Origin of the sequence: Streptomyces sp. NPDC014894, from assembly GCF_043080985.1 — a bacterium.
GTDB lineage: Bacteria > Actinomycetota > Actinomycetes > Streptomycetales > Streptomycetaceae > Streptomyces.
The window spans coordinates 424,168-481,007 of sequence record NZ_JBIBWD010000005.1 but is presented as its reverse complement, the minus strand read 5'-3'; the positions used below and the strand labels follow the sequence as shown (position 1 = coordinate 481,007).

General features: G+C 72.8%; 48 protein-coding genes and 1 pseudogene (2 of these 49 only partly in view). 15 read left to right on the top strand and 34 right to left on the bottom strand.

The features are described 5' to 3' along the window. The 15 genes from ACF089_RS15725 to ACF089_RS15655 all read right to left on the bottom strand — a co-directional run. Positions 1–381 carry the 5' portion of a PH domain-containing protein gene (locus tag ACF089_RS15725; protein WP_392026476.1) on the bottom strand. Its footprint begins 1,182 nt before the window's first position, so 381 of the gene's 1,563 nt are visible here — the first part of the coding sequence; its start codon is at positions 379–381; its stop codon lies beyond the left edge, outside the window. 182 nt (positions 382–563) lie between these two features. Continuing rightward, complete coding sequence (locus ACF089_RS15720) at positions 564–1,067, bottom strand: PH domain-containing protein (RefSeq protein WP_392026368.1); 504 nt, start codon at positions 1,065–1,067, stop codon at positions 564–566. A 4-nt stretch (positions 1,068–1,071) separates the two neighbouring features. Further along, positions 1,072–2,724 (bottom strand): glucose-6-phosphate isomerase, encoded by a 1,653-nt coding sequence (pgi, locus tag ACF089_RS15715; RefSeq protein ID WP_392026366.1) that lies wholly within the window; start codon positions 2,722–2,724, stop codon positions 1,072–1,074. Positions 2,725–2,961: 237 nt separating this feature from the next. Next, a complete protein-coding gene (locus tag ACF089_RS15710; RefSeq protein WP_003957010.1) occupies positions 2,962–3,297 on the bottom strand; it encodes an RNA polymerase-binding protein RbpA in 336 nt (111 codons plus the stop codon). 134 nt (positions 3,298–3,431) lie between these two features. Then, positions 3,432–3,662, bottom strand: a complete 231-nt coding sequence (gene secG / locus ACF089_RS15705; protein ID WP_018848634.1) for a preprotein translocase subunit SecG — start codon at positions 3,660–3,662, stop codon at positions 3,432–3,434. 234 nt (positions 3,663–3,896) lie between these two features. Beyond that, positions 3,897–4,673 carry a triose-phosphate isomerase gene (gene tpiA, locus ACF089_RS15700; protein ID WP_392026365.1) on the bottom strand — a complete coding sequence of 259 codons (777 nt, stop codon included), beginning with the start codon at positions 4,671–4,673 and terminating at the stop codon, positions 3,897–3,899. Between the two features lie 7 nt (positions 4,674–4,680). After that, positions 4,681–5,892: a phosphoglycerate kinase gene (locus ACF089_RS15695; RefSeq protein ID WP_392026363.1), complete on the bottom strand. Its 1,212-nt coding sequence runs from the start codon at positions 5,890–5,892 to the stop codon at positions 4,681–4,683. 108 nt (positions 5,893–6,000) lie between these two features. After that, positions 6,001–7,008 (bottom strand): type I glyceraldehyde-3-phosphate dehydrogenase, encoded by a 1,008-nt coding sequence (gene gap / locus ACF089_RS15690; protein WP_392026362.1) that lies wholly within the window; start codon positions 7,006–7,008, stop codon positions 6,001–6,003. 247 nt (positions 7,009–7,255) lie between these two features. Further along, a complete protein-coding gene (locus tag ACF089_RS15685) occupies positions 7,256–10,219 on the bottom strand; it encodes a M14 family zinc carboxypeptidase (RefSeq protein WP_392026360.1) in 2,964 nt (987 codons plus the stop codon). Between the two features lie 390 nt (positions 10,220–10,609). Beyond that, a complete protein-coding gene (whiA, locus tag ACF089_RS15680; protein ID WP_153487707.1) occupies positions 10,610–11,599 on the bottom strand; it encodes a DNA-binding protein WhiA in 990 nt (329 codons plus the stop codon). Continuing rightward, the gene (gene yvcK / locus ACF089_RS15675) at positions 11,590–12,621 is read right to left on the bottom strand and encodes a uridine diphosphate-N-acetylglucosamine-binding protein YvcK (protein ID WP_392026358.1); all 1,032 of its coding nucleotides are present in this window, start codon (positions 12,619–12,621) and stop codon (positions 11,590–11,592) included. Before yvcK ends, whiA begins: the two co-directional genes overlap by 10 nt. Then, entirely contained in the window at positions 12,618–13,556 is a 939-nt protein-coding gene (gene rapZ / locus ACF089_RS15670) for an RNase adapter RapZ (protein ID WP_392026356.1), read from the bottom strand. The genes yvcK and rapZ overlap by 4 nt, the downstream gene beginning before the upstream one ends. After that, on the bottom strand, positions 13,553–15,700 hold the full coding sequence (uvrC, locus tag ACF089_RS15665; RefSeq protein ID WP_392026354.1) for an excinuclease ABC subunit UvrC: 2,148 nt from the start codon (positions 15,698–15,700) through the stop codon (positions 13,553–13,555). The genes rapZ and uvrC overlap by 4 nt, the downstream gene beginning before the upstream one ends. Before the next feature lie 189 nt (positions 15,701–15,889). Continuing rightward, positions 15,890–16,750, bottom strand: a complete 861-nt coding sequence (locus ACF089_RS15660) for a hypothetical protein (protein ID WP_392026353.1) — start codon at positions 16,748–16,750, stop codon at positions 15,890–15,892. 5 nt (positions 16,751–16,755) lie between these two features. Next, complete coding sequence (locus tag ACF089_RS15655; protein ID WP_392026351.1) at positions 16,756–17,391, bottom strand: papain-like cysteine protease family protein; 636 nt, start codon at positions 17,389–17,391, stop codon at positions 16,756–16,758. Positions 17,392–17,640: 249 nt separating this feature from the next. Here ACF089_RS15655 and ACF089_RS15650 point away from each other — a divergent pair, with 249 nt between their 5' ends. Further along, entirely contained in the window at positions 17,641–18,573 is a 933-nt protein-coding gene (locus tag ACF089_RS15650; protein ID WP_392026350.1) for a hypothetical protein, read from the top strand. 191 nt (positions 18,574–18,764) lie between these two features. Here the strand turns inward: ACF089_RS15650 and ACF089_RS15645 are convergent, their stop codons facing one another. Next, positions 18,765–19,196, bottom strand: a complete 432-nt coding sequence (locus ACF089_RS15645) for a Rieske (2Fe-2S) protein (protein WP_392026348.1) — start codon at positions 19,194–19,196, stop codon at positions 18,765–18,767. Between the two features lie 171 nt (positions 19,197–19,367). On the opposite strand from ACF089_RS15645, the gene ACF089_RS15640 reads away from it, so the two are divergent. Then, complete coding sequence (locus ACF089_RS15640) at positions 19,368–20,273, top strand: carbohydrate kinase (protein ID WP_392026346.1); 906 nt, start codon at positions 19,368–19,370, stop codon at positions 20,271–20,273. 89 nt (positions 20,274–20,362) lie between these two features. On the opposite strand, the gene uvrA is transcribed toward ACF089_RS15640, so the two are convergent. Then, complete coding sequence (gene uvrA / locus ACF089_RS15635; RefSeq protein WP_392026344.1) at positions 20,363–23,512, bottom strand: excinuclease ABC subunit UvrA; 3,150 nt, start codon at positions 23,510–23,512, stop codon at positions 20,363–20,365. A 380-nt stretch (positions 23,513–23,892) separates the two neighbouring features. Here uvrA and ACF089_RS15630 point away from each other — a divergent pair, with 380 nt between their 5' ends. Together ACF089_RS15630 and ACF089_RS15625 are read left to right on the top strand one after the other, a co-directional pair. Then, on the top strand, positions 23,893–24,669 hold the full coding sequence (locus ACF089_RS15630) for a maleylpyruvate isomerase family mycothiol-dependent enzyme (protein ID WP_392026342.1): 777 nt from the start codon (positions 23,893–23,895) through the stop codon (positions 24,667–24,669). Between the two features lie 9 nt (positions 24,670–24,678). Continuing rightward, the gene (locus tag ACF089_RS15625; RefSeq protein ID WP_392026341.1) at positions 24,679–25,335 is read left to right on the top strand and encodes an MBL fold metallo-hydrolase; all 657 of its coding nucleotides are present in this window, start codon (positions 24,679–24,681) and stop codon (positions 25,333–25,335) included. A 30-nt stretch (positions 25,336–25,365) separates the two neighbouring features. Here the strand turns inward: ACF089_RS15625 and ACF089_RS15620 are convergent, their stop codons facing one another. Together ACF089_RS15620 and ACF089_RS15615 are read right to left on the bottom strand one after the other, a co-directional pair. Further along, positions 25,366–26,877 carry a sensor histidine kinase gene (locus ACF089_RS15620; RefSeq protein WP_392026340.1) on the bottom strand — a complete coding sequence of 504 codons (1,512 nt, stop codon included), beginning with the start codon at positions 26,875–26,877 and terminating at the stop codon, positions 25,366–25,368. Further along, positions 26,874–27,530: a response regulator transcription factor gene (locus ACF089_RS15615; RefSeq protein ID WP_392026338.1), complete on the bottom strand. Its 657-nt coding sequence runs from the start codon at positions 27,528–27,530 to the stop codon at positions 26,874–26,876. The genes ACF089_RS15620 and ACF089_RS15615 overlap by 4 nt, the downstream gene beginning before the upstream one ends. Positions 27,531–27,921: 391 nt before the next feature. On the opposite strand from ACF089_RS15615, the gene ACF089_RS15610 reads away from it, so the two are divergent. The 4 genes and pseudogenes from ACF089_RS15610 to ACF089_RS15595 all read left to right on the top strand — a co-directional run bounded on the left by ACF089_RS15610 (position 27,922) and on the right by ACF089_RS15595 (position 31,989). Next, positions 27,922–28,479, top strand: a complete 558-nt coding sequence (locus ACF089_RS15610; protein ID WP_392026337.1) for a hypothetical protein — start codon at positions 27,922–27,924, stop codon at positions 28,477–28,479. Beyond that, complete coding sequence (locus tag ACF089_RS15605; RefSeq protein WP_392026474.1) at positions 28,476–29,684, top strand: peptidoglycan-binding protein; 1,209 nt, start codon at positions 28,476–28,478, stop codon at positions 29,682–29,684. The genes ACF089_RS15610 and ACF089_RS15605 overlap by 4 nt, the downstream gene beginning before the upstream one ends. Further along, positions 29,681–30,329: pseudogene (locus tag ACF089_RS15600) on the top strand (ABC transporter ATP-binding protein); the annotation flags it as partial. The gene ACF089_RS15605 and the pseudogene ACF089_RS15600, both read left to right, overlap by 4 nt. 484 nt (positions 30,330–30,813) lie before the next feature. Continuing rightward, positions 30,814–31,989: an ABC transporter permease gene (locus ACF089_RS15595; RefSeq protein WP_392026472.1), complete on the top strand. Its 1,176-nt coding sequence runs from the start codon at positions 30,814–30,816 to the stop codon at positions 31,987–31,989. Between the two features lie 97 nt (positions 31,990–32,086). Here ACF089_RS15595 and ACF089_RS15590 read toward each other — a convergent pair whose 3' ends face one another. The 5 genes from ACF089_RS15590 to ACF089_RS15570 form a co-directional block, all read right to left on the bottom strand. Next, on the bottom strand, positions 32,087–33,115 hold the full coding sequence (locus ACF089_RS15590; RefSeq protein WP_392026335.1) for a TerC family protein: 1,029 nt from the start codon (positions 33,113–33,115) through the stop codon (positions 32,087–32,089). Between the two features lie 307 nt (positions 33,116–33,422). Beyond that, positions 33,423–35,417: a TerD family protein gene (locus ACF089_RS15585; RefSeq protein WP_392026333.1), complete on the bottom strand. Its 1,995-nt coding sequence runs from the start codon at positions 35,415–35,417 to the stop codon at positions 33,423–33,425. Between the two features lie 320 nt (positions 35,418–35,737). Next, complete coding sequence (locus ACF089_RS15580; protein ID WP_392026332.1) at positions 35,738–36,352, bottom strand: TerD family protein; 615 nt, start codon at positions 36,350–36,352, stop codon at positions 35,738–35,740. Positions 36,353–36,562: 210 nt separating this feature from the next. Continuing rightward, complete coding sequence (gene uvrB / locus ACF089_RS15575) at positions 36,563–38,695, bottom strand: excinuclease ABC subunit UvrB (RefSeq protein WP_392026330.1); 2,133 nt, start codon at positions 38,693–38,695, stop codon at positions 36,563–36,565. A gap of 123 nt (positions 38,696–38,818) precedes the next feature. Beyond that, positions 38,819–39,712, bottom strand: a complete 894-nt coding sequence (locus ACF089_RS15570; RefSeq protein ID WP_392026328.1) for an MHYT domain-containing protein — start codon at positions 39,710–39,712, stop codon at positions 38,819–38,821. A 280-nt stretch (positions 39,713–39,992) separates the two neighbouring features. On the opposite strand from ACF089_RS15570, the gene ACF089_RS15565 reads away from it, so the two are divergent. The 4 genes from ACF089_RS15565 (at position 39,993) to ACF089_RS15550 (ending at position 44,063) form a co-directional block, all read left to right on the top strand. Next, positions 39,993–40,940, top strand: coding sequence for a glycerophosphodiester phosphodiesterase (locus ACF089_RS15565; RefSeq protein WP_392026326.1), 948 nt, complete (start codon positions 39,993–39,995; stop codon positions 40,938–40,940). Between the two features lie 90 nt (positions 40,941–41,030). Beyond that, positions 41,031–41,561, top strand: coding sequence for a methylated-DNA--[protein]-cysteine S-methyltransferase (locus ACF089_RS15560; protein ID WP_392026325.1), 531 nt, complete (start codon positions 41,031–41,033; stop codon positions 41,559–41,561). 238 nt (positions 41,562–41,799) lie between these two features. Continuing rightward, positions 41,800–43,041 (top strand): MFS transporter, encoded by a 1,242-nt coding sequence (locus ACF089_RS15555; RefSeq protein ID WP_392026470.1) that lies wholly within the window; start codon positions 41,800–41,802, stop codon positions 43,039–43,041. Between the two features lie 119 nt (positions 43,042–43,160). Next, positions 43,161–44,063, top strand: a complete 903-nt coding sequence (locus ACF089_RS15550) for a pseudouridine-5'-phosphate glycosidase (RefSeq protein ID WP_392026323.1) — start codon at positions 43,161–43,163, stop codon at positions 44,061–44,063. A gap of 277 nt (positions 44,064–44,340) precedes the next feature. On the opposite strand, the gene ACF089_RS15545 is transcribed toward ACF089_RS15550, so the two are convergent. Then, positions 44,341–44,775, bottom strand: a complete 435-nt coding sequence (locus ACF089_RS15545) for a cupin domain-containing protein (protein WP_392026321.1) — start codon at positions 44,773–44,775, stop codon at positions 44,341–44,343. Between the two features lie 301 nt (positions 44,776–45,076). Here ACF089_RS15545 and ACF089_RS15540 point away from each other — a divergent pair, with 301 nt between their 5' ends. Both ACF089_RS15540 and ACF089_RS15535 read left to right on the top strand, forming a co-directional pair. Next, positions 45,077–45,247: a hypothetical protein gene (locus tag ACF089_RS15540; RefSeq protein ID WP_392026319.1), complete on the top strand. Its 171-nt coding sequence runs from the start codon at positions 45,077–45,079 to the stop codon at positions 45,245–45,247. A gap of 83 nt (positions 45,248–45,330) precedes the next feature. Next, positions 45,331–45,789 (top strand): hypothetical protein, encoded by a 459-nt coding sequence (locus tag ACF089_RS15535; protein WP_392026317.1) that lies wholly within the window; start codon positions 45,331–45,333, stop codon positions 45,787–45,789. Between the two features lie 44 nt (positions 45,790–45,833). Here ACF089_RS15535 and ACF089_RS15530 read toward each other — a convergent pair whose 3' ends face one another. The 6 genes from ACF089_RS15530 to ACF089_RS15505 form a co-directional block, all read right to left on the bottom strand. Continuing rightward, complete coding sequence (locus ACF089_RS15530) at positions 45,834–46,574, bottom strand: chaplin (protein ID WP_392026316.1); 741 nt, start codon at positions 46,572–46,574, stop codon at positions 45,834–45,836. Positions 46,575–46,722: 148 nt separating this feature from the next. Beyond that, positions 46,723–48,060 (bottom strand): amidohydrolase, encoded by a 1,338-nt coding sequence (locus ACF089_RS15525; protein WP_392026314.1) that lies wholly within the window; start codon positions 48,058–48,060, stop codon positions 46,723–46,725. Positions 48,061–48,352: 292 nt separating this feature from the next. Beyond that, entirely contained in the window at positions 48,353–49,678 is a 1,326-nt protein-coding gene (locus tag ACF089_RS15520) for an SWIM zinc finger family protein (protein WP_392026312.1), read from the bottom strand. Next, positions 49,675–52,569, bottom strand: coding sequence for a DEAD/DEAH box helicase (locus tag ACF089_RS15515; protein ID WP_392026310.1), 2,895 nt, complete (start codon positions 52,567–52,569; stop codon positions 49,675–49,677). Before ACF089_RS15515 ends, ACF089_RS15520 begins: the two co-directional genes overlap by 4 nt. Positions 52,570–52,831: 262 nt before the next feature. Beyond that, positions 52,832–53,965, bottom strand: a complete 1,134-nt coding sequence (locus ACF089_RS15510; protein ID WP_392026308.1) for a slipin family protein — start codon at positions 53,963–53,965, stop codon at positions 52,832–52,834. A 130-nt stretch (positions 53,966–54,095) separates the two neighbouring features. After that, positions 54,096–55,040 (bottom strand): acyltransferase domain-containing protein, encoded by a 945-nt coding sequence (locus ACF089_RS15505; RefSeq protein WP_392026306.1) that lies wholly within the window; start codon positions 55,038–55,040, stop codon positions 54,096–54,098. Between the two features lie 95 nt (positions 55,041–55,135). Between ACF089_RS15505 and ACF089_RS15500 the strand changes: the two genes are divergently transcribed. Beyond that, positions 55,136–55,429, top strand: a complete 294-nt coding sequence (locus ACF089_RS15500) for a DUF6343 family protein (protein WP_392026304.1) — start codon at positions 55,136–55,138, stop codon at positions 55,427–55,429. 13 nt (positions 55,430–55,442) lie between these two features. Here ACF089_RS15500 and ACF089_RS15495 read toward each other — a convergent pair whose 3' ends face one another. From ACF089_RS15495 to coaE, 3 genes are all read right to left on the bottom strand, one after another. Then, complete coding sequence (locus ACF089_RS15495) at positions 55,443–55,811, bottom strand: tetratricopeptide repeat protein (RefSeq protein ID WP_392026302.1); 369 nt, start codon at positions 55,809–55,811, stop codon at positions 55,443–55,445. Between the two features lie 116 nt (positions 55,812–55,927). Then, a complete protein-coding gene (locus ACF089_RS15490; RefSeq protein ID WP_392026301.1) occupies positions 55,928–56,299 on the bottom strand; it encodes a DUF3592 domain-containing protein in 372 nt (123 codons plus the stop codon). Positions 56,300–56,611: 312 nt separating this feature from the next. Then, positions 56,612–56,840: the end of a dephospho-CoA kinase gene (gene coaE / locus ACF089_RS15485; RefSeq protein ID WP_392026299.1), read on the bottom strand. It continues 371 nt past the right edge of the window; the window shows 229 of its 600 coding nt (coding positions 372–600); its start codon lies off the right edge, out of view; its stop codon occupies positions 56,612–56,614.

Genomic DNA, 56,840 nt, shown 5'->3' with positions numbered 1-56,840 from the left:
GACCTTCACCAGGCCGAGGACGCGCAGCAGCGGGTTGGCGGTGAGGTCGACGGTGCGGACGCGTTCGCGGGCGAGGGAGCGGCGTTTGGCGAAGAGCAGCCCGGTGTGGAGTTCGACGCGGTCGGGTCCGACGCGGTAGCGGGTCTTCAGCCAGCTGACGTACTCGGCGGCGACCGGGACCAGGACGAGCAGGGCGGCGCCGCCGAGCAGCAACAGCAGTCCGGCGCCCTGCCGGGCCCGGGGGCCCGGCCATTCGCCGCCGGAGAGCCCGAGCAGGATGGGGAGGCAGAGGCCGGCGGCGACGGAGCCCATCACGAGGCCGGTGACCAGGAGGGCCTTGCGGTCTATCCGCCGCCAGCCGTCGCCGGGAGAGCCGGGCACGGACCCGGACCCGGCCTCGGCCTCGGGCCCGGCCTCGGGCCCGGCGGGCCCTGGCTCGACGGATCCGGCCCCGGCGGGCGCGGGCTCGACAGGCGCAGGCACGGGCACGGGCACAGGCACAGGCACGGATTCGGATTCGGCCGGCACGGCCACGGCCCCCGGCTCCGCGTCCCCGGCGGCGCTCATGTCGCGTCCCCCGGGGTCGCCTGCGTGATCCGGGTCAGACGCCGGGCCAGCTCCGCGGCCTCTTCGTGGTCCAGGCCCTCGATCGTGATCGCGCCCTTGGAGGAGGCGGTGGTGACGGTGACGGTGGCCAGTCCGTACGAGCGCTCCAGCGGGCCGCGCAGGGTGTCCACGGTCTGGATCCGGGACATCGGGGCGATCCGCCACTCCTGCCAGAACGCCCCGGTGCGGACGTAGACCGCCTCGTCGGTGGTCTCCCACCGGTGCACCCGATAGCGCCAGGCCGGGACGACGGCGGCCTCCAGCAGCCCCAGCACGGCCGCCGAGGCCGCAGCGGCCAGCAGCCAGAACCGGGCGGGCCCGATCAGCGCGCCGAGCACGCCGAGCACGCCCGCGACCGTGCCGGTGGCGATCAGCGCCCGCGTCCGCCACCAGCTCACCACCCGCCGGTCCAGCGGATTGCCCGGCGGCCGCAGCCGTACCGTCCCCTCCCCCGCGCTCATCTGCTCAGCGCCCTCTCAGCGTGCGGTAGGCGGCGGTGAGCGCCGCGGTCGAGCTGTCGAGCCCCTCGGGCCCGGCGGATCCGGTCAGGACCGGCTCGATCTTCTTGGCGAGCACCTTGCCCAGCTCGACGCCCCACTGGTCGAAGGAGTCGATGTTCCAGATCGCGCCCTGGACGAACACCTTGTGCTCGTAGAGCGCGATCAGCTGGCCGAGCACCGAGGGCGTCAGCTCGTCGGCGAGGATCGTGGTGGTGGGGTGGTTGCCCTCGAAGGTCTTGTGCGGCACCAGCTCCTCGGCCACGCCCTCCGCCCGGACCTCGTCGGGCGTCTTGCCGAAGGCGAGCGCCTGCGTCTGGGCGAAGAAGTTGGCCATCAGCAGATCGTGCTGGGCGACCAGCCGTTCCGGCAGATCGGCGACCGGGCGGGCGAAGCCGATGAAGTCGGCGGGGATGACCTTGGTGCCCTGGTGGATCAATTGGTAGTACGCGTGCTGTCCGTTGGTGCCGGGGGTGCCCCACACCACCGGTCCGGTCTGCCAGTCGACCCGGTTGCCGTCGCGGTCCACGGACTTGCCGTTGGACTCCATGTCGAGCTGCTGGAGATAGGCGGTGAACTTGCTCAGATAGTGGGAGTACGGCAGCACCGCGTGCGACTGGGCGTCGAAGAACGCGCCGTACCAGACGCCCAGCAGACCGAGCAGCAGCGGAGCGTTGGCCTCCGCCGGGGCGGTGCGGAAGTGCTCGTCCACCAGGTGGAAGCCGTCGAGCATCTCCCGGAAGCGCTCCGGACCGATCGCGATCATGAGCGAGAGGCCGATGGCGGAGTCGTACGAGTAGCGCCCGCCGACCCAGTCCCAGAACTCGAACATGTTGGCCGTGTCGATGCCGAAGTCCTCGACCTTGCCGGCGTTGGTCGACAGCGCCACGAAGTGCCGGGCCACGGCCTCCTGGCCGGCGCCGAGGCCGGTGAGGAGCCAGTCGCGGGCGGAGGTGGCGTTGGTGATGGTCTCGATGGTGGTGAAGGTCTTGGAGGCGACGATGAAGAGCGTCTCGGCCGGGTCCAGATCCCGTACCGCCTCGTGGAGATCGGCGCCGTCGACGTTGGAGACGAAACGGAGGACGAGGTCCCGCGCGGTGTAGGGGCGGAGCACCTCGTACGCCATCGCCGGTCCGAGGTCGGAGCCGCCGATGCCGATGTTGACGATGTTCCGGATCCGCCGGCCGGTGTGGCCGGTCCACTCGCCGGCGCGGACCTTCTCGGCGAAGACGGCCATCCGGTCGAGCACGGCGTGCACGCCGGGCACCACGTTCTCGCCGTCGGTCTCGATCACGGCGTCCCGGGGGGCGCGCAGCGCGGTGTGCAGTACGGCGCGGTCCTCGGTGGTGTTGATCTTCTCGCCGCGGAACATCGCGTCCCGCAGCCCGGCGACGTCGGTCGCGGCGGCGAGGTCGCGCAGCAGGGTCAGCGTCTCGTCGGTGACCAGGTGCTTGGAGTAGTCGAGGCGCAGATCGCCGACGCGCAGGGTGTAGGCGTTTCCGCGGTCCGCGTCGGCGGCGAACAGCTCGCGCAGCCGGGTCTGCCCCAGTCGCTCGCGGTGCTCGCCGAGCGCGGTCCACTCGGGCGTCTGGTCAAGGCGCTTACGGCCACTTGCGTTCACTGGGACATCAGCTCGCTTCTTCTCGTACCAGGCTGCGTTCTCGCCTTCTCCAACCTAATTGATCAGACCGGTCGGCGCGGTGAACACGAAGGGGCGTCGGCTATGAGCGAAGCGGGAATATCAGACGTGTGCGCGAGTGCCGTGCCCGGTGCGCGGAACACGGCGCGAAAAGAGCGCGCGCGGACGTGAAAAAGTCCGGCCGGGACACTCGAAAGTGCCCCGGCCGGACCTCAAGTCCTAGATCTCGCCCCGCAGTTTGGCAAGCGCCTCGGCGAGAATCGCCTCGCCGTCCGCGTCGCTGCGCCGCTCTCGTACATAGGCGAGATGCGTCTTGTACGGTTCCGTGCGGGGCGGGTCCGGGGGATTGTCCCGGTCCTGTCCGGCCGGGAACCCACAGCGGGGGCAGTCCCAGGTGTCAGGGACCTGCGCGTCGCTGGCGAAGCTCGGCTGTGTCTCGTGCCCGTTGGAGCACCAGAAGGAGATGCGCAGCCGGGGCGCGGACTCGCCGCGCTCGGCCTCGCCCATCGGCCCCGCCCCGACCCGGCTTCCCCGGATCGCGTTGCCACTTGCCACGGTCGTAACTCCCTGCGTGATGGTGCTGTACAGCGTCTCACAGCGGCTGCGCCGCGGTGCCTCAGTCTACGTAAGGCCCAACGCTCGTCCAGGGATTGGAGTTACATACCAGCCCGGACGGGAAAGCCTGTGGGTCAGCTGTCCAGCTTCATCAGCAGACCAAGTACGACAATGCATGCGAACCACAGCAGACCGACCACCACGGTGATCCGGTCGAGATTGCGCTCGGCGACCGAGGAGCCGCCGACGGACGACTGCATACCGCCGCCGAACATGTCGGAGAGGCCGCCGCCCTTTCCCTTGTGCATCAGCACCAGCAGCATCAGCAGCAGGCTGAAGACGATCAGGGCGATCGAGAACCCCATAACCACGGCTGGACCCTACTTCCTGGCAAATCTCTTGGAACATCTACGGACGACGGGGGCCCGGGCTCGGTGAAAAGCCTCAGGCCCCCGCAAGGGTACGACGGATCCGCGCTACGGCATACTCACCGGCCGCGAAAGCCCCTCACTGAGCGTGCTCAGCCGTCGTGCGGGGGCGTGGTCCGAGCCCGCTCGGGCGGGGCGGGCACGCACTGAGCGTGTTCGCCCCGCCGTCGCTCACTGGTCGCGGAAGCGGACGATCTTGACGAACTCGTCGGAGTCCAGCGCCGCGCCGCCCACCAGGGCGCCGTCCACATCGGGCTGCGCCATGATCGCGGCGACGTTCCCGGACTTGACCGAGCCGCCGTACTGGATGCGGACCTTGTCGGCCAGCTCCTGCGAGTACAGCTCGGCGAGCCGGCCGCGGATCGCGCCGCAGACCTCCTGGGCGTCCTCGGGCGTGGCGACCTCGCCGGTGCCGATGGCCCAGACCGGCTCGTACGCGATCACGACGGTCTCGGCCTGCTCGGCCGGGACGTCCTGGAGACCGCCGTCGAGCTGGGCGAGGGTGTGCTGCACCTGCTGTCCGGCCTTGCGGACGTCCAGGCCCTCGCCGACGCAGAGGATGGGGGTGATGCCGTGCCGGAACGCGGCCTTCACCTTGGCGTTGCAGATCTCGTCCGTCTCGGCGTGGTACTGCCGGCGCTCGGAGTGGCCGACCGCGACGTACGCGCACTTGAGCTTGGCGAGCATCGAGCCGGAGATCTCCCCGGTGTACGCGCCGGAGTCCTGCGCCGAGATGTCCTGGGCGCCGTACTTGATCTTCAGCTTGTCGCCGTCGACCAGGGTCTGCACGGAGCGCAGATCGGTGAAGGGCGGCAGGACGGCGACCTCGACGGCCTCGTAGTCCTTGTCCGCCAGGGCGAAGGCGAGCTTCTGGACATGGGCGATGGCCTCAAGGTGATTGAGGTTCATCTTCCAGTTGCCCGCCATGAGCGGGGTGCGAGTGGTCATGAAAGTGTCAGTCCTCCAGTGCGGCGAGCCCGGGAAGCGTCTTGCCCTCGAGGTATTCGAGGCTTGCGCCGCCGCCGGTCGAAATATGGCCGAATGCCTTCTCGTCGAAGCCCAGGATCCGCACCGCGGCGGCGGAGTCTCCGCCGCCGACGACGGTGAAGGCCGGGGATTCGACGAGCGCCTGGGCGACGGCCTTGGTGCCCTCGGCGTAGTCGGGGTGCTCGAAGACGCCCATCGGGCCGTTCCAGAAGACGGTGGCCGTGTCGGCGAGCTTCGAGGCGTAGAGCTTGCAGGTCTCGGGGCCGATGTCCAGCCCCTGCCGGTCGGCCGGGATGGCGTCCACGGCGACCGCGGCCGGGTGGGCCGGGGCCTTGGTCCTCAGATCCGGGAAGTCGGCGGCGACCAGGACGTCGACGGGCAGGACGAACTCCACACCCTTCTTCTCGGCACGCGCCAGGTACTCCTTGACGACCGGGATCTGGTCCTCCTGGAGCAGCGAGCGGCCGATCTCGTGGCCCTGCGCCTTGAGGAAGGTGTACGCCATGCCGCCGCCGATCAGGATGCGGTCGGCGCGGTCCAGCAGATGGTCGATGACGCCGAGCTTGTCGGAGACCTTGGCGCCGCCGAGGACGACGGCGTAGGGCCGCCGGACGTCGTCGGTGAGCTTCTTCAGCACGCCGACCTCGGTCGCGATCAGATACCCGGCCGCGTGCGGCAGCCGGGCGGGGAGGTCGTACACGGAGGCGTGCTTGCGGTGCACCGCGCCGAAGCCGTCGCCCACGTAGACGTCGGCGAGGGCGGCCAGCCGGTCGGCGAAGTCGGCGCGCTCGGCGTCGTCCTTGCTGGTCTCGCCCGGGTTGAAGCGGAGGTTCTCGATCACCGCGACCCGGCCGTCGGCGAGGCCGTCGACCACGGAGCGGGCCGACTCGCCGACGGTGTCGGTGGCGAAGGCGACCTCGGCGCCGAGCAGCTCGCCGAGCCGCGCGGCGGCGGGGGCGAGCGAGAAGGCCGGGTCCGGGGCGCCCTTGGGGCGGCCCAGATGGGAGGCGACGATGACGCGGGCGCCCGCCTCGGCGAGCTTCGCGACGGTCGGCACGACGGCGCGGATACGGCCGTCGTCGGTGATGACGGTGCCGTCGAGCGGCACATTGAGGTCGGCGCGGACGAATACCCGCCGGCCCGCTACTCCCTCGGCAAGAAGCTGGTCGATCGTCTTCATGGACGGGACTCCTCGGATGGCTGGACGTGCCACAGGGCCCGAACCGCGCTGCCGTGCGCCGCTCGAGCCCCGTCGCTCACATCACTGAGCTGTGCGAAACCGTGCTGTTCAGAGCTGCTCGCCGACGAAGACCGTGAGGTCCACGAGACGGTTGGAGTAGCCCCACTCGTTGTCGTACCAGCCGAGGATCTTGATCGAGTTGCCTTCCTGGACCATGGTCAGGGAGGAGTCGAAGGTGCAGGACGCCGGGTCGCTGACGATGTCCGAGGAGACGATCTGGTCCTCGGTGTACGCCAGGATGCCCTGGAGCTCGCCCTCGGCGGCCTTCCGGAACGCGGCGTTGACCTCGTCCTTGGTGACCTCACGGGAGACCTCGACGACCAGGTCGGTGGCCGAGCCGGTGGGGACCGGGACGCGCATGGCGATGCCGTCCAGCTTGCCCTTGAGCTGCGGGAGGACCAGGGCGGTCGCCTTGGCGGCGCCCGTCGTGGTCGGGATGATGTTCTCCGCGGCGGCGCGGGCGCGGCGCAGGTCCTTGTGCGGGAAGTCCAGGATGCGCTGGTCGTTGGTGTAGGCGTGGACCGTGGTCATCAGACCGCGGACGATGCCGAAGTTCTCGTCCAGGACCTTCGCCATCGGCGCCACACAGTTGGTGGTGCAGGAGGCGTTGGAGATGACGTGGTGGTTCGCCGGGTCGTACTTGTCCTGATTGACGCCCATCACGACAGTGATGTCCTCGTCACTGGCCGGAGCCGAGATGAGGACCTTCTTGGCGCCGCCGGCGATGTGCTTCTCGGCGTCGGCCTTCTTGGTGAAGATGCCGGTCGACTCGATGACGATGTCGACGCCCAGCTCGCCCCACGGGATGTCCGCCGGGTTGCGCTCGGAGAGCACCTTGATGGTGTGGCCGTCCACGGTGATCGTGTCGGCGGTGTGGGTCACCTCGGCCTTGAGGCGGCCCAGGATGGTGTCGTACTTCAGCAGGTGCGCAGTGGTCGCAGTGTCACCCAGGTCGTTGACAGCCACGATCTCGATGTCAGCACCCTGCTCCAGCAGCGCGCGGAAGTAGTTACGACCGATGCGGCCAAAGCCGTTGATGCCTACGCGGATCGTCACGAACCGATCTCCTCGTTGGTACGCCGGTTTTTGACTGCCGGCGAGTTGTATGGGATGTCCCCGACCGCTTACGACCCTACCTCTCTGGGCGGCCCGAGGTGACATCGGAGGGCCCGGAAGAGGGGCCGGTGGCCCGTACCCCTCGGTAAGGGGTACGGGCCGTCGTCACCTGCGCGGAGGGCCTCCCGAATGAGCGCTCAACCTGCGCGGAGGGCGTCCCGGATGAGCGGCTTTCGGCCACTGTGCGTCAGCGTCCGAGTGCGCTCAGCGCCCGGTCGGCGATCCTCCCCCGCTCGGTCCGCGAGGCCACGTGCTCCAGTCCGAAACCGATGAGCACGGTGTCACGGGTGGTGACCGCGGCGGCGGAGGGATACAGGTCCTGGCTGCGGACCCAGTTCCCGCGCGGCGGCGGGCTGCCGGCCGGGGGCCCGGCCTCGGTCCAGGGTCCGAGCGAGGTCTCGAAGCCCTCGGCCGCCTCCGGGCCGCCCCGGACGGAGAGCGCGGTGTCGTCCAGGAAGACGCCGCGTCCGCCGTCGCTGGGATCGGTGATGTAGGAGACGGAGACCTCGATCCGCTTGCCCGCGTACGCGCTCAGATCGAAGGACGCGGCGCGCCAGCCGTCGGACGCGCCGGTGAAGGCGTGCCAGGCCCCGGTGGTGCCGGTGGCGGTGCAGCCCTGGCCGCCGACGGTGAGATAGCGCTTCAGGAAGGGGTGCTGCTGGGCGTAGAACCCGGCCTCGCACTCGGCGGGGACGGCGCTGGTGGTGCCGCCGCGGGCGTCCGGGAGGGTCGTCCAGTCGTCCTGGCCCTCGGTGTGGACCTCGACCACGGCGTTGTCGTAGCCGGGCTCGGTGTTGAAACTGAGCCTGAGGTTCAGCGCCGGGGCGTCCGCGGCAGAGGTCCCGGTCAGATCGACCGTCCGGGTCAGCCGCTGCCAGGAGCCGTTGCGGTGGGCGGCCGCCGCGTACCACTGGCCCTCGTACGGCGAGAACGGCATCCGTACGCCGGGGTAGTCGCCCGCCGCCGCGCCCCGGAAGCGGGGGAACTGGCCGGGCGGCAGGGTGTCGGAGGTGACGGTGTACGCGCCCGAGGCGTTCAGCGGGTTGCCCTCGGCGTCCCCGAGCGCGGCCGAGGCGCCCTTCAGACCGCCCGCGCCGAGGAAGGCGGAGGCGCCGGCGAGCGAGGCGCGGCCGGAGGCGCCCAGATAGTACTGGGCGAAGTCGTCGCTCACCGCCCGTCCCAGACTGGCGTTCCCGCCGGCCCGTTCACCAGTGGTGAGGAGCTTCCCGCCCTCGTTGAGATAGGCGCGCACGGCGTGCGTGGTGGACCAGGAGGGCGCGGCCGCGCCGGTGTACCAGACGGCGGAGCGGAAGTGGCCGAGCACCCCCAGCGGATGCGGCCGGCCCTGGGTCGCGACGTCCCAGACGGCGGCGCGTCTGCCGCTGTCGGCGAGCGCCCCGGTGTACGCGGCGGTGTGCCGCGCGGCCGTCGTGCCGCCCTCCTCGGCGATCACCAGGGTGTCGGCGCGCGGTCGCTCCGCGACGGTGTAGCGGAACGGTTCGGCGGCGGTCCGCCGGCCCTCGCGGGTGCGTCCGGTGAACCAGACCTCGACGGTGTCCCCGGGGTCCGCGTCCTCGACCTCGGCCCGGTACTCGTCGAAGTGGAGGTTGTCCTCGCCGCCGAAGGTCTCGCCGCCCTTCCAGGGCTTCAGATCCTCGTCCTGGACCCGGCCCCCGTTGACGCGGTACTTCAGCTCCTTGTCGCGCAGCGACTTCCGGGCGACGACCGAGACCTCCTGGTCCCCGCCGCGGGCGTAGGAGACGGTGAAGGGGTCGGGGGTGAAGTCGGCGGTCTCCAGTCCGACCGGGGAGGCGGGCCGGTCGGGGGTGATCGAGGACTCGGCGACGGCGAGCGCGAAGGGGACGTTCTTGGCGAACTCGCCCTGGATCAGCTTCTCGTCGTCGGGGAAGGTGAAGATGGAGGCGCAGTCGGCCGCGTGCCACTCGTCGTCCGGGTCCACCCGGGAGGCGGTGGCGCAGGTCGACATCTCCGGGGTGTACATCATCAGACCGTTGGCGTTGGCGGCGTGTCCGTCGGCCTCGCCGTTGGTGGTGTACAGCTCGGAGGAGACCTGGGGGCGGTAGCCGGGGATCGCCGGGTTCGCGGGGGTGCCGGCCAGGGCCCGGTAGGCGATGTCGTCGGGGGTGTCGGTGGCGACCTGCCAGCCGACGCCGTAGAGGAGCAGCTCTCCGGCGGAGTGGTAGTTGACGCCGTACTGGAAGCCGATGCGCTTCTGGAAGGCGTCGACGGCCTTGGTCTCGGGCTCGGAGCCCGGCCCCGTGCCGCGGTAGGTCTCGTCGAAGGGGTCGGGGGACGAGCCCTCGTTGTCGTATCCCCATTTGTAGGAGAAGTTCCGGTTGAGGTCGACGCCGTCGCCCGCGGTGATCCTGCCGTCGGCGTTGTTGTCGCGGAGGTTCTTGCGCCACTGGCGCTCGGCGGCGCCCCGGAAGGTGTGGTCGTAGCCGTCCGGATTGGCGGAGATCACGAACCACAGCTCGGTGGTGTCGACGATCTTGGTGATCCGGGGGTCCTTGCCGTAGTTGGTCAGGTAGTGGTGCATCAGCCGCCGGTTCATCTCCGGGGTGATCCACTCGCGCGCGTGCTGGTTGGACATGTACAGCGTGGCGGGTCTGGTGCCGTCCCGGTGGTGCTTCGCGCCCTTGCTGATCTTGAGTGCCAGGATGTCCTGGCCCTTGACCGTCCTGCCGATGCTGACGGCCTTGGTGAGCGAGGGGTGGGCGCGGGCGGCGGCGAGCACCTCTTCCTTGAGGCCGTTCGCTCCGCCGTACGGCCGGTAGACCCCGTCGCCGGCGGCCTCGACCCGCTCCCGGGCGGCCGCCGAGAGCTGGTGCTCGGTGACGCTGACGCCCTGGTCGCGCAGTTCTCCGGCCTGCTCGCCGGTCAGATACAGCTCGATGGTCGCGGTGCCCTTGTCGGGCACCCGCTCCCCCAGCTCATGCCCGTCCGCCCCGGCCGCGAGCACCAGGGGCACCTGCGCCTTGGTGACCTTCGCATGCCATACGGACAGTCCCTCGCCGCCGCCGCCGTCCCCGTCCCCCGGGCCGCTGCCCGCCCGGGCCGACGGAGTGACCGCCAATGCCGCCGCCAGAAGTGAAGCCGCGGCGAGGATCGATCTCGCTCTGCGTCTCATGAACCCCCCTGTCTCTGCGTGCTCTGCCGAGCCGTGCCAGGAAAGTGAACAGACGCAACACTGATCAGACCCCCCACCCCTGTCAAGAACCGAGCCGCCCCCAAAACTCCCGCCCCGCCGAGCGACACCTCAGGCAACTCAAGCCCCGCCGGCGATTGAGGCGCACAACGGGCCCGCACCCATCAACCCCACCGGAAGCACCCCGGCCCCGCCGAGCGACACCTCAGGCAACTCAAGCCCCGCCGGCGATTGAGGCGCACAACGGGCCCGCACCCACCAACCCCACCGGGAGCACCCCGGCCCCGCCGGGCGGCACCCCCGCCCCGCCAGAGGCAAACCCAGCCCCGCCGGCGATTGAGGCGCGGGCCCCGGGGCCCGAACCCCCCACCCTCAGCCGACCAACCCGTCAGCCATCTCCTCCGTCAGATTCGACTCCGTCCCCGGAATCCCCAAATCCTGCGCCCTCTTGTCCGCCATCGCCAACAACCTCCGAATCCGCCCCGCCACCGCGTCCTTCGTCAGCGGCGGATCCGCCAGCGCCCCCAGCTCCTCCAGCGACGCCTGCTTGTGCTCCATCCGCAGCCGTCCCGCCGCCGCGAGGTGCTCGGGCACCTCCTCGCCGAGGATCTCCAGCGCGCGCTGCACCCGCGCCCCCGCCGCCACCGCGGCGCGCGCCGAGCGCCGGAGGTTGGCGTCGTCGAAGTTGGCGAGCCGGTTCGCGGTGGCGCGCACCTCGCGCCGCATCCGCCGCTCCTCCCAGGCGAGCACCGACTCGTGCGCCCCGAGCCTGGTCAGCAGCGCGCCGATCGCGTCGCCGTCGCGCACGACGACCCGGTCCACCCCGCGCACCTCGCGCGCCTTCGCCGCGATGGAGAGCCGCCGGGCCGCGCCGACCAGCGCGAGCGCCGCCTCCGGCCCGGGGCAGGTGACCTCCAGCGAGGAGGAGCGCCCGGGCTCGGTCAGCGAGCCGTGGGCGAGGAACGCTCCGCGCCACGCGGCCTCCGCGTCGCAGGTGGCCCCGGAGACGACCTGCGGCGGCAGCCCCCGGATGGGCCTGCCGCGCCCGTCGACCAGCCCGGTCTGCCGGGCCAGCTGGTCACCGCCCGCCACCACCCGTACGACATAGCGTGACCCTCGTCGCAGCCCGCCCGGCGCCATCACCATCAGCTCGGACGTATGACCGAAGATCTCCAGGATGTCGCGCTTGAGCCGGCGGGCCGCGATCCCGGTGTCCAGCTCCGCCTCGATCACGATGCGCCCGCTCACCAGGTGCAGCCCGCCCGCGAACCGCAGGATCGCCGAGACCTCCGCCTTTCTGCAGCAGGTCCGGGTGACGGGAAGCCGGGAGATCTCGTCCTTCACCGCTGCCGTCATCGCCATGGGCCGATCCTTCCATGCATCCGAAAAATACGGTCGTACGCGGCGGCCAACAGCTCCGGATCGTGCTTGGAAACGCTGTCGGGCGAGGCCACGGGGGCCAGCTCGACCGCGGCGCCGAGGCGCTTGGCGGCGTCGGCGAGGGAATCGCGGTCGGGCACGGCGGCCTCGTCGGCCAACACCACGTCCAGGGTGAGTTTAGGCGCGTGTCGTCCCAAAACCTCCAAATGACGCTGCGGGGAGAAACCTTCTGTCTCACCGGGCTGGGGGGCGAGATTGAGCGAGAGAACCCGCCGCGCCCTGGTCTCCACCAGCGCGTCGAGCAGCTCGGGCACCAGCAGATGCGGAATCACCGAGGAGAACCAGGATCCGGGCCCGAGAACCACCCAGTCGGCGTCAAGGACGGCGGCGACGGCCTCCGGAACGGCGGGGGGATCGTTCGGGACGAGGTGGACGGACTGGACGTCCCCGGGGGTGAGCGCCACCGTCGCCTGGCCGCGGACGGTGGTGACCTCGCCGGGGCGGTCCGGGTCGTGCCCCCGGACCAGCGCCTGGAGCTCCAGCGGCACCGCCGACATCGGCAGCACCCTGCCGTGCGCGCCGAGCAGCCGGCCGACCAGGTCCAGCGCCTGGACATGGTCGCCGAGCTGTTCCCACAGGGCGACGATCAGCAGATTGCCGACCGCGTGCTCGTGCAGATCGCCCTGGGACTGGAAGCGGTGCTGGATCACCCGTGACCAGGTCTGACCCCAGTCGTCGTCGCCGCAGAGCGCGGCGAGCGCCTTGCGGAGATCGCCCGGGGGCAGCACGCCCAGCTCCTCCCGGAGCCGGCCGCTGGATCCGCCGTCGTCGGCGACGGTGACGACCGCGGTGAGGTCGCCGGTGATCCGCCGCAGGGACGCCAGCGAGGCGGAGAGCCCCCGGCCGCCGCCGAGGGCGACGACCTTGGGCTGGGCGCCGCGCCGGCGGCCGGTGGGCGTGACGGACTTGCGCAGCCGCCGCAGGCGCAGGGAGCGTGCGGTCACTCGCGCCCCATGTCCCGGTGGACGACTACGGTCTCGATGCCGGCCGCGGCGAGCCGGGCGGCGAGCTTCTCGGAGGTGGCCACCGAGCGGTGCTTGCCGCCCGTGCAGCCGACGGCGACGGTCACATACCGCTTGCCCTCGCGCCGGTATCCGGCGGCGATCATCTGGAGCAGCTCGGTGTAGCGGTCGAGGAACTCCTTGGCCCCGGGCTGGTTGAAGACGTAATTGGACACCTCCTCGTTCAGTCCGGAGAAGGGGCGCAGCTCCGGGACCCAGTGCGGGTTGGGCAGGAAGCGCATGTCGACGACGAGGTCGGCGTCGACGGGCAGGCCGTACTTGAAGCCGAAGGACATCACGGTGGCCCGCAGCTCCGGCTTCTCGTCGCCCGCGAACTGGGCGTCCATCTTGGCGCGCAGCTCGTGGACGTTGAGGCTGGAGGTGTCGATGACCAGGTCGGCGTCGCCGCGCAGCTCGCGCAGGAGGTCGCGCTCGGCGGCGATGCCGTCGACGATCCGGCCGTCGCCCTGGAGCGGGTGGGGCCTGCGGACCGATTCGAAGCGCCGGACCAGGGCGTCGTCGGAGGATTCGAGGAAGACGATCCGCCGGGTGACCTGCTTGGCGTCGAGGTCGGCGAGCGATTCGCGGAGGTTGTCGAAGAAGCGCCGGCCGCGGACGTCCACGACCACGGCGATCCGGGCGACATTGCCCTGCGAGCGCGCGCCCAGCTCCACCATGGTGGGGATCAGCGCGGGCGGCAGATTGTCGACCACGAACCAGCCGAGGTCCTCAAGACATTTGGCTGCCGTGCTGCGTCCGGCGCCGGACATGCCGGAGATGATGACCAGCTCGGGGATGGCCGCCTCCGCGGTCCCGGCGGGCTCGGTGGTGGTGCCCGTACTCACGTCTGCTGCTCCGTCTGTGGTGTGCTCGTTCATGTGCTGCCCCCGTCGTTCTCTTCAATGATCTCTCCTGTTGCCGTATTCACGGCAGGGGCGGCCGGAGCCGCCTGGGCGAGGGCCGCGACCACGGCTTCCGCGGTCTTGCGGCCCATGCCGGGTACGTCGCAGATCTGCTCGATTGTGGCTTGTCTGAGCCGTTTGACCGAGCCGAAATGCTTGATCAGCGCCTGTTTCCGGGTTTCGCCGAGGCCGTGGACCGCGTCCAGGGGGCTGGTGCGGATGCGTTTGGTCCGTTTGGAGCGCTGATAGCGGATGGCGAAGTCGTGGGCGGTGTCGCGGACGCGCTGGAGGAGGTAGAGGCCCTCGCTGGAGCGCGGCAGGATCACCGGGTCGCTCTCGCCGGGCAGCCAGACCTCCTCCAGCCGCTTGGCGAGTCCGCAGACGGCGACGTCGTCGATGCCCAGCTCGTCGAGGGCGCGCCGGGCGGCGGCGACCTGGGGCTGTCCGCCGTCGACCACGACGAGCTGGGGCGGGTAGGCGAAGCGCTTGGGCCGCCCGTCGTCCTGGGCGGCGGGCCCTTCGCCGTCGGACCCGAGGTCCCCGCCGGGCGCCCGGTCCACGGCGGAGGCGGAGGATCCGGCGGCCCCGGCGGTCCCGGCGTGCCCGACGGCTCCGGGCGCGCCCGAGGCCCCGACGACCCCGACGGCCGCGGGCGTGCCCGGGGCCGGGGCCCCGACCGCGGCCTCGGGGGCGTCGGCCCCGATCCACTCCCCCGTACGGTCCTTCTCGGCCAGATAGCGGCGGAAGCGGCGGCTGACCACCTCGTGCATGGAGCGGACGTCGTCCTGTCCGGCGAAGGTCTTGATCTGGAAGCGGCGGTACTCGCTCTTGCGCGGGAGGCCGTCCTCGAAGACCACCATCGACGCCACCACGTCCTCGCCCTGGAGGTGGGAGATGTCGAAGCACTCGATGCGCAGCGGCGCGGAGTCCAGCCCCAGGGCCTCGGCGATCTCCTCCAGCGCCCGGGAGCGGGTGGTGAGGTCGCTGGCGCGTTTGGTCTTGTGCAGGACCAGGGCCTGCTGGGCATTGCGCTGGACCGTCTCCATCAGGTCCTTCTTGTCGCCGCGCCGGGGGATGCGCAGGGAGACCAGGGATCCGCGCCGCTCGCCGAGCCACTGGCTGACCGCGGCGGCCTCCTCGGGCAGGGCCGGGACCAGGACCTCCTTGGGGACGGCCTCGCCGCGCTCCTCCCCGTACAGCTGCTGGAGCGCGTGCTCGACCAGGCCGGCGGTGTCGACGGCCTCGACCTTGTCGGTGACCCAGCCGCGCTGTCCGCGCACGCGGCCGCCGCGGACGTGGAAGATCTGCACGGCGGCTTCCAGCTCGTCCTCGGCGACGGCGATCAGATCGGCGTCGGTGGCGTCGGCGAGCACCACGGCGCTCTTCTCCAGGGCCCGGCGGAGCGCCTCTATGTCGTCGCGGAGCCGGGCGGCCCGCTCGTACTCCATCTCCTCGGCGGCCTCCGTCATCCGCTTCTCCAGCCGGCGGATGTACGGGCCGGCGCGGCCGGCCATGAAGTCGCAGAACTCCTCGGCCAGTTCGCGGTGCTCCTCGGGGGTGACCCGGCCGACGCAGGGCGCGGAGCACTTGCCGATGTAGCCGAGGAGGCAGGGGCGGCCCTTCTGCTGGTGGTTCCGGAGGACTCCGGCGGAGCAGGTGCGCACGGGGAAGACCCGGAGCATCAGATCGACGGTCTCGCGGATGGCCCAGGCGTGTCCGTAGGGGCCGAAGTAGCGCACGCCCTTCTTCTTGGCGCCGCGCATCACCTGGACGCGGGGGAACTCCTCGTTGAGCGTGACGGCGAGGTAGGGGTAGCTCTTGTCGTCGCGGTACTTGACGTTGAACCTGGGGTCGAACTCCTTGATCCAGGAGTACTCCAGCTGGAGGGCCTCGACCTCGGTGGAGACCACCGTCCACTCCACCGAGGCGGCGGTGGTGACCATCGTGGCGGTGCGCGGGTGGAGATTCGCCACGTCCTGGAAATAGCTGGCCAGGCGCTGGCGCAGACTCTTCGCCTTCCCGACGTAGATCACCCGGCGGTGGTCGTCGCGGAATTTGTAGACCCCCGGGGAGTCGGGGATCTCTCCCGGCCGGGGACGGTAGCTGGAAGGGTCTGCCATACCGTCCACCCTACTTGCGGGCACTGACAGCGCGGCCCTCTCCGGCCGGGCGCGGTGGGGGCCGCGGCGGCCCCCCGGGGACGGGCCCGGCGGCGGACGGCGAGCGCCCGCCGCCGGTGAGGGCGACGGGCGCTCGTTCCCTGGAGGGGAACTCTCCCCGGAGGGTCCGGGGGGCTCAGGCGCGGCGGCTCAGGCGCGGCGGCGCAGCCGCAGCGCGGTGACCGCGCAGAGGGCGAGGGCGAGGACTCCGCCGGCCCCGGCGGCGATCGAGGTGACGGTCAGCGCGCCGTTGTCCCGCGCGGTGGACGCGACCTGGGCGACCTCGCCCGCCGGGGCGGGGGCGGCCGCCTTCGCCGGGGCCTCGGGGGCCGCGCCGGAGTGGTCGTAGCCGCCGGCCACGCCCTTCTTGGCGTAGCCCGATCCGGGGAGTTTGTCGGCGTACGCGGAGCGCACCCGGTCCCGGTAGGCGGCGAGGGTGACGCCCTTCGCGCCGACCGCCCGGGCGGCGTCCTCGTCCAGCGGGAGCACCTTCGTACCCTTCGCGACGTACCAGGCGTCGATCTGCGGCTCGCGGAAGACCGTGCCGCCCGGGAGCCTGCGCTCGCCGTCGCGGGCGTACCGGAACTCGTCGTCGCCAGTGGCGATGTTCACCACCTGCCAGGTCGTGCCCTGGCGGGCGGCCCACACCGACGCGCGCTGTCCGTCGGAGGAAACGGCCTGGGTCGCGAGGAACTCGGTGCGGGCGACGGGCGCGCCCGCCGCGCCGGCCACGAACTCGGGGGCGAGGGTGCGGACCGGGACGGTCGTGCCCTCGGCGCGCGGGGCCGCGGCCGACCGGGCCACGGCTCCGTCGCGGGCGAAGAAGCGGGAGAGGGTGTCCAGGGTCGCGGGGGCGGTGGCCGCGCCGCGGGCCGCCGCCAGGTCCTTGGCGGAGGGGGCGGGCGCGCCCCCGTCCGCTCCCGCCGCCGACGCGGTCCCGGTGCCGGAGCCGAGGGCTCCGAGGGCGAGGCAGGCGACGAGCGAGGCGCCGGCGATTCGTGAGGTCCTCATCGCGCTCACGCCCCGATCCGGTAGAGCGAGTGGGTCCAGGAGAAGGAGCTGTTGTTCACGTACCAGGCGTGGGAGGCCCAGTTGTAGCGGTCGCTGGTCTGCCAGGGATCGCCCCAGTAGACCCAGCTGTTGGCCGTGTCGTAGCCGTAGATCACATGCATGTGACCGCCGCCGCTGGACCACTGGATACGGGTCTCGATCGGGCGGTTGGCGTCTATCTCGGTCTGCACGGCCGGATAGCGCAGCCAGTTGTTGATGTACGAGCCGGAGCCGACGCCGGCCCAGCGGAGCCCGGTCTGCACATTGCCGAGCGTGGCCTGGTTGTTGGGGCACTCGGTGCCCTGCTGCCGGTTGAAGGCGGCGTTGCAGAACTGGTTCTGCGAGTAGTTCTTGCCGTAGTACGCGGCGATGGTGTTGCCGCCCGCGGCCCAGCACCAATTGGTCTTGAGCTGTGCTTGCATGGTCAGGTCGAGCCGCTTCCAGGCGAGGGCGCCCCGGGCGTCGCCCGCCTCGGCGGCCCGTGGCACGGCGGGCCGGTCGGCCCGGTCGCCCGTCGCGGCGGTGGCCGACGACAGGGGCAGGGTGATGATCGCGGCGAGCACGGCCGCCGTGGCGGCGAGCCGTCTCCTGATACTGCGCATCGCGTTCCTCCCTGAGGGAAGGGTGGGGGTGGAGGAGCGCGTCCGGACGCTGCGGTTGAGCATCAATCCTTGTCGAGAGCAGGTCAACACGCTTCAATGCGGGTGACACGGAGCTGTGAACGCCTCGGGCGGAATGTGAACGCGCCCGTCCCGTCCGGCCTGGGCCGCCCCCGCCGCCCGCCCGCCGGGACGGCCCCCGCCGTGAACGTTCACGGAGCGCCGTGCGATCGACGCCACTGGAGGATTGCCATGGGCCACACCGAGGCCGATCTGGCACAGGTGTTGCACACCGGTCCGTTCCATCTCGCGCTGCGGGCGGCGCTCGCGGTGCGCGGGCTGCCGCTCCAGCGGGTACAGCACCATCTCGCCCATCGGGGCATCAAGGTCGGCGTCACCAGCCTCAGCTACTGGCAGCAGGGCGCGCGCCGCCCGCAGCGCCCCGAGTCGCTGCGGGCGGTGCGCGCCCTGGAGGAGGTGCTCGAACTCCCCGGGAACTCCCTGACCCGGCTGCTCGGGGCGGGCGAGGGCGGCGCGCGCGCCGAGGTCGAGCGCCCCGCCGCGCGCTCGTACCGCACGCTGATGGAGGCCTCGGCCACGGTGGAGCGGCTGCTGGCCGATCTGGAGGCCCCCACGGACGGCGGGCTGCACACGGTGGGCCACCACGAGCGGGTGCGGATCGGTGCGGAGCGGGAGCTGGTGGGGCGCGAGTCCCAGCACGCGGTACGGGCCCACCGCGACGGCGTGGACCGCTATCTCGCCATCCACCACGGCGATCCGGGCTGCGATCCGGACCGGATCCGGGTGACCGCGCTGGAGAACTGCCGGACGGGACGGGTCCGCCGCCACCATGAGTCGGGGGTGGTCGTCGCCGAGCTGCTCTTCGACGCCCGGCTGCGCGCCGGCGAGACGTACTTCTTCGGGTACGGCTTCGAGGACGGGACGGGCGGGCCGAGCGCCGAGTACGTCCGGGGCTTCACCTACGCGGGCGGTCAGTACGTGCTCCAGATCCGGTTCGACGAACGGGCGCTGCCGGTGCGGTGCCGGCGCTTCGCCCAGGCCACGACGGGCACACCGCGCGGCGCGCGGACGGATCTGACGCTCAGCGGCCGGCACCGCACGGTCCATCTGGTGGAGCAGGGGGTGCGGCCCGGGATCCTGGGGATCGACTGGGACTGGGACTGAGCCCGGCGCGCCCGCCGCCGCCCCGGTGTGGGGACGGGAGCGCTCGGGTGTCAGGTCGTACGGGTTCGAGGGCCTCGGATCGTACGGGCCCGGGCGTCGGGGCACACGGGCTCGGGCTCGGGTCGCACGGGTCCGGATGCCGGATGCCGGATGCCGGATCGTACGGGCCCGGGCGTGGGGTCGCCGGGGGCTCAGGCTTCGGGGCCCGCGACGAGGTTCTTGCCCTCGGTCCTGATCGGCACCTCGGGGAGCGGCACGGTCGCCAGCCCCTCGACCACCTGGCCGGTGTTCGTGTCGAAGCGGCTGCCGTGGCAGGGGCAGCGGCCCTCATTGCCCACGATCTTGGTGAGGACGCAGCCCCCGTGGGTGCACTGGGCGCTGAACGCCTTGTACTGGCCCTCGGCCGGCCGGCTCACCAGCAGCCGCTGCTCGCGGTAGAGCTTGGCCCCGCCGACGGGGACGGCGTCGGCCTCGCCCAGCTGGACCGGCTCGGTCGGGACGGGCGACCTGTCCCGGGCCCGCCCGGCCTCCCCGGAGCACGCTACGGCCCCGAGACCGGCGGTCCCGGCGAGCGCGGCGCCTTTCAGCACGGTGCGGCGGGCGGCTGACGAGGGGCCGGGCATGGGAACTCCACTGTTCAGAGTGCTGGTGGGGCCGGTGACGGCGAAGGCCACGGCGGGTCGGCCGCGATCGGCGCGGCGAAGGCGGCACACCCGACGATACCGACGGGCGACATCCGGCCGTCGGGCGGGCTCTCTCCCGCGCCGGGCGGCGCATGGACTACGTTCGGAGCCGTGATCGTCGTCGCCGGAGAGTCCTTGATCGACCTGGTCCCGCAGGGGGAGGGCGAGCCCCTGCCGGCGCTGCTGCCCCGGCTCGGCGGCGGCCCGTACAACACGGCGGTGGCGCTGGGGAGACTCGGCGACCGGACGGCCTTCTGCTCCCGGGTGTCCACGGACGGCTTCGGCGAGGCGCTGCTCGCCGGGCTGCGCTCGGCGGGCGTCGACACCTCGCTGGTGGCGCGCGGACCCGAGCCGACGACGCTGGCGGTCGCCGCTGTCGGCGCGGACGGTTCGGCGGGGTACGGCTTCTACGCCGAGGGCACCGCGGACCGGCTCTTCGAGCTGCCGCCGCCGCTGCCGGAGGAGGTGCGGGCGGTGGCGTTCGGCACCTGTTCGCTGGTGCTGGAGCCGGGCGCGAGCGCGTACGAGCGGCTGCTGCGGCGGGAGGCCCGCCGGGGGCTGCTCACCCTGCTCGATCCCAATGTCCGGCCGGGTCTGATCCCGGATCCGGACGCCTATCGCGAGCGGTTCGCGGGCTGGCTGCCCGATGTGTCGCTGCTGAAGCTCTCGGAGGACGACGCCCACTGGCTGGGCGGGGTGCCCGACGGGCCCCGGGGCCCGGCCGCCGTGGTGCTGACCAGGGGTGCGAAGGGGATGACGGTACGTACCCGGGGCGGGGTGGAGGTCTCGGTCCCGGGGACGCCGTCGGCCGTCGCGGACACCATCGGCGCGGGAGACACCGTGAACGCGGCGCTGCTGCACGGTCTGGCCGCCCGAGGCGCGCTCTCGGCCGAGGGGGCGGCCGAGCTGGACGGGGCCGCCTGGCGGGAGATTCTGGACCTCGCCGCGCGCGCCGCCGCGATCACCTGCTCCCGCCCGGGCGCGGATCCCCCGTACGCGGCGGAACTGACCGGCTGAGCGGCTGAGCGGCTGAGCGGGCCCCGGCGGCCGGCGGACGTCGTCCGTCCGCTGCCGCCGGGGCCCTCCTGCCCTGACGTGCCCTGCCCTCAGGCCTTGCGGGCGCGCGCGGTCGCCGTCGTCTTGGCGGCGGCCCCCTTGGCGGTCGCGGTCTTCTTCACCGCGGCCTTCTTGACGGCCGTGTTGTTCACGGCCGTCTTCTTGGCCGCCGTCTTCCCGGCCGCGGCGGTCCTGGCCGTCGCGGTCTTGGACGCGGCGGCCTTGGACGCGGCGGTCTTGGACGCGGCGGTCTTGGACGCGGTCCCGCCGGCCGCCGTCTTCCGCGCGGCCGTCTTCCGCGCCGCGGTCTTCTTGGCGGCCGGGCGGGTCGCGGGCGCGCCGGCGTCGCTGATCCGCTCCGGGTCCAGCACGTCCCGGAGGAACTTCCCGGTGTGGCTCGCCGGGATCCCGGCGACCTCCTCGGGGGTGCCCTCGGCGATGACCAGGCCACCGCCGCTGCCGCCCTCGGGGCCCATGTCCACGACCCAGTCGGCGGTCTTGATCACATCGAGGTTGTGCTCGATGACGATCACCGTGTTGCCCTTGTCGACCAGTCCGGAGAGCACCGTGATCAGCTTGCTGATGTCCTCGAAGTGCAGACCGGTCGTGGGCTCGTCCAGCACATAGACCGTGCGGCCCGTGGAGCGCTTCTGCAGTTCGCTCGCCAGCTTCACACGCTGCGCCTCGCCGCCGGAGAGCGTCGGGGCGGACTGGCCGAGACGGACATAGCCGAGCCCGACCTCGTGGAGCGTCTTCAGATGGCGGGCGATCGTGGGCACGGCCTCGAAGAAGGCCAGGGCCTCCTCGATCGGCATGTCCAGCACCTCGGCGATGGACTTGCCCTTGTAGTGGACCTCCAGGGTCTCCCGGTTGTAGCGCGCTCCGTGGCAGACCTCGCACGGGACGTACACGTCCGGCAGGAAGTTCATCTCGATCTTGATGGTGCCGTCGCCGGAGCAGTTCTCGCAGCGGCCGCCCTTGACGTTGAAGGAGAACCGGCCGGGGAGATAGCCCCGGACCTTGGCCTCCATCGTCTCCGCGAAGAGCCTGCGGACATGGTCGAAGACGCCGGTGTAGGTGGCCGGGTTGGACCGGGGCGTACGGCCGATGGGCGACTGGTCGACATGGACGACCTTGTCGACCAGATCGTCCCCGTCGACCCGGGTGTGCCGTCCGGGCACCGACTTCGCGCCGTTCAGCTCGCGGGCGAGGTGGGTGTAGAGGATGTCGTTGACCAGCGTGGACTTTCCGGAGCCGGAGACTCCGGTGACGGCGGTGAGCACACCGAGCGGGAAGGAGACGTCGATGTCCCGCAGATTGTTCTCGCGGGCGCCGTGGACGGTGAGCAGCCGGCCGGGGTCGGCGGGCCGCCGGATGTCGGGCGTCGGGATGGCCCTCTTGCCCGCGAGGTACTGCCCGGTGATCGACTCCTTGTTGGCCAGCAGCTCCTTCAAGGGTCCGGAGTGGACGACCTTGCCGCCGTGCTCGCCGGCGCCGGGGCCGATGTCCACGACCCAGTCGGCGATCTTGATGGTGTCCTCGTCGTGCTCCACGACGATGAGCGTGTTGCCCATGTCCCGGAGGCGGACGAGGGTCTCGATCAGCCGGTGGTTGTCCCGCTGGTGGAGGCCGATGGAGGGCTCGTCCAGGACATAGAGCACGCCGACGAGACCGGAGCCGATCTGGGTGGCGAGCCGGATGCGCTGGGCCTCGCCGCCGGAGAGGGTGCCGGCGGCGCGGTTGAGCGAGAGATAGTCCAGGCCGACGTCGACCAGGAATCTCAGCCGCTCGTTGACCTCCTTGAGCACCCGCTCGGCGATCTTCTTGTCGCGGGCGTTGAGCTTCATCCGGCCGAGGAACTCGGCGCACTCGCTGATCGACATGGCGGAGACGTCGGCGATCGACTTCTCCATCACGGTCACCGCGAGGACGATGGGCTTCAGCCGGGTGCCCTCACAGGTCGGACAGGGCACCTCGCGCATATAGCCCTCGAAGCGCTCCCTGCTGGCGTCGCTCTCGGCCTCCTGGTGCCGCCTGCGGACGAACTGGACGGCGCCTTCGAAGGCGGGCGTGGTGTAGGCCCGCTCCCTTCCGTACCGATTGCGGTAGCGCACCTCGACCTGGGTCTTGTGGCCGTACAGCAGGGCCTTGCGGGCGCGCTGGGGCAGACCGGCCCAGGCCATGTCGGTGGAGAAGCCGAGCGCCTGGGAGAGCCCGCCGATCAGCCGCCCGAAGTACTCCTTGGTGTGGCCGTGGGACCAGGGGTGGATCGCGCCCTCGTCGAGGGACTTGTCCTCGTCGGGAACGATCAGCTCCGGGTCGACCTCCATCCGGGTGCCGATGCCGGTGCAGTCGGGGCAGGCGCCGAAGGGGGAGTTGAAGGAGAAGGAGCGGGGCTCCAGCTCCTCGAAGGAGAGGTCGTCGTACGGACAGTACAGATGCTCCGAGTACATCCGCTCGCGGTCGGGGTCGTCCTCGGCGAGGTCGACGAAGTCGAGCACGACCATGCCGCCGGAGAGGCCGAGGGCGGTCTCGACGGAGTCGGTGAGCCGGCGCTTGGCGCCGTCCTTGACGGTGAGGCGGTCGACGACCACCTCGATGGTGTGCTTCTCCTGCTTCTTCAACGTGGGCGGCTCGGCGAGCTGGATGGTCCGCCCGTCGACCCTGGCCCGGCTGTATCCCTTGGTCTGGAGATCGGCGAAGAGATCGACGAACTCTCCCTTGCGCTCGCGCACCAGCGGCGAGAGCACCTGGAAGCGGCTGCCCTCGGGCAGCTCCAGCACCTTGTCCACGATCGCCTGGGGCGACTGGCGGGAGATGGGCCGGCCGCACTCGGGGCAGTGCGGCTTGCCGATCCGGGCGAACAGCAGCCGGAGGTAGTCGTACACCTCGGTGATGGTGCCGACCGTGGAGCGCGGATTGCGCGAGGTCGACTTCTGGTCGATGGAGACGGCCGGGGAGAGGCCCTCGATGAAGTCGACGTCCGGCTTGTCCATCTGCCCCAGGAACTGGCGGGCGTAGGACGACAGGGATTCGACATAGCGGCGCTGGCCCTCGGCGAAGATCGTGTCGAAGGCGAGCGAGGACTTGCCCGACCCGGAGAGCCCCGTGAACACGATGAGGGAGTCACGGGGAAGGTCGAGCGAGACGTTCTTGAGATTGTGCTCACGAGCGCCACGAACGATGAGACGGTCGGCCACGCCGGGTCCGCACCTTTCTTCAGTCTGGAGAGGTCCTGAGGGCCCTGGATGAGTCTTGAGGGTCGGGTCCTGAAGGTTCCTGGTGGTCCTGGGGGTTTCCTGGGGTCCTGGGAGGTCCTGGGAGATCCTGCGGTCTTGAGGTTTTCGGATGTGCCGCGAGCGGCTGTCGGCGCCGCCGCCCCGCCCCGTACCGGACTCTTTCCAGCGTAGGGGCCCACGGGGCGGACGGGCGCCGGACCGCTGGAGCGCCCGGCGGCGGCGCCCGGCGAACGGGCCCGACAACCAAGGATGCCTCGCTCCAGGCTATAGCACGCACATTCGAATTACGGCGGCCGCCGACCACCTTCACCCGAACGTGTGGCCCGGCTATCGTCGGGCGCATGATCGACCACCAGCGTGACCTGGCCTCACTGCACAAGGCCACCGAGCGACTGCTCAGCGCGGTCGCCGCCCTGGACAACGCGCGGCTCGGCGGGCCGTCACGGCTCCCGGGCTGGTCCCGGGGCCATGTGCTGGCCCACCTCTCCCGTAACGCCGACGCGATCGCGAATGTTCTCCAGGGCCGCCCGATGTACGCGAGCGCCTCCGCGCGCGAGGCGGACATCGAGCGGGACGCGGGCCGTCCGCTCGACGTCCAGCTCGCCGATCTGCGCGACAGCGACGCCCGGCTCCGCGCCGTGGCCGCGCTCCCCGCGGACTGGAGCCGTACGGTCGCGCTGCGCAACGGCGTCACGGACTCGGCGGCCCGGCTCCCCTTCCGCCGGCTGGTCGAGGTCGAACTGCACCACGTCGACCTGGACATCGGGTACGAGCTGGAGGATCTCCCCCGGGACTTCCTGCTGCGCGAGATCGACTTCCTCACCCGGCGTTTCGCCGGACACCCCGATGTGCCGCCGACCAGGGTGGTCGCCCCGGGCGCCCTCGAAGGCACCGACGGCGCCGACGGCGCCGACGGCACGGACGGCACGGACGGCAGCGGAGCCGGGAAGGACGGCGACGGCGCATGGTCCACCGGCCGTGCCGAGGGCGAGCCGGTGACCGTCGGCGGCGCGCCGCCCGCGCTGGTCGGCTGGCTCGCCGGACGCCGTCCCGGGACCGGTCTGACCATGCGCTCCGACGCCCCGGAAGCCCGGCTGCCCGCCCTCCCGCCGCTATAGGCTGCCCCTATGACGTACAGCGGAGTGGTAAACCCCGGCGGCCCCGCGGATGTGCACGAGCTGACGGATCTGATGATCTCGAAAGTCTCGGTCGGTCCGATGGACAACAACGCCTATCTGCTGCGCTGCCGGGCCACCGGCGAGCAACTGCTGATCGACGCGGCCGCCGACGCCGGGACGCTGCTCACCCTGATCGGCGCGGACTCCATCGCCTCCGTGGTCACCACCCACCGCCACGGCGACCACTGGCAGGCGCTCGCCGAGGTGGTCGGCGCGACCGGCGCGCGCACCTACGCGGGGGCGTACGACGCCGAGGGCATCCCCGTCCCCACCGACGTCCCCGTCCACGACGGCGACACGATCCGGGTCGGCCGGGTCGAGCTGACCGCGCGGCATCTCGTGGGCCACACCCCGGGGTCGATCGTGCTGGTCTACGACGATCCGCACGGCCACCCCCATGTGTTCACCGGCGACTGTCTGTTCCCCGGCGGGGTCGGCAACACCCGCAAGGACCCGGCGGCCTTCGCCGAGCTGATCGGCGGGGTCGAGGCCAAGCTCTTCGACGTGCTCCCGGACGAGACCTGGGTCTATCCCGGGCACGGCAGGGACACCACCCTGGGGGCCGAGCGCCCGAACCTGCCCGAGTGGCGCGCCCGCGGCTGGTGATCCGCCCGAAGCCGCCCCGGCGGTACGGGATCACTCCTCGCAGCGCGGCAGCGTCGCCGTCACCACCAGACCGCCGCCCGGCCCCGGCCGGGCGGCGACCGATCCGCCGTGGGCGAGCGCCACGGCCCGTACGATCGACAGCCCCAGGCCCGCGCCCCCGGCGGTGACCAGCCGGTCCGCCCCCAGTCTGCGGAACGGCTCGAACAGCACCGGAATGTCGTACGGGGGCACCGCCGGGCCGGTGTTGCTCACCTCGATCTCGGGCCGGCCCTCGGCGTCCGTACGGCTCACGATCCGCAGCGAGCCGCCCCGGCCCGTGTTGTGCCGGATGCCGTTCTCCACCAGGTTGTGCACCAGCCGTTCGAGCAACAGGGCGTCACCGCTGGTCATGGCCTCGTCCAGGCTCTCGTGGACGGTGATCCCGGCCCGCCGCGCCGCCGGTTCGGTCTGGGCGGCGACATGGGCGGCGACATCGGCCAGATCGACCGGCAGCCGGTCGGTGATCTCGTTCTCCGAGTCGGCGAGCAGCAGCAGACCGCTGATCAGCCGCTCGTGCCGGGTGTTGATCTCCAGCAGGTCCTCGCCGAGCCGTAGGAGATCCTCGGAGGCCGTTCCGCGGTGCATGGCCACCTCGACCAGGGCGCGTCCGAGCGTGAGGGGGGTGCGCAGTTCGTGGGAGGCGTTGGCGACGAAGCGGCGCTGTCCGTCGAAGGACCGGTCCAGCCGTTCGACCATGGTGTCGAAGGCGTCGGCGAGATCCTTCACCTCGTCGTCGGGGCCGCGCAGGGCGATGCGCTCGTGCAGCCCCCGGCCCGCGGCCGGGGCGGCGGCGATCCGCAGGGCGGTCTCGGTCACCCGGTGCAGCGGGGCCAGTACGCGCCCCGCGACCAGCCAGCCGAATCCGGCCGCGACCCCGCCGAGGACCAGCAGCACGATGCCGCCCTGGGTGAGCATGGAGGTGGTCGCGGCGTCGTGCAGCGCCTCCCGCTGCTCCCGCATCCACCGCTCCGGCTCGCCGACCGTGAACCGGCGGCCGTCGGGGCTGAGCACCGCCTCCGTACGCCCGGACTCCCGGGCGGCGGTGGGCGGGGCGGACGGCGCGTCCGATGAGGGGGGTGCGGAGGGTGCGGAGGGCGATGGGGGCGGGGAGGCCGGGGCCGCCGCAGGGCCGGGGACCGGGGAGGCCGAGACCCCGGGGGCGATGTTCACGGCCCGTCCCACGATCTTGGTGTCTCCCCCGCCGAGCTGCTGACTGAAGAGCGCGTACGTGACGCCGAGCAGCACCACCCCCGCGATCAGGAAGAGGCCGCCGTGGATCAGGGTGAGCCGGGTGCGCAGCCGCCGGGGGCTCGCGCCGACCCGGCGGAACCGGCGGCGCGGGACGGCTGCGGGCCGCGGGGCCGCGGGTTTCGCGGCGGCGGGCCCGGCGGCGAGGCGGTCCGGGGCGGCGGGCCCGGCGGCGGGGCGGTCCGGGGCGGCGGGCCCGGCGGCGGGGCGGTCCGGGGCGGCGGGCCCGGCGGCGGGGCGGTCCGGGGCGGTCATGGGATCCGGTACCCCGCCCCGGTGACGGTCTCGACGACGGGCGGGCCGCCGAGTTTGCGGCGCAGTTTCAGTACGGCGAGCCGGACCGCGCCGGTGAACGGGTCGGCGTGCTCGTCCCAGGCCTTCTCCAGCAGCTGTTCGGCGGAGACGACCGTACCGTCGGCGCGCAGCAGTTCGGCGAGGACGGCGAACTCCTTCCGCGACAGCGGAACGTACCGCCCGTCGCGGAACACCTCGCGGCGGGCCGGATCCAGGGTGATGCCCGCCCGGCGCAGCACGGGCGGGACGGCGGGGCGGGAGCGTCTGCCCAGGGCCTGCACCCGGGCGGCGAGTTCGGCGAAGGCGAACGGCTTGGTGAGATAGTCGTCCGCGCCCAGGCCGAGGCCGTCGACCCGGTCGGCGATCCCGGCGGCGGCCGTGAGCATGAGCACCCGGGGGCCGGATCCGGTACGGGCCAGCTCACGGCAGACGTCGTCGCCGTGGACGGCGGGGAGGTCCCGGTCCAGGACGACCACGTCGTAGTCGTTCACACAGGTCCGCTCCAGCGCCGCCGCGCCGTCGTGCGCCAGGTCGACGGCGTGCGTCTCGCCGCGCAGCCACTCCGCTATCGCGTCGGCGAGCATCGGCTCGTCCTCCACCACCAGCACCCGCATCCGGCACCCGCTCCCCTCGGCCGCGCCCGTCCGGCGGGGCGCTGCGCGTCCGGCGGCGAGCGCCCCGGGGCCATGGTGACGGCCGCCGTGTTTCCTCGCCGTTAGGGCGGCGGGCCGACGGCGTGCTTCCGGCCGGGGGAACGTCCGCTCCTCGGCGGCGGGTTCGGCGACCGGCCCGGGCGGGCGGGTGCGGGTGCCGGCGCGGGGGCGGTTCGACACCGGGTGCGGGGGCGGAGCCGGGTGCGGGGGCGGAGCCGGGTGCGGGGGCGGAGCCGGGTGCGGGGGCCGGCGCGGGTTCCGCGCCGGACGGAAACGGGGAAGAAACCGCCTACTGCGTTGCATCACTCCCGAGCGGCCGGAGTCCCACCGGCCCGGCAGAAGGAGACGAGCGATGCGGATACGCACCCGCGCCGGTCTGGCGGCGCTGCCGCTGGCCCTGGCGGTGGCGCTGACCGGCTGTGGATCGGACGGCGGCGGCGAACGGAAGGTGGCCTCGGCCGCGAAGGGCGGCGGCCAGGCCTCCGGGGCCGGGAAGCCGAGCGCGGAACCGAGCCTGAGCGCGCAGGAGATGGGACTGAAGTTCGCCGCGTGCATGCGGAAGAACGGGGTCGAGATGGAGGACCCGGTGGAGGGCCGGCTGACCATCAGACAGCAGAAGAAGGGCGGCAACCGGGCCACCGTGGAGAAGGCCATGAAGGCGTGCCGCGAGTTCCAGCCGCAGGGGCTCGGCCCGGGCGGCAAGGCCGATCCCAAGGTGGCCGGGAACATGCGTCAGTACGCCCGGTGCATGCGGGAGAACGGGGTGGAGGACTTCCCGGACCCGGACGCGGGCAGCGGCGGCATCAAGGTGGACGGCCGGATGGTCGACGACCCCGACTTCAAGAAGGCCGACGAACAGTGCAAGGGCGCGCTGGGCGGCGGCGGGCTCGAACGCGCGGGGAAGCCGTGAGCGGCGGTACGGCCGTCGAGCGGCCGGTGGACCGGACCTCGGCGGACGGCTCAGAACCGCCCGCGCCGCGCGGGGACCGGGAGGGGAGCGACGGCGGTGGCGGGAGCGGCGGCCGGGGAAGCCGGCGTCGTCGTCGGCGGCGCGGCCGTCGGGCGGCGGTGGCGCTCGCCGCGCTGGCGGCGGGCGGCGCGGTCGCGGCGGCCTCGCTCGGCCTCGGCCGCGACACCGGGTCGCCGGACGGCGGGACGGCGGCCGGTCTGCCGCCGAACACCGCCGAGGTGACCGAGGAGACCCTGGAGGACGTCCACAGCGAGGACGGCCGACTCGGCCACGGCACGGCCGTCACCGCCGCGAGCCGGCGGGCGGGCACGCTCACCGGTCTGCCGGAGACCGGCGAACGGATCACCCGGGGCGAATCGCTGTACCGCGTGGACGACCGGCCGGTGACGCTGCTGTACGGGAAGCTGCCCGCGTACCGCCCGCTCAAGGAGGGCGTCGAGGGCACGGACGTACGCCAGCTGGAACGGAATCTGGACGCGCTCGGCTACGGCGGTTTCACGGTGGACGAGGAGTTCACCGACCGGACGGCGGACGCGGTACGGGAGTGGCAGGAGGATCTCGGCGTGCCGGAGACCGGCTCGGTGGAGGCGGCGGACGTGGTGGTCGCCTCCGGCGCGGTACGGGTGGACGGTCTGGAGGCGGCGGCGGGCGATCCCCTCGCCCCGGGCGGCAAGGTCCTCTCGTACACCGGCACCGACAAGGCCGTCACCCTGCGACTGGACACCGCCGATCAGCGGCTGGCGAAGAAGGGGTCGGCCGTGGGCATCACCCTGCCCGACGGCACGGAGGTCGCCGGGCGGGTCGAGGAGTGGTCGACGGTCGTGGAGGCGGCGAGCGGGGAAGCGGACGCGGAGACCGAGGTCGAGGTGGTGGTGGGGCTGCACGGCGCGAAGGCGCGGCGGGCGGCCGACGGATACGCCCTGGCCGCGGTGGATGTGACCTTCACCGCCGAGACCCGCGAGAACGTGCTGACCGTCCCCGTGTCCGCGCTGCTGGTGCTCTCCGAGGGCGGCTTCGGCGTCGAGGTCGTCTCGGGGACCGAGTCGTCCTACGTCCCGGTGCGCACGGGTCTGTTCGCGGACGGCCGGGTGGAGATCTCCGGGGACGGCGTCGCCGAGGGCACGACCGTGGGGATACCGAAGTGATCTCTCTGACGGATGTGACCAAGGTGTACCCGGGCGGGGTCACGGCGCTCGGCGGGGTGACGCTGCGGATCGGGCGCGGCGAACTCGTCGGGATCGTCGGACCGTCCGGTTCGGGCAAGTCGACGATGCTCCATGTGCTGGGGACGCTGGACCGGCCCAGCGCGGGGCGGGTGCGGATCGACGGGTACGACGTGGGCTCCCTCTCCGACGCGAAGCTGTCGGCGCTGCGGGCGAGCCGGATCGGATTTGTGTTCCAGCAATTCCATCTCGCGGCGGGCACGGCGGCGCTGGACAACGTCGCCGACGGCCTTCTGTACTGCGGGCTGCGTCCGGCGGAGCGCCGGCGGCGGGCCGCGGCGGCGCTGGAGCGGGTCGGGCTCGGACACCGGCTGGACCACGAGGCGCACGAGCTGTCCGGGGGCGAGCGGCAGCGGGTCGCGATCGCCCGCGCGGTGGCGGGCGAGCCGCCGCTGCTCCTCGCCGACGAGCCGACCGGCGCGCTGGACTCCGTCTCGGGCGAGGGGGTGATGGGGCTGCTGCGCGAGCTGCACCGGGCCGGCACCACGGTGGTGATCATCACCCATGACCGGGAGATCGCCGACTCGCTCCCCCGCCAGGTGCGGATGCGGGACGGCCTGGTGGTGGAGGACACGGCCGGGACGGAGCCGCCGGGCGCGGCGGGGCGGTACGCGGCGGGGCGGCCGGAGGCCGCGGAGCGGGATCCGGGGGCGGGCCCTCCGGGAGCAGGCCCTCCGGGCGCGGTGTCGCCGAAAGGGGTGCCTTCGGAGGCGGCGGAGGCGGAGGCGGAGGCGGAGGCGGAGGCGGCGGAGGCGAAGGCGTCGTCGTCGCCGTTGGAGGTTCGGCTTCCGGAAGCGGACCCTCCGGAAGCCGAACCTCCGGGATCCGGGGCGGGTACGGGAAGGGGCGCGGCCACGGGCACGGGCGGCGCGGGCACGGACACGGCTGCGGGCACGGGGACGGGTGCGGGCACGGGCACGGCGGCAGCGGTCTCCGGTCCCGTGGGCGACACGGGGGTGCGCCCATGACCTCCGGAACGCTGCTCCCGCCCTCCCCCCGCGCCGAGGAACGGGAACCGGACGCGGATCCCCGCGCGCTGCGGCCCGCCCGGATGGGGCCGGGCGATGTCCTCAAGGTCGGCGCGGTGGGGCTGCGCACCCGTCCGCTCCGGGCCTTTCTCTCAGCCCTGGGCATCGCGATCGGAATCGCCGCGATGGTCGCGGTGGTCGGCATCTCCTCCTCGTCCCGCGCCGGACTCGACCGTACGCTCGCCGCCCTCGGCACCAATCTGCTGACGGTCTCGCCGGGCTCGACCATGACCGGCGGCGAGGCCAAGCTGCCCGAGGAGGCCGAGGCCATGGTCGGGCGGATCGGTCCGGTCCGGGCGGTGTCGGCGGTCGGGCGGATCACGGACGCGAAGGTGTACCGGAACGACCGGATCCCCGAGGCGGAGACCGGCGGGATCGGCGCGTACGCCGTCCGTACCGATCTGCTGTCCACCGTCGCGGCCGAGCTGCGCGGCGGTACGTGGCTGAACGCGGCCACGGGCCGGTACCCGGCGGCGGTGCTGGGGCCGGAGGCGGCCGCGCGGCTGGGCATCGGCCGGGCGGGGCCCGACACCCGGGTCCTCATCGGCGGCCGGTGGTTCACGGTCGTGGGCATCCTGGAGCCCGCGCCGCTGGCTCCGGAGCTGGACACGGCGGCGCTGGTGGGCTGGCCGGCCGCCCGGACGGAGCTGGGCTTCGACGGCCGTCCGACGACCGTCTACGCCCGGTCCGACAAATCCGCCGTGGAGGAGGTGCGCGCCGTGCTCGGAGCCACCGCGCATCCCGAGGCCCCGAGCGAGGCGGACGTCTCCCGGCCCTCGGACGCGCTGGCCGCCGAGCAGGCGGCGGGCAAGGCCTTCACCGGGCTGCTGCTGGGGCTGGGCGCGTTGGCCCTGCTGGTCGGCGGGGTCGGAGTGGCCAACACCATGGTCATCTCGGTGCTGGAGCGGCGGGCCGAGATCGGTCTGCGGCGCTCGCTGGGGGCCACCCGGGGGCAGGTCCGTACGCAGTTCCTCGCCGAGTCGCTGCTGCTCTCCGCCCTCGGCGGAGTGGGCGGGGCGGTCCTGGGGGCGGCGGTCACCGCCGGCTACGCGCTGTTCCAGGAGTGGCCGGCCGTGGTCCCGGCGTGGGCGGTGTCCGGCGGGGTCGGCGCGACCGTGGCGATCGGCGCGCTGGCGGGTCTCTATCCGGCCGTACGGGCCTCCCGGCTCTCCCCCACGGAGGCGCTGGCCACTCCCTAGGCCCGCCTGAGGCCCGCCTGCGGAGGCGGGGCCGGGACGGCAGAAGGGCGGGGGCGGACGGCAGTGCCGTCCGCCCCCGCCCGGGGACCGTGGTGCGTCAGGCTTCGACGCTGTCCTTGCCCTTGGGGTCCTGGGGATCCTTGGGCTCGTCGCCGCTCTCGACGGCCTCGGCCGCTTCGCGCTGCGCCTGCTTCTTGGAGGCGATCAGGCTGGTGATGGTGGTGATGACCAGCACACCGCAGATGACCGTGAGCGAGAACGGAATCGAGATCTCGGGGACGCTGACCCCGCTCTCGTGCAGTGCGTGCAACACCAGCTTGACGCCGATGAAGCCGAGGATCACCGAGAGGCCGTAGCTGAGGTGAACCAGCTTCTTGAGCAGGCCGCCGATGAGGAAGTACAGCTGACGCAGACCCATCAGGGCGAAGGCGTTGGCCGTGAAGACGATGTACGGGTCCTGGGTGAGGCCGAAGATCGCCGGGATGGAGTCCAGGGCGAACAGCACATCGGTGGTGCCGATGGCGAGCATGACCACCATCAGCGGGGTCAGGATGCGCTTGCCGTTCTCATGGATGAAGAGCTTGGTGCCGTGGTACCGGTCGGCGACGCCGAACTTCTTCTCGATGGACTTGAGAAGCCGGTTCTCCTCCCAGTCGTCCTCCTCGTCGTCGGAGCGCGCCTCCTGGATGAGCTTCCAGGCGGTGAAGATCAGGAACGCGCCGAAGATGTAGAAGACCCACGAGAAGCTGGCGATGATCGCCGCGCCGGCCGCGATGAAGATGGCCCGCAGGACCAGGGCGATCAGCACACCGACCAGCAGCACCCGCTGCTGGAGGTGGGAAGGCACCGAGAACTTCGCCATGATCAGGACGAAGACGAAGAGATTGTCGACGCTCAGCGATTTCTCGGTGACGAAGCCGGCGAAGAACTCTCCGGACGCCTGACTGGAGCCGAACACCAGCAGACCGATACCGAAGAGCACCGCGAGAACGATCCAGACGATCGTCCAGATTCCGGCTTCCTTGATCGACACATCATGGGGCTTGCGCCCGATGAAGAAGTCGGCTCCGATGAGGGCGCTCAGACCGAGAATGGTCAGCACCCAAAGAGTCAATGAAACGTCCACTGCGCCTCCGGCGTCGTACGGCTCTTTGATCAGCGTCGTCGCTGCCGGAGGTCTCTTCCACCCGGGCGGTCCTAGCCGCTCGGGCCGACGCCCCGGGACCAATGGTGGTCCGTACTGACGAGTACGTCGCAGGCGGGAATACTCCCCTCCGCTTAGAGGAGCGTACAGGAGTACCCAAGCAAGGTAAAGAGCTTGGTAAAGAGTCCTTCAAATCCGCAGGTCAGCGGCTTTAACCACAGCTCTTTAGCGGGTCGTTCGCCAGTACGGGGCCACTTCACCGGCCTCTCGTAGCCCCCTCACCGCCCCTTCACAAACCCCAGGAGCGACGGGCCGCGCCCACCTGCCCCAGCACCTGCTCCAGCACCGCGCTCCCGGGCGGGACCGCCGGCGGGTGATACGTCCATGCGTGGCGGACCCAGGGATCGGCGAGGTGGTCGTCCGGCACCGGAGTGAGCCGCAGCAGCGAGCGCCACAGCGGATCCAGCACCGGGCCGTACGCGCTCGCGTCCTCCCGGTCGGCGACCATCATCAGATGGACGCCGACGGCCGGGCCCTCGTCGGCGAGATAGCGCAACTGGGTGACGGCCCGGTCGTCGAAGCCGTGCGGGAAGTCATGGACGATGAGCAGCTGCTCGGCGGTGTCCAGCTCGGGCGGCAGCGAGTCGGCCGCGCCGCCGCGCACCGCCATGCTCACCAGATCCACCCGCCGGGTGAAGGCGGTCAGCGTCTCGGAGACGCCCCGGGCTCCGGCGGCGGGCGGCGCCGCGAGGACCCCGGAGCGGATCAGCGGGGCGAGCGGGCCGGCCCCCGTGCCCGCCGGGTCGATCACATGGACGGAGAAGTCGCCGGGCGGATGGACGGCGATCAGCCGGGCCGCGTGGGCCACCGCGCACTCCATGGCCGACCGCCGGAGCCGGTCCCCGTCCAGCGCCGTCGCGGCCTCGGGGCCGCGTCCGCTGTCCACCCACAGACCGCGCTCCAGCGGCAGCCGGACCAGGAGCGGAATCCTCAGCTCACGGGCCTCGGGCAGCTGGAGATCGCCGAGGCGCAGCGCCATCGGGCGCTCCATCGGCACCCGGTAGGCGTGCCAGGCGGGGTTGTCCCAGCGGGCGAAGGCGGGGGCGAGGGCCGGTTCGACGACCTCGGATTCGGCCTGGAGCCGGTCGAGGTCCCGGTCGAGCGCCCGGCGGGCCAGGGCGGTCAGCTCCTCGCACTTGGCGCGGGCGGCCCGGCGGGCGTCGTCGGCGGTCCCGCCGACGCGTCCGCGCGGATCGGCGAGGGCCTGGTCCAGCTCCCGGTCCAGCCGGGACTCGGCGAACTCCACGGCGCTGCGGTAGGCGGCGACAGCGCGGGCCAGATCCTCGAACATGCCCCAGATCTGATGGTGGAGCCGCTCTTCCATGGACCAGCCGGTGGCGTCGCCCGCGACGGGCGGGGCGGGCCGCCCCGGCTCGGCGTCCGGCACGGCCGGGGCTGCGGGGGTCGCGGAGGTCGCGGCCGGGGGCGGGTCTGCGGGGGTCGCGGGCGGGGGCGGGACGGAGCCTCGGCGCGGGTGCGCGTAGCTGATGGGGCCGCCGACGGCTCCGGCGCTCCCGCCGGGCGTCGCGGGGCGGTGGCGGTCCGCCGGGCGCGCCGGGTCCGGTCCGGTCGCCGCCGCCGGGGTCACCGGAGACGCCGGAGTCACCGGTCCGGGGGCGGCGTACCCGTCCTCGGCGGCGCTCGGGGTGCGCAGCGGCGCGGACTCGGCCCGGGGGCCGCGCGCGGCGGCGTCCCGCTGGATCAGCGCGGCCGTCTCGTGCGCCGCCGGCAGACCCTGGTCGCGGAGGAGCTGGGCGAGCCCTCCTGCGTACCCCTGGCCGACCGCGCGGACCTTCCACGCGTCCTGTCTGCGGTACAGCTCGACGGCGACCAGCGCGGTCTCGGTGTCGAGCCCGGTGACGGCGAAGCCGGCCACCTCCGAGCCGTCCTGGCCGAGGACGGCGACGAACGGGGTTGTTGTGGCCCCGAAACTGACCGGTCCCCCGGCGCCTTCGGGGAGCGCGAGCAGCACATTCACCCGGTGGACCCCGGGCGGGACGGCGGACAGGTCGACGGCGCACCGGGCGGTGTCGGCGGCGCTCGCGAAGACCTCGACGCCGGGCAGCGCGGGCGCTCCGGGGTGGGCGACCCGGTCCTCGTGGACCGTCCCCCGCTCATCGGTGAGGGTGACGCAGACGACGACCGGATGCCCCGCCGACAGCCGGATCTCCAGACGGGCGCCGGGCAGTGGGTGGTTCTGCCCCCGGACCAGGTCGGCCGTCATCGCCTTCTCCCCCTCGAAGCTGTTCGGTGATGCCCGGGTCGTGGTGGACGGTCGGTGGGCGGCGGTCGGCGGTCGGTGCGCGGCCACGGCTGCCGGGGCCGCCCCGGGAGCCGTGGCCGGTCCCGGACCGCCGGGACGAGCCCGTACGGCGGTCCGGGGACAGCGCCCGGAGGTGTCGAAGGCGCTCGGACGCCCGAGGGCGCTGGGCGCGTGCTGGGCACACGCTCAGTCGCCGTCGGTGGCGCTCGACGGTGCTCGGCTGGTGCTCTCGGTGGTGCCGAGAGGTGCTCGAAGACGCGCCCGGAAGTGCCCGGAGGTGCTCAGAGGTGCGGCAGGATCGAGGGGATCAGGTCCTCGAACGTGCGGCCGTTGGCGGGGTTGCCGAGGGCCTTCATCTGCCAGCCGTCGACGGCGGGCTCCTTGCTGTAGCCCTGCGGAGCGCTCTTGACCCGGTTCACCTTCGCCATGATCTGCGCGGTGTAGTTGCCGCCGCCGTCGAGGGTGTAGCGCGCCATCTCCTGACCGTTGCTCTCGTCGACGATGCGGCAGAAGGCGTTCTTCACCTCCTGGAACGTCTGGCCGGTGAAGGAGTTCACGGTGAAGACGATCTGGTCGATGTGGACGGGGACCCGCGCGAGGTCCACGAGGATCGCCTCGTCGTCGCCGCCCGAGCCCGCGCCGCCGACCAGATTGTCGCCGGTGTGCCGGACCGAGCCGTCGTCGCTGACAAGATGGCGGAAGAAGACCACGTCCACCGGCTGCTTGTCGGCGAAGAGCACCGCTGAGGCGTCGAGGTCGATCTCCTTGGTGCGGGAGCCGAAGAGACCGCGACGGGCGGCCGCCTGCCAGCCGAGCCCCATCCGCACCGCCGTGAGGGTGCCCCCGCCGCTCTTCTGCAGGCTGATGGCCTGGCCCTTGGTCATATTGACCGTCACGCGCTGTCCCCATTCTCCCTGAACTGCCCGCCCCCCGTGGGCGGCTGTCCAGCCAGCACCCTACGCAGTCGTACAAGCGGACCGGCACGGCTGACGGCGATCTGTGTCGTTCTTGCAACACACCAGGTGCGCACCGGTGCGGCGGACCTGGCGCGGGGCCCGGGCAGCGGGCCCGGGCAGCGGATCCCGACGGCGGGCCCCGGCCCGGTCTCAGGCGACGCCCGCCTCCTTCATCTGCCGCAGCTCCTTCTTCAGCTCGCCGACCTCGTCCCGCAGCCGTGCGGCGACCTCGAACTGGAGGTCCGCGGCGGCGGCCCGCATCCGCTCGGTCATCTCCTCGATGATTCCGGTCAGCTCCGCCGCGGGCCGGTCGGTCGGCGTGGCGTCCGCCGCGCCGCCCCGGCGGCCCTTGCCGCCCAGCGCGGGCACCGGCGCCTTGGCGCCCTTGCCGGCCTTCTCCCCCGACTTCGGCTTGCGGTAGTCGGTGCCGAGCAGCTCCTCGGTGTCGATCTCCTCGCGCGCGATGGTGGCGACGATGTCGTTGATCTTCTTACGGAGCGGCTGCGGGTCGATGCCCCGCTCGGTGTTGTACGCGATCTGCTTCTCGCGGCGGCGGTTGGTCTCCTCGATGGCCTTCTCCATCGCCGCGGTGACCTTGTCCGCGTACATATGGACCTGGCCGGAGACATTGCGCGCCGCGCGGCCGATGGTCTGGATCAGCGAGGTCCCGGAGCGCAGGAAGCCCTCCTTGTCGGCGTCGAGGATCGCCACCAGGGAAACCTCGGGCAGGTCGAGGCCCTCCCGCAGCAGGTTGATGCCGACCAGGACGTCGTACTCGCCGGCGCGCAGCTCCCGCAGCAGCTCGACCCGGCGCAGGGTGTCGACGTCGCTGTGGAGATAGCGGACCTGGATGCCCAGCTCGAGGAAGTAGTCGGTGAGGTCCTCGGCCATCTTCTTGGTGAGGGTGGTGACGAGGACCCGCTCGTCCTTCTCGGTCCGCAGCCGGATCTCGTGCACCAGGTCGTCGATCTGCCCCTCGGTGGGCTTGACGACGACCTCCGGGTCGACGAGGCCGGTGGGTCGGATGATCTGCTCCACGAAGCCGTCGCCGCGGGACAGCTCATAGGCGCCCGGGGTGGCCGACAGATAGACCGTCTGGCCGATCCGCTGGGTGAATTCCTCCCACTTCAGCGGCCGATTGTCGAGGGCGGAGGGCAGCCGGAAGCCGTGGTCGACCAGCGTCCGCTTGCGTGAGGCGTCCCCCTCGTACATCGCGCCGATCTGCGGGACCGTGACATGCGACTCGTCGATGACCAGCAGGAAGTCCTCGGGGAAGTAGTCGAGGAGGGTGTTGGGGGGTGAGCCGGGGTCGCGGTCGTCGAAGTGCATCGAGTAGTTCTCGATGCCGGAGCAGGAGCCGATCTGGCGCATCATCTCGATGTCGTAGGTGGTGCGCATCCGCAGCCGCTGGGACTCCAGGAGCTTGCCCTGCTTGTCCAGCTCGGCGAGGCGCTGCTCCAGCTCGGCCTCGATGCCGTTGACCGCCTTCTCCAGGCGCTCGGGGCCGGCGACGTAGTGGCTGGCGGGGAAGACGTAGAGCGACTGGTCCTCGCTGAGGATCTCGCCGGTGAGGGGGTGGAGGGTGGAGAGCGCCTCGATCTCGTCGCCGAACATCTCGATGCGGACGGCCAGCTCCTCGTAGACCGGGAAGATCTCGATGGTGTCGCCGCGCACGCGGAAGGTGCCGCGGGCGAACGCCGTGTCATTGCGCGTGTACTGGATGTCGACGAAGCGGCGCAGCAGCTGGTCGCGGTCGATCTCGTCGCCGACCTTGAGCGGCACCATCCGGTCGACGTACTCCTGCGGGGTGCCCAGTCCGTAGATGCAGGAGACGGAGGCGACCACGATGACATCGCGCCGGGTGAGCAGCGAATTCGTCGCGGAGTGGCGCAGCCGCTCGACCTCCTCGTTGATCGAGGAGTCCTTCTCGATGTAGGTGTCGGACTGCGGGACGTACGCCTCGGGCTGGTAGTAGTCGTAGTACGAGACGAAGTACTCGACGGCGTTGTTCGGCAGCAGCTCGCGGAACTCGTTCGCCAGCTGGGCGGCGAGGGTCTTGTTCGGCGCCATCACCAGGGTGGGGCGCTGGAGCTTCTCGATCATCCAGGCGGTCGTCGCCGACTTTCCGGTGCCGGTCGCGCCGAGCAGGACCACGTCCTTCTCGCCCGCGCGGATACGCCGCTCCAGGTCGGCGATGGCCGTGGGCTGATCGCCACCGGGCTGGTAGGAGCTGACGACCTCGAAGGGCGCCACCGTACGTTCGATCTTGGAAACGGGCCGCATGGATCCACCGTACGACCCCCCACTGACAACCGGGTCCCGCACGGCCTCGCGGGATCGTGCCCCGGCACCGGAACAGGCCCGTGCCGGTGGGCGTCGGGCCTGGTCACAGCGGTCCGGGGAAGATCACCAGCTGTCGGAGTAGGGCTGGTCCCGGCGCTGGGGCGTCCCGGCGCGCCAGTCCTCGCGGTGTCCGCCGAGGTCGCCGGGGCGCTGTCCGTAGAGGGGCGTCGTCGACGGCTGCGGGTCCGGGGCGGCGGCGCGGCCGGTTCGGTCCGGATCGGGCTCGCCCATCACGAGCAGCGGGTCGAACATGACCACGACGCCGGCGAGGAGCAGGAAGACGGTCGGGCCGAGCAGCATGGGCGCGAGCAGGCTGGTCGGCGAGTCCCCGGAGGGGCCGAAGCCGACGGCGCCGTGCAGATGGACGCTGACCGAGGCCATGCCGGTGTAGTGCATTCCGGTCACCGCGACGCCCATCACCAGGCTGGCGCCGAGGCTGGCGAGGAAGCCGTGGATCGAGACGGCCGCCCAGAGGGCCGCGGTGGCGGCGACGACGGCGATCACCACGGAGAGGACGACGATGGGGGTGCTGTAGTCGACACGGCCCTGGAATCGCATTCCGGCCATGCCGAGGTAGTGCATGGAGGCGACGCCGAGGCCCATGATCGTGCCTCCGGTGCCGAGCGCCATCACGGTGGGCCCCCGGTATCCCACGATGAAGATCCCGATGCCGACCATGACGATCGCGACGCCGAGGCTGGCGAAGGTGATCGGCCGGTCGTAGGTGATGGGGGCCTCGTCGATGCTGAACCCCATCATGGCGATGAAGTGCATGGTCCAGATGCCCGAGCCGATGGAGGTCGCGCCCAGCGCGAGCCAGCCCGGCTTGAACGAGCCCGTGGTCCGCACCGACCTCGTGGTGCAGCGCAGTCCGAGGGCTCCGCCCAGACAGGCCATCACAAAGGCGGCCACCGGGGTGACCAGACCGTAGGTGAAACCGTCGAGGGTTCCTTGCATGCCGTGTTTCCTTCGCTCCGTGCAATCCCGCGATCCCCTGGCGGTGGTCCCTTTAGCCGCTGGTGGAACGTCTGTTCAGGGGGCGACAGTACGACCTAAAAAGCATTTCTCAAACATTTGGCCAGCGCTCTATCTGGGGAGAAACCCCCACGTGGTGCGATCTGTGGTGATCTGTACATGTTGTGGAGTCATGGCCCTCTGTCGCTCGCCCCGCCGCGAGTGTCACGCTCGCCACACCGACACGCTCGTCACACCGGCCGAACACCCCCGAGGAGTCCAGGTGTACGCACGTCTCGCCGCGGTGGCCGCGGCCTCTCTCGGAGCCGTCGCCGCGCTCCTGTCCGGACCCGCCGCACAGGCGGGACCCGCCGCACGGCCCGGACCCTCCGCACAGGCGGGACCCGCCGCACGCACAGGACTCGCGGCGCGGGCCGGAGAGGCCCCCGCCCGCTCGGAACGGCCGCTGGTCATCGCCCACCGGGGCGCCTCGGGCGGCGCGCCGGAGAACACGCTCGCCGCCGTCGACCTCGCCGACCGGATGGGGTTCGACTGGGTCGAGAACGATGTCCAGCGCACCAGGGACGGCGAACTGGTCGTCGTCCACGACGAGACCCTCGCCCGCACCACCGACGTCGAGGAGCGCTTCCCCGGGCGCGCGCCCTGGCGGGTGGGTGACTTCACGGCCGCCGAGATCGCCACCCTGGACGCGGGCGGCTGGTTCGGGCCCCGGTGGGCCGGGGAGCGCGTACCGACGCTGCGGCGGTATCTGCACCGCGTCGAACGCAACGGCCAGCGGCTGCTGCTGGAGATCAAACGGCCCGAGCTGCACCCGGGCATCGAGCGGGACACCCTGCGGGTGCTGGGCGAGGAGGGCTGGCTCGACCGCTCCCACGTCGCGCGGAGGCTGGTCGTCCAGAGCTTCGGCGCCGACAGTGTGCGGGCGGTGCACCGCCTCCGCCCGGACGTGATCACGGGCTTCCTGGGCATGCCCCCGGTCGCCGAGCTGCCCTCGTACGCGGCCTTCACCGACCGGATCAACCCGGCGCACACCGCTCTCACGTCGGCGTACGTCGCCGAGGTGCACCGGCTCGACGGAGCGCGGGGGGAGCGGCTCCAGGTGTACACCTGGACCGTCAACGACGCGGCGGGCGCGCGGCGGGCCGACGGCTTCGGGGTGGACGGCATCATCACCGACCACCCGGACGTGGTGCGGGACGCCGTCGGCTGAACGGGGCGGGGCGGGGAGCCGGGACGGGCAGCGGGGCCGGGCGGGGCGTGCGCGGAGGGCGTTGTCAGTGCCCGGTCGTACGGTGGTCCCATGAACAGCTTCGAGTGGACCGTCGTGACCACGGCCGTCGGGCCGCTGCTCCTCGCCGCCACCGACAAGGGCCTGGTCACCGTGGCCTTCCACGCCGACCCGGCCGTCCGCGACCGGGAGCTGGGCCGGCTGGCCGACCGGCTCGGCGGCGAGGGCGCGCAGGACGCCACGGGCCTGCTCGCTGAGCCGATACGCCAGTTCACGGCGTACTTCGAGGGCGGGCCGCACACCTTCACCCTGCCGCTCGACTGGTCCCTGACCAGCGGGTTCAACCGCGAGGTGCTGCGCGAGCTGGCCTCCGGCGTCCCCTACGGCACCGTCGTGGGATACGGGGATCTGGCGGCCCGGGTCGGCCAGCCGGGCGCGGCCCAGGCCGTGGGCGCGGCGATGGGCGCCAATCCGCTGCCCGTGGTGGTGCCGTGCCATCGCGTGGTGGAGACGGGCGGCAAGCTGGGCGGCTTCAGCGGCGGCCTGGAGACCAAGCGGAAGCTGCTGGCGCTGGAGGGAGTGCTTCCGGAGCCGCTGTTCTGAGCCACGGCACCACAGGTCCCGCAGATCCCGCAGGCGCCGCGACAGCGCCGGCCCGGGCGGGAGAGCGCAGGTCAGGGACGAATGGCCCGGTGAACAAAGAGGCGCGGGCTGACAGACTGCGCGAGTGAGCACCGGACCTGACACACCTGACATATCCGACGGCGATCGGGCGGACGGCCCGGCGGCCCGGGCTCCGGCCGCCGCGCCGCCGGCCGGGCTTCCGCTCTCCGCGGAGCGGCTGTCCGCGCTGCGCCGGCGCACCACCGTCGTCCTGGTCGTCAGTCAGGTGCTGGGCGGCCTCGGTATCGCGATCGGGGTCGCGCTCGCCGCCGTGCTGGCGGAACGGGTCAGCGGCTCACCGGCCCTGTCCGGTCTGGCCCCGACCGCGACCGTCGCCGGCACGGCCCTGCTCTCCGCGCCGCTGGCCGCGCTGATGACCTCCCGGGGCCGGCGCGCCGGGCTGGTGGCCGCCTATCTGATCGGAGCGCTGGGCGCGGGGCTGGTGGTGCTGGGAGCCGTCGCGGAGAACTTCCCGCTGCTGCTCGCCGGCATGGCCGGGTTCGGCGCGGGAGCCTCGGCGAATCTCCAGGCTCGGTTCGCCGCCGCCGACCTCGCCGAACCCGAACGGCGCGGGCGGGCGATCTCGCTCGTCGTCTGGGCGACCACGGTCGGCGCGGTCCTCGGCCCCAATGTCGCCGCGCCCGCGGGCCGTACCGTCTCCGGGCTCGGCATTCCGGCGGAGGCCGGACCGTTCCTCTGGGCGGCCGGGGTCTTCCTGATCTCCGCCGTGGTGGTCCAGCTGCTGCTCCGCCCCGATCCGCTGCTCACCGCCCGGGCCCTCGCCCCCGGCGACCACCGCGCCGAGGGCCGCTCGCTGCGGGCCGGGGCGGCGGCCGTGCGCGCGTCGCCGATGGCCCGGCTCGCGGTGGTCACCGCCGCCGTGTCGCACACCGCGATGGTGGGGATCATGTCGATGACACCGCTGGCGCTCAGCCATCACGGTGCGGGCATCGAGCTGATCGGGCTGGTCATCAGCGGCCATATCGCGGGCATGTACGCGTTCTCCCCGGTGATGGGGTGGCTGACCGACCGGGTCGGCAGACTCGCGGTCATCGGCCTCGCGACGGGGCTGCTCTCGGTCTCGGCGCTGCTGGCCGGCACGGCGGGCCCCAGCCACACCCAGGTCGCGATCGGTCTGTTCCTGCTCGGACTCGGCTGGTCGGCGGGGGTGGTGGCCGCGTCGGCGCTGCTCACCGAATCCGTGCCGCCGTCCGCCCGAGCCGCCGCCCAGGGGCTCTCCGACCTGGTCATGAACGCGGCCGCGGGCGTCGGCGGCGTCATGGCCGGCCTGATCGTGGCCCAGGCGGGGTACGGCTCGCTCAATCTGGCGGGCGCGCTGCTGCTGCTCCCGATGGCGGCCCTCGCGGTGCGCCGGGCGGGCGGCCGATCCGGCGGAGCGCGTACGGACCCGTCCGGCTGAACCGGCGGCGGCCGGACCGTCCGGATCCGCCGAGGCGTGCGCGAAATCGGCCCGGCCCGGCTCCCCCACCCCGGCGTACGGCGGGTTTGGACGGCCCGCGGCCGTGCCAGGGATGGGACATGCCGCTCACCGAGGTGTCCGAGGAAGTACGGGAAGCTCTCGCCGCCCACCGGCCCGTGGTGGCCCTGGAGTCGACGATCATCGCCCATGGTCTGCCGCGCCCCCGGAATCTGGCCGTGACCATGGAGCTGGAGGGGTGCGTACGGTCGCACGGCGCGGTCCCCGCCACGATCGCCGTCCTCGACGGCCGGGTCCGCGTCGGCCTGGAGAGACGGCAGCTGGAACGGGTCGCCCGCGATCCGGAGGTGCGCAAACTCGGCCGGCGCGACCTCGCGCCCGCCCTGGCGCGCCGGGCGAGCGGAGCGACGACGGTGTCGGCGACGGCGTTTCTGGCGGCCCGGGCGGGGATCGGGGTCCTCGCGACCGGCGGGCTCGGCGGGGTGCATCGCGAGTGGACGCGTGAGCAGGACGAGTCGGCCGATCTGCGGACGCTGGCGGAGACCGGGATCGCGGTGGTGTGCGCGGGAGTGAAGTCGGTGCTCGACGTCCCGGCGACGCTGCAACGGCTGGAGACGCTGGGGGTGACCGTGCTCGGCTACCGGACCGACCGCTTCCCCGGCTTCTGTCTGTCGTCCTCCGGGGAGCCGGTGGACTGGACGGCGCACAGCCCCGAGGAGGTCGCCGAGGTGGTCCGCGCGCGGCGGGCGCTGGGCGCTCCGGAATCGGCGCTGATCGTCGCCCAGCCGGTGCCGGAGTCGGAGCAGCTCGACCCGGAACTGCACGACCGGGTCGTGGGCGAGGCGCTGGACGAGTGCCGCGAGCGGGGCATCAGGGGCCAGGCGGTGACCCCGTTCCTGCTCGACTCGCTGGCCCGGCGGACCGGGGGCGCGTCGCTGGAGGCGAATGTGGCGGCGGTACGCGGCAACGCCCGTCTGGCGGCGCAGGTCGCGGCGGCCCTCTGAGCACCCGTACGGTCACGGCGGCCCTCCGAGCGGCGGCGCGGGTCACGCGGCGTCGGGAACCTCCGGTCCGGTGCCGGGATGTCCCCGCACGACGACCGCACGACGACCGCGCGGATCCCCGGCGGCCCGCGCGCGGCGGCGGCACGGGCCGGGGCCCGGTGAACGGCGGCTCCGCGCGCTCCGACCGCACTGCCGGGCGGTGGCGGAAGCGGTCATCCCGGTCGTCGTCGGCGTCCGGCCGGCCGCGCCCGGCTCCCGGGAGCCGTCGGACGGCGCGTCACTCCCCCGCGCAGGACGGCGCCTCCACCCCGACGGAGAGCGGGCTGCCCTTGGGCAGTACATAGGTCAGATAGAGCACCACCGGTTCGGTCCCGAGATTTCGTCCGATGTGCCGGTGCTCCGGTCCCGACGGTTCCACGAAGGCGGATCCGGCCGGGGTCACCTCGACCGAGCAGTCCTCCAGGGTCCGGGTCAGCGTGCCGGACTGGACGAGGACCAGCAACTGGCCGTCGTGGTAGTGCCAGCCGGTGGAGCCCCCCGGGTCGATGGTGATCGTCCGGACGACCACATCGGTGGGACCCTTGGCCTTCAACTTCAGCTTTCCCTTGGAGACGCCCTGGGCGAGCACCGTGCCGGTGACACCGCTTCCGGGAGTGGCGTTCGCGGCGGACGGCACCGTCGCTATGAGGCCGAGAGAGGCGGTGAGAAGCATCGCTCCCCAAATGCGCCTCAGCCGTCCCACTCTCCCCAGCCTGCCCTTCAGCCCCATGGAATCCTCCAACTCTTCGGCAGGGAGCGGACGTTCCCCTGCGGACGCCCGGCTCTGACCCGTCGCCGAAAACGGGCACGCTACCGAAACCGAAAAGGGCCGGAAAGAGATCCGGCCAGAAGAGGAGAGCCCTCCGGGAGCGACGTTCCGGGGGCGGAGCACGAAGCGGAATCGCGCCGAGAAGGACGGCGGCGGGGCGGCGAGCGGACCCGGGGGCACGGTCGCCGCTCGCCCGGAGCGGACCGTGGACGCGTCCGCCCTCCCCGGCTGCCGCCACATCCGGAGCGGCATCGCCGAGCCCGCGGCGGGCGGCGGCCCGGGCGTGATCGACCTGGGCCTTGACGTCCGTCTCCACTGCGATGATCTGATGGTGCTTCGCCGTGTGATCACGTCGCGGGAACCGCCCCACACCTGACCGACCACGCCGAGCCGCCTCGCCTGTTGAGCGGCTCGGCGCTTCCGCCCCCTCAGCCCTTCACACCCCGGGAAGTAAGCACCATGGAGACAGCCGTCATCGCGGTCATCGGCACTCTGCTCGGCTCAGTGGTCACCCATGTGTTCCAGCGCCTGACGACCGAGCGCACCGCGGCGCTCACCCGGGCCGAGCAGCTGCGCCAGGAGCGGATCTCCGCGTACAGCAACTTCGCGGGGGCCCTCGTCGACTACCGGCGCGGCCAGAACGACCGCTGGCACCGGGCGCAGCTCACCCCGGGCAGCACGGAGGCCGAGGAGGCCCGGATCGACTCCTACCGGCTGCGCTCAAGCGCCCATCAGGCGCTGATCCGGGTGCAGTTGGTGTGCGAGGAGCCGCAGACCCTGGCGCTGGCGGCGGCCGCCTTCGAGGTGACGAACTGTATGCACGAGGCGCCTGACGAGGAGGACCGCTCACAGCGCTCGGAGCAGGCGCGCGAGACGCTGTCGGAGTTCATCGGGGCGGCGGCGCCGAGCGTCCGCTGAATCCCGGCGCCCGTCGAAGGCCGGGCGCCGCCGCCCTGTCCCGCTCAGCCCTCGGCGCGGCGGATGCGGCGGCCCCGGTGGTAGAGCGCGACGCCGCCCAGCAGCAGAACGGCGCCGGCCGGAACGGCATAGCCCACAGGGCCGGCTCCGGTGTTGGCGAGCGCCTTGGACGGGCCGGACGCGGGGGACGGACCCGAGTCGATCGGCTTCACCGACGGCGGCTCCTGCGGCTGCTGCGGCTTCTCCGGGGGCACGACCTTCGGAGGCGTCACCGGCTTGGGCGGTGTGACGGGCTTCGGCGGCGTCACCGGCTTGGGCAGGGTGGGCGGCTCGACGGTGATGGGCGGCTCGGAGTGATTGCCCGAGGAGTTGCCGAACGCGGGGTTGAGCAGGCCGACGACATTCACCGAGTTGCCCGTGGCGTTCACCGGGAGGTCGATCGGGAGCTGTACGCCATTGCCGGAGACGACGCCGGGGGAGTTCGTCGCACCTCCCTGGGCGATCGCCCCGCCGCCGTTGGAGCCGTTCGCGGGCGGGCCGTCGTGCGAGGTGTTCTCGCAGGTGTTGCCGAACGCCGGGTTGAGCAGCGCGACGACGTTGACCGTGTTCCCGCAGACGTTGACCGGGAGGTGCACGGGGAGTTGCACCGCGTTGCCCGCGATCACACCGGGGGAACCGGCCGTTCCGCCGTCCGCGACGGAGTCGGCCTGCGCCTGGCCCGCCATGGCGAGCGCACCGCCCGTGAGCATCACGGCGGCCAGTCCCCTTCGGTGAAGTTGCCTCATGGTTCCCTGCTTTCGGAAGGTCCGCGCGGGCGCCTGCCCGCATCCCGGACAACGACTCGCGCCACTCCTTCGGCCCACGCGGGAGGCCATGTTCACCCCATCGAGTGGGCGGTGCGCCCCGATGTCCCCGGAACATCTGTACGGCCGCTCAGGCGTCGTACTCCTGGATCGGTCCGCCGTCGCGCCGTCCGGCCAGCGCCGGCAGCTCGGCCTCCAGCTCCGCCGCGATCTCCGGCACGTCGAGCGTCAGCAGCCGGCGGTCCCGCATGAGGACCCTGCCCGCGACGATCGTGGTGAGCACGTCGCCGGAGCGGGCGCTGTGCACCAGCGTGGCGGCCAGGTCGTGGACCGGCCGGGTGTGCGGGCCGGTGAGATCCACCAGGATCACATCGGCCGCCCGCCCGGGCGCGAGCGCGCCGACGCGCTCCCCGAGGCCGACGGCGCGGGCGCTCTGGGCGGTGGCGTGATCGAGGGCCTGGCGGGCGGTGAGCCAGGTCGGATCGCCCTCGGACGCCTTCTGCACCAGGGCGGTGAGCGTCATGCTCTCCCACACGTCGAGCGTGTTGTTCGAGGCGGCGCCGTCGGTGGCCAGCCCCACGGGGACGCCGGCCGCCGCCAGGCCCCGGAGCGGGGTGGGCCCCCAGGCGAATTTCAGATACCCGCGGGGCGCGGTCGCCACCGCGATCCGGCCCCGGGCGGCGCCCAGCAGATCCAGGTCCCCCTCGGTGATCCCGGTGCCGTGGGCGATCAGGAGGTCGCCGTCGAGCAGTCCGGCGCGCCGGAGGGTCTCGATCGGGGTCCGTCCGAGCCGCCGCACACTGGTCGCGGTCTGCGCCGCGCTCTCGGCGGCGTGGATGTGCACGAGCAGCCCGTGCTCGGCCGCGAGCGCCGCCGTGGCGGCCAGATCCGCGTCGTCGACGGTGTAGGGAGCGTGCGGGGCGAGCGAGGTGGTGATCCGTCCGTCGGCCGCGCCCCGCGCGCGCAGCGCGAAGTCGAGCGAGCGCTCCCGGGCCTCGGGGCCCTGTCCGGAGAAGTAGGCCCAGCCGAGATTGGCGCGCAGTCCGCTCTCGGCGACGGCGGCCGCCACCCGGTCCATGGCGAAGTAGTGGTCGGCGAAGGTCGTCACCCCGCCCCGGATCATCTCGGCGCAGGCGAGCTTCGCCCCCAGCTCCACGACGCGGTCGGTGAGGTGCGACTCGATTGGCCAAATCCAGTCGTTGAACCAGGCATCGATGGGAAGGTCCTCGGCGATCCCGCGGAGCGCGACCATCGGTGTGTGGGTATGGCAGTTGATCAGTCCGGGCATGGCGAGCAGCCCCCGGCCGTCGATCCGCTCGGCGGCCTCGGTCCGGGCGGCCTCGCGCGACGGGATCACGGCTGCGATCAGCCCGTCCCGGATGACGACGGACGTCTCCGCCGAGAATCCGACCGTGCCGTGCCGGTCGTGCACCAGCGCGGTGCATCCGTCGATGACGAGGTCGGCCATCTCCGGCCCTCCTCCCGCTCTCCCGTCGTCCGTCCCCCGGTCAACGTCCGTACCGCCCCGCGGTGTCCCCGGCCGCGTCGTGCCGGGATCATTTCCGGCCGTGTCGGCGACCGGGGCCGCTCCGGGCGGGACACGGGACTTCGGGGGCCTGGGACTTCGGGGCCCGGGACGGGGGCCTCGGCACGGCAGGGTCCTGGTCGCCCGGGGCGGCCGGCCGCGCGGGCGCTTCGGCGGCCCGCGCCCGAGGCTCGCGCGCCGGAGGCTCGCGGCAGAGGTCGCGCCGGGCCGGGGATCATCTGCCGATCAGGGCGGTGAGCGCCCCGACGGGATCGGCGTCCGGTGTCCCGCGCGGCCACCAGTCCTCGCGGCCGGTGTCCGACTCGTATCCGTACCAGAGTCCGTCCCGGCCGAAACGGAGCTGGAGCGCGGAGGTGGAGAGATGGTTGCGCCAGGGGCGGAAGTCGGGGAAGTCGGCGGCTGTCAGGGCGGGGCGGGCGCGGTCGAAGGGCCCCGCGGGCGGGTCCCAGGGCTCTTCGAGCACGCGCAGGGCGGCCATACCGCCCTGCCGCCAGGCGGCGACGGCCCGGGCCAGCTCGGTGGGGGTGCGGCCGGTCGCCCCGGCGAGGTCGCGGTAGAGGGCCCGGGTGGAGGCGGTGAGGCCGGAGCCGGGGTGGGCCGCCGCCAGCCGGACCGCGTCCTGCCAGACGGTGAGTTCGGCGATGGGGTCGGAGCCGCTGACGAGCAGGGTGTGGGCGCGGGCGGCCGCCTCGGTCGCGAGCAGGTCCAGGGCGAGCGGATCGGGGGCCGACGCCGCCTGGGGGTAGGCGGGGGGACGGCCTGGATGGGCGGGGGCCGGGAAGGGGGGCGGCAGTGCGGGGAGCCCGCGGGGGGCGAGCGCCTCACGGGCCGGGACGGTCGGCGGCGCGGCGGCCGTCGCGGCGTTCCGCTCGGCCGCCGACCGGGTGGCGTTGCGGTGGGCGAGGGCGGCGAGGATCTCTCGCTCGCCCATGCCGCGCATCAGGAACAGCACGAACGGGTCCTCGTCCAGCAGCCGTGCGGTCTGGTAGCAGAGCGCGGCGGCGTGCTTGCAGGGGTAACCGTCGTCGGGGCAGGAGCAGTCGGGGATCAGGTCCCCGGCGGCGGGCAGCAGTTCCGCCGCGTCCGCGAGGGCGTGGGGCACATCCTTGTCGAGCAGGGCCGCGATGTGGTCGGGCCGGGCGGCCGCGGCGGCGAGGAAGTCGTTCCAGTCGTCGTCGGAGAGCGTCCGCAGCCGGATCTCCGTACGGTACGGACGGGCACGGGAGCCGTGGACGTACGCCGTGACCCGGCCGGGCGTGACCGTGATCGCGTCCACCTGGCCGCGTCCCGCGTAGGCCCGGCCCCGGGCGAGCCTCGCGGGGTCGAGGGCGGTCTCCTCCAGCGCCTCCACCCAGGCGTTTCCCCACCAGCTGGCCGCGGACTCCCCGGGCGGGAGAGGGGCCGGCGCGGGGAACGTACGACGCCGGTCGTCGGTGCGGCCGGCCGGGGACCCGCCGCGACGGCCGCGGCGGACAGCGCCTCGCCCCGGACGGGCCGGGGAGCCGGCGGGCTCGGCGTCACGGCCGGGGGACGGGGTCATGAGGGCCTCCGCAGGGAGACGAGGTCGGCCAGCTCCCGATCGGTCAGCTCGGTCAGCGCGACCTCCCCGGAGCCGAGGACGGCGTCCGCGAGGGCCCGTTTGGCGGCGAGCATCTCGGCGATGCGGTCCTCCACGGTGCCCTCCGCGATCAGACGGTGGACCTGTACGGGCTGGGTCTGGCCGATGCGATAGGCGCGGTCCGTCGCCTGCTCCTCGACGGCCGGATTCCACCAGCGGTCGAAGTGGACGACATGGCCGGCCCGGGTCAGATTGAGACCGGTGCCCGCCGCCTTGAGGGAGAGGATGAACACCGGTGCGCCGCCGGACTGGAAGCGGTCCACCATGCGCTCGCGCTCCGCGACCGGGGTGCCGCCGTGGAGCAGCTGGGAGGGGATCGCGCGGGAGGCGAGATGCTCCGACAGCAGCCGGGCCATGGTGACGTACTGGGTGAAGACGAGCACCGATCCGTCCTCGGCGAGGATCGTCTCCAGCAGTTCGTCGAGGAGCGCGAGCTTGCCCGAGCGTCCGGCGAGCCGCGGTCCCGTGCCGTCGGCCGCCGCGCGGCCGTACTCCTTCAGAAACTGCGCCGGATGGTTGCAGATCTGTTTGAGGTCGGTCAGCAGCTTCATCACCAGTCCGCGGCGGGCGATGCCCTCCGCGCCCTCGATGGCGGCCATCATCTCCCGTACGGCCGCCTCGTACAGCGACGCCTGCTCGCGGGTGAGGGCGACCGGGTGGTCGGACTCCGTCTTGGGCGGCAGCTCGGGCACGATGCCCGGGTCGGACTTCTTGCGCCGCAGCAGGAAGGGGCGGACCAACCGGGCGAGGCGTTCGGCCGCCTGCTCGTCCTCGCCCAGCTCCACGACCCGGGCGTGCCGGGCGCGGAACGCCTTGAGCGGGCCCAGCAGTCCCGGGGTCGTCCAGTCCAGCAGGGCCCACAGCTCGGAGAGGTTGTTCTCCACGGGGGTGCCGGTCAGCGCGACCCTGGCCGGCGCGGGGATGGTGCGCAGGGCCCTCGCGGTGGCGGAGAACGGGTTCTTGACGTGCTGTGCCTCGTCGGCCACGACCATGCCCCAGCTCTGCGCGGCGAGCCGCTCCGCGCTGGTGCGCATCGTGCCGTAGGTGGTGAGCACGAAGCCGCCCTCTCCGGCCCCGGGCAGGGTCCGGTCCGCTCCGTGGAAGCGGCGCACCGGGACGCCGGGGGCGAAGCGGTTGATCTCCCGCTGCCAGTTGCCGAGGAGGGAGGCGGGGCAGACGACCAGCGTCGGGGCCGGGCGGTCGCGGTGGAGGTGGAGGGCGATGACGGTGACGGTCTTGCCGAGCCCCATGTCGTCGGCGAGACAGCCCCCGAGGCCCAGGGAGGTCATCAGATCCAGCCAGGCCAGCCCGCGCAGCTGATAGTCGCGCAGGGTCGCGGTGAGGCCCTCGGGGGCCTCCACCGGGGCCGCTCCCCCGATGAGGCGGTCGCGCAGTACGGCCAGCGCCCCGGTGGGCACGGCCTCCACCGTCTCGCCGTCGACCTCGGCGGTGCCGGTCAGCGCGACGGCGAGGGCGTCCACCGGCTGGAGCAGGCCCAGCTCGCGCTTGCGGGCCTTGCGGACGAGGTCGGGGTCGACCACCACCCACTGGTCCCGCAGCCGCACGATCGGCCGGTGGGACTCGGCCAGCGCGTCCATCTCCCCCTCGGTCAGCGGCTCGCCGTCGAGCGCCAGCCGCCAGTCGAATTTCAGCAGCTCCGCGCTGTCGAAGAAGGGAGTGCCGTCGGTCGCCGAACCGGGGGCGGGCTGGTGGACGACGGCGGTGGCGGAGAGCGAGCGCGCCAGCTCCCTCGGCCAGTGGACGGCGACTCCGGCGGCGGACAGCCTGGCGGCTCCGGGACCCAGCAGTTCGTACAGCTCGTCCTCGGCGAGAGGCAGCACATCGGGCACATCGCGCTCCAGCAGCCCCGCGAGCGGGGGCCAGACACGGGCCGCACGGCGCAGCGCGAGCACCGCGTCGATGCGGGCGCGGGGGCCGAAGCGTTCGTCGCCGTCCCCGGCCCAGAGCCGGGCCGCGTCGATGACGAGGGTCGGGTCGGCGAGGCTGTGCACCTGGACGACGGCCGCCCCGGCGCTGCGGACGGGCTCGGCCGCCTCCTCCTCGGCGGCCGTGTCGAAGAGGCGCAGGGCCGAGAGGTCCAGCCGCAGCGAGACCCGCACCCCGGCGTCCATGCCGGCCGCCGCCTCGGCGGCCCACTCCCGCGCGCCGGGCATCCGCTGGGGCTCCGCCGCGGCGAAGGGCGCGCCCGCCGCGAAGGCTGCGGCGGGGGTGCGGGGCAGAGTGTCGGCGACCGCGTCGAAGAAAACCCGTACCAGCGCTTCCGGATCGGGCAGGAGCGGTTCGGCCGGCTCTGAACCGGGCGCGGGCGTCGCGTACGCCTCGTACGGCATCGCGGCGGCGATCGCGCGCAGCTGGGCGATGTCGTCGGCGTCCAGGGGGCCGGCGCGCCAGGCGTCGTGGTCGGTCGCGGTCAGTCCGGGCAGCAGTCTGCCGCGCGCCGCCAGATGGACGGCGTGCAGCGCCGCCGCTCCCCAGCAGGCCGCGGCGGGGTGCGCCCCGGGATGGCGGCGGGCCCCGATCAGCAGCGGCAGGGCCTCGGCGACGGGGAGGATCAGGGCGGGGACGGTGTGTTCGCGGAGGTCCGCCGCAGGATCGGGGGACGGCCGCCCGGCGTCATCGGGGGATCGTCCGGGCGGGGCGGGAAGGACGACGGTGATCTCGCCGGTGATCCCGTCGGCGGGCGGGGCGGAGGCGTCCGGGTCCCAGAAGGCGATCCGGCCCTCGCGCGGCAGCGCGGCGGGCAGGAAGACCGCGGCACGGGCGTACGGCGCGCGGGGTGTCTCGGACGTCATACGGGCCGCCTCCCCTCCGTCGGATCCGTGTCGGCCACTGACACCCACGACCTTACGGGTGGGGTCTGACAACGACGTCGCTCGACGTCATTGTCCCTGCTCAGAGTCGGTTCGGGGGACGGCGTCGGGGTTCGCGGGCGACCGGCGCACCGAGGCTCACCGGCGTTCGACAACGAGGTCGGCGCGGCGGGCGGGGCCGGGCGGGGCGCCGGGGCTCTTCGGCGTCCGGCCGGTGGACCGGGCGCGGGACGGGGATCGCCCCTCACGCCGCCGGGGGCAGGGGCGGTGTGGCCGGGGGCTGCCGACGCGGGCGGGCCGGGCGGCCGCCGGGAGCGGGGTCCAGCCCCCGGGCCGGGGCCGCGCTCCCGTCGGGGCGGTCCGCCCGCACCGCGTCGGGTACGTCGGATACATCGGATACATCGGGTACGTCGGACGTGCCGAGCAGACGGCCCGGATCCTCTGTCGCGGGAGGGTCCAGGGACCGTTCCGGGGCCTCCTGACCGGCTGCGTCCAGGGCCGGGGGAGGCTCCGGAGCGGAGGCGTCGAGACCGGGCTGCTCGGCGGCGCCGGGTACCTCCGGGGCAGACGGCTCGCTCCGCGGCCGCTGGGGCTGCTGGGGCTGTTGCGTCGGCTGGGGCTGCTGGGCCCGCTCCAGGAATCGGAGCAGTTCCACCGGGAAGGGCAGCACCAGCGTGGAGTTCTTCTCCGCGGCGACCGCGACCACGGTCTGGAGCAGTCGCAGCTGGAGCGCCGCGGGCTCCTGGGACATCACACCGGCCGCCTGGGCGAGCTTCTTCGACGCCTGGAGCTCCGCGTCCGCGTTGATCACTCGGGCCCGGCGCTCACGGTCGGCCTCGGCCTGGCGTGCCATCGACCGTTTCATGGCCTCGGGGAGGGACACATCCTTGATCTCGACCCGGTCGATCTGCACGCCCCACCCGATCGCCGGGCTGTCGATCATCAGCTCAAGTCCCTGGTTGAGCTTCTCCCGGTTGGAGAGCAAATCGTCCAGGTCGCTCTTGCCGATGATGGACCGCAGCGAGGTCTGCGCCATCTGGGAGACGGCGAAGCGGTAGTCCTCGACCTCGATGATCGCGTCCGCCGCCTCGACGACCCGGAAGTAGACGACGGCGTCGACGCGGACCGTGACATTGTCCCGGGTGATGCCCTCCTGGGCGGGGACCGGCATGGTGACGATCTGCATATTGACCTTGCGAAGCCGGTCCACCACCGGAAGGATCATGGTGAATCCCGGCCCTCGGACGCCGCCGTGGAGCCTTCCGAGGCGGAACACCACACCCCGCTCGTACTGCTTGACGACCCTGGCCGCCGCCGTCGCGTACGCCAGGGCGCAGCAGCCGACCACCACCACCGCGAGCACCAGTGCTTCGAGCATCGGGGCACCCCCTTCGGGCGAGCCGGAGACCCACCTACCAAGGTATGCCCGGTTTGCCCGATGAGGCCATATTCCCCCCGGGCGCAGACCGATGCCCGCGCCGGCCGCGGAGCCCCCCGTACCGGATCGTTCAGGGGAGGTGGCTGCCCGGCAGCGGGAACCAGCCACGGCCGCCGTACCAGTGGCCGCCCGCCCTCAGATGGTCCCCGACGGCGCGTTCCAGGGCCGTGCGGCGCGGCAGCGTGTCCCACGGCAGCTCGGGGTCGCCGAAGACGAACTGGACCGGGTACTTGTCGGCGATCTCCGTCCGGTCGGTCAGAACGCGGAAACGGTCCTGGAAGCTCCGGATGTTGGAATGCGCGGGCAGATACCCCGCGAGCTGGGAGTCGAGCAGCCAGGAGTCGCACGCGGCGAGCGCGTAGGGCTCCTCGGGGAAGGAGCGGGCGAAGAACGCGCCGGCCCGTGCGAGCGACCGATCGCACGCCTCCGGGGTGAGCGGTCCGAGGAAGTCCGGAATATGCAGCTCCAGGACGGGGTCACCCGGTCCGTGGGGCAGCCCGGCGGACCGGACCGCCGCACCGGGAGCGTCGCCGAGACGGCTCCGCTGGAATTGCAGCCGGCCCAGCTGGTACAGCTCGCCCCGGAAGTGGAGCCGCAGCCACCAGGGCGCCGGCAGCCCTCCCGCACCGTGTGCGGCGCGGTGAAGGGCCATCTGACGTCCCAGGTCGGCGAGGGTGCGGCGGGAGACGTCGGCGGGGACCGAACGCTCGCGATGGAAGGCCCGGACGTGGGGAAGCGCGGCGAGGAACACGTACACCGGAAGGTAGCGGTCCACCGCGGCGGCGGAACCGCCCGGCTCCGCGAAGGCCGGCGGCTCCGCGCCGCCGTCGATCACCCCCATGTCCTCGACCAGGCCGCCGACCGCCGATTCCAGCTCCCGGCGGAGTCCGGGGTCCGTGGCCATCCGCCGCCGCAGGGCGAGGAGTTCCGTGATGTCCTCGTGGGGCGCCGCGAGATCCACCAGCTCCTCCGCCAGCGCGTCGGTCTCGGGCAGCTCCGCCCTCGTGTCGGTCATCCGTGCCCCTCCCCCGCGATCCGACGGGCCGCCGCCGCTCCGGTGTGTCCCGGCGGCGGGTCACGGTGCATGCTGGAGAGCGAGAGGCGGTGGCCATGCGTACGGGCAGTGAACCGGCGACGGCGCGCAGTGCGCTGCGGATGCGGTTCTGGCTGAGCGTGTGGGGCCTGGTCTGGACGGTGGCGGGGACGGTGGGCTTCGCTCTCGCGGGCTACCCCGGCTGGGCCGCGGTGTGCGGGGCGATCCTGCTGATCGTGATCGTGGACCTGATCGTCGTCGTACGGCACATCCGCCAGGGTCCGCACTTTCAGCCGGGCCGGGACATCCCCCCGTACGAGCCGGTCCACGACAGGCGTCCGCCGCGTCACGGCCCGGGGCCCGGCGCTTAGCACGGCGTACGCCTCAGGTTCCGGTGTCGAAGCGCGCGGCGCGCAGATACTCGGGCTTGGGGTCCAGCGCGGCCGCCAGGCGGAAGTGGCGCTGTGCCTGCTCGGGCCGTCCGGTCCGCTCGAAGGTGCGGGCGAGGGCGAAATGCGCGAACGCGTTGTCCGGCTCCCGCTCCAGGACCAGTTCGAACTCCAGCTCGGCGGGACGGAGCTGAGCGGCGGCGAAGAAGGCGCGGGCGCGCAGCAGACGGGCAGCGGTGTTCTCCGGGTGGGCCGCTATGACGGAGTCCAGCAGCTTCACGGCGCCCCGAGGATCCCGCGCGGCGAGCAGTCGCTCGGCCGCTCGGTAGTCGATGACGTGCGTCTCCGGGTTGCTTTTGGGCACGACCGCATCCTTCCCCTCGCTGCACGGTTCCAACACAGGTACCGGCAGGGGTATTCCGCGCGGTCACGGCCGCAAACCGACCGGCGGGGGCCCTGAGCGGGGCGTCCGGGGCCGGCTCATCCGCCGAAGACCGCCAGCACCAGTCCGGTCATCGCGAGCAGCGCTCCCCCGGCCACGAACCCGCGATCGATCGCGGTCCGCTCACGGCCGTCGACCACGACGTCGCGCGGATCGGCGGGATCGTACGAGAGCCGGACGCTGCCGCCCGCGGGCAGCGGGACCGGGGAGACGATCTCCATGACGCGGCCGTCGGCGGTCTCGTACTGCAGGAGAGGCCGCTCGGCTCCGGGCGGCGCGGGTTTGACCAGGGCGACGGCGGACGCGCCGGTACGGGTGATGCGGCGGGTCTGCCGCAGGCCGTATACGCCGGCGAGTACGGCGACCAGCCCGCCGAGCGCTGTGAAGACGGCGAAGAGGATCTGCACCATGGGGATGGTAGTGCCGTCCCGGCCGGACGGACGGCGGCTTGACGGATGTCTGACACCGGATCCCCGGACACTGGATCCCTGATCCCGGATCCCTAGACACCGGGTCCCTGGACACCGGGTCCCTGAACCGACCGCGAACTCTCCGTTCGCCGGGGCTCCCCGACCCTCGGACTCCCCGGCCCTCGGACTCCTCGGCGGCCGGATTCCCCGCCCCCGCGCCTCGTCACCAGCTCGCCACCAGGGGCTCGTCCGCGCCGGGGGTGCCGGAGGTCCGATCCGTCGCCCCTCCGCCGGGAAGGGGCTCGTCGGCGGCTACTCCGCGGCTCGCCGCGCCAGTTCCGCCCACACCGCGCGGACCTGGGGTTCGAGATCCTCCAGCGGTCCGTCGTTGTCGATGATCAGATCGGCGATGGCGTGCCGCTGTTCCCGGGAGGCCTGTGCGTCCATCCGCGCCCTGGCTTCGGACTCGGTCATTCCGCGCCGCTCGACCAGCCGGGCCAGTTGGGTCGCGGCGGTCGCGTCCACGACGACGACCAGGTCG

What these genes read in the sequence shown, in the direction of transcription:
- ACF089_RS15720 (WP_392026368.1), bottom strand. Translation starts at nt 1,067, where the DNA reads ATGAGCGCGGGGGAGGGGACGGTACGGCTGCGGCCGCCGGGCAATCCG.
- secG (WP_018848634.1), bottom strand. Translation starts at nt 3,662, where the DNA reads ATGGGGTTCTCGATCGCCCTGATCGTCTTCAGCCTGCTGCTGATGCTG.
- tpiA (WP_392026365.1), bottom strand. Translation starts at nt 4,673, where the DNA reads ATGACCACTCGCACCCCGCTCATGGCGGGCAACTGGAAGATGAACCTC.
- ACF089_RS15695 (WP_392026363.1), bottom strand. Translation starts at nt 5,892, where the DNA reads ATGAAGACGATCGACCAGCTTCTTGCCGAGGGAGTAGCGGGCCGGCGG.
- ACF089_RS15685 (WP_392026360.1), bottom strand. Translation starts at nt 10,219, where the DNA reads ATGAGACGCAGAGCGAGATCGATCCTCGCCGCGGCTTCACTTCTGGCG.
- whiA (WP_153487707.1), bottom strand. Translation starts at nt 11,599, where the DNA reads ATGGCGATGACGGCAGCGGTGAAGGACGAGATCTCCCGGCTTCCCGTC.
- rapZ (WP_392026356.1), bottom strand. Translation starts at nt 13,556, where the DNA reads ATGAACGAGCACACCACAGACGGAGCAGCAGACGTGAGTACGGGCACC.
- uvrC (WP_392026354.1), bottom strand. Translation starts at nt 15,700, where the DNA reads ATGGCAGACCCTTCCAGCTACCGTCCCCGGCCGGGAGAGATCCCCGAC.
- ACF089_RS15660 (WP_392026353.1), bottom strand. Translation starts at nt 16,750, where the DNA reads ATGAGGACCTCACGAATCGCCGGCGCCTCGCTCGTCGCCTGCCTCGCC.
- ACF089_RS15655 (WP_392026351.1), bottom strand. Translation starts at nt 17,391, where the DNA reads ATGCGCAGTATCAGGAGACGGCTCGCCGCCACGGCGGCCGTGCTCGCC.
- ACF089_RS15650 (WP_392026350.1), top strand. Translation starts at nt 17,641, where the DNA reads ATGGGCCACACCGAGGCCGATCTGGCACAGGTGTTGCACACCGGTCCG.
- ACF089_RS15645 (WP_392026348.1), bottom strand. Translation starts at nt 19,196, where the DNA reads ATGCCCGGCCCCTCGTCAGCCGCCCGCCGCACCGTGCTGAAAGGCGCC.
- ACF089_RS15630 (WP_392026342.1), top strand. Translation starts at nt 23,893, where the DNA reads ATGATCGACCACCAGCGTGACCTGGCCTCACTGCACAAGGCCACCGAG.
- ACF089_RS15625 (WP_392026341.1), top strand. Translation starts at nt 24,679, where the DNA reads ATGACGTACAGCGGAGTGGTAAACCCCGGCGGCCCCGCGGATGTGCAC.
- ACF089_RS15620 (WP_392026340.1), bottom strand. Translation starts at nt 26,877, where the DNA reads ATGACCGCCCCGGACCGCCCCGCCGCCGGGCCCGCCGCCCCGGACCGC.
- ACF089_RS15615 (WP_392026338.1), bottom strand. Translation starts at nt 27,530, where the DNA reads ATGCGGGTGCTGGTGGTGGAGGACGAGCCGATGCTCGCCGACGCGATA.
- ACF089_RS15610 (WP_392026337.1), top strand. Translation starts at nt 27,922, where the DNA reads ATGCGGATACGCACCCGCGCCGGTCTGGCGGCGCTGCCGCTGGCCCTG.
- ACF089_RS15595 (WP_392026472.1), top strand. Translation starts at nt 30,814, where the DNA reads ATGGGGCCGGGCGATGTCCTCAAGGTCGGCGCGGTGGGGCTGCGCACC.
- ACF089_RS15585 (WP_392026333.1), bottom strand. Translation starts at nt 35,417, where the DNA reads ATGACGGCCGACCTGGTCCGGGGGCAGAACCACCCACTGCCCGGCGCC.
- uvrB (WP_392026330.1), bottom strand. Translation starts at nt 38,695, where the DNA reads ATGCGGCCCGTTTCCAAGATCGAACGTACGGTGGCGCCCTTCGAGGTC.
- ACF089_RS15570 (WP_392026328.1), bottom strand. Translation starts at nt 39,712, where the DNA reads ATGCAAGGAACCCTCGACGGTTTCACCTACGGTCTGGTCACCCCGGTG.
- ACF089_RS15560 (WP_392026325.1), top strand. Translation starts at nt 41,031, where the DNA reads ATGAACAGCTTCGAGTGGACCGTCGTGACCACGGCCGTCGGGCCGCTG.
- ACF089_RS15550 (WP_392026323.1), top strand. Translation starts at nt 43,161, where the DNA reads ATGCCGCTCACCGAGGTGTCCGAGGAAGTACGGGAAGCTCTCGCCGCC.
- ACF089_RS15545 (WP_392026321.1), bottom strand. Translation starts at nt 44,775, where the DNA reads ATGCTTCTCACCGCCTCTCTCGGCCTCATAGCGACGGTGCCGTCCGCC.
- ACF089_RS15535 (WP_392026317.1), top strand. Translation starts at nt 45,331, where the DNA reads ATGGAGACAGCCGTCATCGCGGTCATCGGCACTCTGCTCGGCTCAGTG.
- ACF089_RS15530 (WP_392026316.1), bottom strand. Translation starts at nt 46,574, where the DNA reads ATGAGGCAACTTCACCGAAGGGGACTGGCCGCCGTGATGCTCACGGGC.
- ACF089_RS15525 (WP_392026314.1), bottom strand. Translation starts at nt 48,060, where the DNA reads ATGGCCGACCTCGTCATCGACGGATGCACCGCGCTGGTGCACGACCGG.
- ACF089_RS15520 (WP_392026312.1), bottom strand. Translation starts at nt 49,678, where the DNA reads ATGACCCCGTCCCCCGGCCGTGACGCCGAGCCCGCCGGCTCCCCGGCC.
- ACF089_RS15515 (WP_392026310.1), bottom strand. Translation starts at nt 52,569, where the DNA reads ATGACGTCCGAGACACCCCGCGCGCCGTACGCCCGTGCCGCGGTCTTC.
- ACF089_RS15510 (WP_392026308.1), bottom strand. Translation starts at nt 53,965, where the DNA reads ATGCTCGAAGCACTGGTGCTCGCGGTGGTGGTGGTCGGCTGCTGCGCC.
- ACF089_RS15505 (WP_392026306.1), bottom strand. Translation starts at nt 55,040, where the DNA reads ATGACCGACACGAGGGCGGAGCTGCCCGAGACCGACGCGCTGGCGGAG.
- ACF089_RS15500 (WP_392026304.1), top strand. Translation starts at nt 55,136, where the DNA reads ATGCGTACGGGCAGTGAACCGGCGACGGCGCGCAGTGCGCTGCGGATG.
- ACF089_RS15490 (WP_392026301.1), bottom strand. Translation starts at nt 56,299, where the DNA reads ATGGTGCAGATCCTCTTCGCCGTCTTCACAGCGCTCGGCGGGCTGGTC.